The sequence below is a fragment of the Azoarcus olearius genome, from assembly GCF_001682385.1.
In the GTDB taxonomy this organism is placed as follows: Bacteria; Pseudomonadota; Gammaproteobacteria; order Burkholderiales; family Rhodocyclaceae; genus Azoarcus; species Azoarcus olearius.
The window spans coordinates 2,320,111-2,376,159 of record NZ_CP016210.1 but is presented as its reverse complement, the minus strand read 5'-3'; the positions used below and the strand labels follow the sequence as shown (position 1 = coordinate 2,376,159).

Sequence of the window (56,049 nt, the reverse complement as noted above, 5' to 3'; positions counted from 1 at the left end):
CGCCGGCTACGTCGGCCCCCGCTTCTTTGCTCAGATCGGCAAGTCGGAAGTGAAGACGGCGCGCGCGCAGATCGACGCCTTCGAGAAGGCGCTGGATCAGTACCGGCTGGACGTGGGCCGCTATCCCAGTACCGAACAGGGTCTGCAGGCGCTGATGAGCGCGCCGAACGGCGTGAACCGCTGGGCCGGCCCCTACCTGCGCAAGGCGGTGCCGGCCGACCCCTGGGGCGCGGCGTATCAGTACCGTCAGCCGGGTGAGCACGGCGAGTACGACCTGTTCTCCTACGGCACCGACGGCCAGCCGGGCGGTGACGGCGACGCCGCCGACGTGACCAACTGGTGACCATGCGCTACCGGATACGGGCGGTGGACGCCGCCAATACGGTTGTTGCGCTCGACCTCGAAGCGGGCTCCGACGACGAGCTGCGTGCGATCGCGCGCAGCCGCGGGTTGCAGTTGCTGAGCGCGCGGCAAGCCGCCCCGGGTGCCGGCACCGGATGGTTGCGTGCCCGCCAGGCATTTCCGCTGCTGCTCTTCAACCAGGAGCTGCTGGCGCTGCTGCGCGCCGGCATTCCGCTTGCCGAAGCGGTGGCGGCGCTGGCGGAGAAGGAGGGGCGCCCCGCGGTTGCCGTGGTGCTGCAGGGCCTGCTGCGCGCACTGCGCGAAGGGCGCAGCCTGTCCGCTGCGCTCGAAGCCGTGCCTGCGGTGTTCCCGCCGCTGTATGTGGCGATGGTCCGCGCCGCGGAGCGCACCAGCGACCTCGACCGCGCCCTGGAGCGCTATGTCGCCTACCAGCAGCAGGTCGGCGCGCTGCGCGGCAAGCTGGTCAGCGCCGCCATCTACCCGGCCTTGCTGGTCGGCGTGGGCGGGCTGGTCGTGCTGTTCCTGCTCGGCTACGTGGTGCCGCGCTTCTCGCATATCTACGAGGACGTCGGCAACGATCTGCCCTTCATGTCGCGTGTGCTGCTCGTCTGGGGGCAATGGATCGAGGCCAACGCCGCGACCGGCGCGCTGGCGCTGCTGGCAGTGATCGCCGGCATCGTGATGCTGTCGCGCCACCCCGCATTCCGCGCCTGGCTGGGGCGCCTGGGCTGGCGGCTGCCGCTGCTGGGCGAACGGCTGCGCGTATTTCAGCTGGCGCGCTTCTATCGCACGCTCGGCATGCTGCTCTCCGGTGGCATTCCCGTGGTGCCGGCCCTCGGCATGGTCGCCGGATTACTGACCCATGGCCTGCGCGCGAGCCTTGATGGCGCCATCGACCGTGTGCGGGAAGGGCGCGGATTTGCGTGGACGCTGGCCTCCGCCGGGCTGACCACGCCGGTCGCCCTGCGCATGCTCGAAGTCGGCGAGCGGGCCGGCAATCTGGGCGAGATGCTGACCCGCGCGGCGGAGTTTCACGAAGAGGACACCGCGCGCCAGGTGGAATGGCTGACGCGCCTTTTCGGCCCCTTGCTGATGCTCTTCATCGGCTGCGCGATCGGCCTGATCGTGGTGCTGATGTACCTGCCGATCTTTCAGCTCGCGGAGACGCTGGGATGAACGCGCCGGTCGACCTTCATCCGCAGTCGGCGCCGGCGTTTTCCGCCGACGAGCTGGCGCGCGCCTCCACCGCAGGAGGGCGCCTGCTCGACGGCCTCGCCACTGTGGAAGCCGACCCTGCTGAACGCCTGCGGCGTCTGGCCGCCACCTGCGGCCTGAACCCGATCCATCACGCCCGGCTGATGTCGCTGACGCCGGATTTCGGCGCCGTCCGTTTCGAGACCGCGCTGCAGCGCGAATGCGTCGCCCTGCGCGACGAAGATGGCGGGCTGCTGCTGGTCATCGCCGACCCCTTCGACAACGACCTGCTCGACGGTCTCGCGGCGCGGCTCGGCGAAGGCTTCATGACCGCCGTGGGCGACCGCGAGGACATTGCCGGCTACCTTGCGCGCCACGAGGACGAAGTGAGGCGCGCGGCCGGACTGCAACTGGGCGGCGACGACGCGCAGCAGGACGATGGCGCGGAAGATCTGTCGCTGCGCCGGATCAGCAGCGATGCGAGTCCGGTCGTCAAACTGGTCAATTCCACGCTCTACGATGCCCTCAAGCAAGGCGCGAGCGACATCCACCTCGAAGCCGTACCCGGCGGGCTGGTGATCAAGTACCGGGTGGACGGCGTGCTGGCGCGGGTCGGCGGTGCCAACGGCGCGGAGCTGGCGGAACAGGCGATCTCCCGCATCAAGGTGATGGCCGAACTGGATATCGCGGAGCGCCGGGTGCCGCAGGATGGCCGCTTCAAGGCCCAGGCCGGCGGGCGCGAGATCGACTTCCGCGTGTCCATCATGCCCAGCATCCACGGCGAAGACGCAGTGCTGCGCGTGCTCGACAAGGCCCACCTCACCGAGGAGATGCGCGGCCTCACGCTCGAATCGCTCGGCTTCGCGGCCGATACCCGCGCGGTGCTGCGCCGGCTGGCGGGCGAGCCCTACGGCATGCTGCTGGTCACCGGCCCCACTGGCAGCGGCAAGACCACGACGCTGTACGCCACGCTGGGCGAGACGAACCACGGTCTGGACAAGATCATCACGATCGAGGACCCGGTGGAATACCAGCTGCCCGGCGTGCTGCAGATTCCGGTGAACGAGAAAAAGGGGCTGACGTTCGCGCGCGGGCTGCGCTCCATCCTGCGCCATGACCCGGACAAGATCATGGTCGGCGAGATCCGCGACGGCGAAACCGCCGAGATCGCGATCCAGGCGGCGCTGACGGGCCACCTCGTGTTCACCACGGTGCACGCGAACAACGTCTTCGACGTGATCGGCCGCTTCATGCACATGGGCATCGACCCCTACAACCTGGTCGCCGCGCTCAACGGCGTGGTGGCGCAGCGGCTGGTGCGGCTCAACTGCCCGTCTTGCAGCGAGGACATCGTGCCGCCCGCCAGCGAGGTGGAGGCCGCGCGGCTGGGAGACGCCAGCGTCTTCCGCTTCCGCGCCGGACACGGTTGCGGGCACTGCCGCGGTTCCGGCTACCGGGGACGGCGTGCGGTGGCCGAGGTTCTGCTGCTGGACGACGAGATCCGCGAACTGATCCTCACCCGCGCGCCGATCCGCAGCCTGAAGGAAGCGGCGCGGCGACGCGGCTTCCGCAGCCTGCGCGAAGCAGTCATCGACATGGTCGCCACCGGCGACACCACCTTGCAGGAACTCAATCGTGTCACGCTTCTCGGCTGAGTCGTGGCGGCTGCTGCTCGGCCGCGACCACTGGCATTTTGACCGCGCTGGCGAGGTACAGCGCGTGCCTGCAGGCGCCGACCCGGCCGCCGCGCTTGCCGGCGTGTCTGCCCCGCCGCCCGTACGCCGCCTGCTTCGGCGGCCCCGTCTCGAGGTGGAGCTGGCCGACGACTGGGTGCGCCATCTCGTCGTGCAATGGCCGCGGGGACTGCGCGGCCAGGAGCGCGCGGCTTGGCTGGGCGATCGCTTTGCCGCGGTGCATGAACTCGACCCCGCGGAATGGGTGTTCGCCGCCGATCGCGATGCGGACGGCGAGCGCGCGCTGGCGAGCGCGGCACCTCGCGTGCTGGTCGCTGCGGTGACGAGCTTCGCGAAAGCGCAGCACGCCACCATCGATCGTTTCGGCAGCCGCTTCGCACTCGGCTTCAACCGCGCGCGACAGGCGCTGGACGGCGAATGCGGCGTGTTCGCGCTGTGTGCCGAAGACCGTCTCACCGTGGGCCTGTGGCAGCTGGGCGAATGGGTCCGGGTGCGCAGTCTTGCCGCCGGCTTGCAGCCGGGCGTGGCCTTGGCCCAGACCCTTGCGGGCTGGCTGGCGGCGCTGCCACCACGCGCGCCGGAAGGGGTCGTTTACAGCGTAGGGGTCGAACCCGCCTTCCTGCCCTCCGGTTGGCAGCAGCGCGCGCTGTCGATCCACGCGTTGATGCCGACGCAGCCGCAGTCCGAGGGCGGTATCCCGCCGCTGGGCGGATGGCAGGCAGCGAAAGGGACGCCCCGATGAGCGCGTGTGCCGTGCCCCGCGCGCTCGCGCTCGATTTCGTCCCCGTGGCACGTCGCAACGGCGCCGTCAGCTGGACGCTGCTTGCTGTGGGGGCGGCGTGCAGCGTGCTCGCGATGTCCGATTACTCCGCCGGGCGGGACGAACTGGCCGCGCGCGAACGCACGCTCGCCGGACTTCGCGCTGCGCGGCGTGATGCCCCGCGCGCGGTGGCTGCGCCGCTTGCCCCTGCGGAGCGCGAGGCCTGGCAGCGCATCAGCGGGCGTCTCACTGCAGACTGGAGCGGCATCTTCGCCGCATTGGCGCGCGTGCGCGACGGCGACGTCGCCTGGCTGGAGGTCGGCGTAGAAGCGGAGGGGGGCGCCAACGGCGGCCTGCGGCTGACCGGGCAGGCCCGCAGCCTGGACGCCGTGTTCGTCGCATTGGCCCGCGTCGCCGCGGAGCCGGCGCTGGCAGGCGCGGTACTGGTGAGCCACGAAGCGGTGGTTGCCGACGGCGTTCCGCTGGTGCGCTTCACGCTGATGACGACGCGGCGGGGTGGCGTATGAACACGTCGTTCGACATCCTGCCGGCGCTGCACCAGGCGCTCCGCCGCACACATCGCTTGCTGGGCCCCGCCGGACTCGCCGGAATCGCGTTGCTTCTGCTGGCGCTCGGCATCGACCGGTTCGCGTTGCCGCAGCTGGACAGCGCGCAGCGCCGCCTCGCCGCCGAGCGCAACGCGCTGCTGCGCGCCGCTGCAGCGCAGGACGACGCACCCACGGACGAACGCAGCGCGCTGGAGGCGTACTACGCCAGCCGCTTCCCGCCCCAGCGCGCGCTGGGCGAACGCCTGTCGGTGCTGTACAGCCTCGCCGCCGATCACGGGCTGGACGTCCGGCGGGTCGACTATCGCGCGGCGTCCGAGCCTGGCACGCGGCTGCGGCGCATCACGTTGGACCTGCCCGTGGAAGGCGACTTTCCGCGGATTCACGGCTGGTTGGGCGCGGCGCTGCAGGCTTTGCCGGAGCTGGCACTGGAGACCGTCTCGGTAAAGCGCGCGAGCAGCGAATCGGCGCGGATCGAAGCCGAGCTGCGGCTGGTGCTGTGGGTGGGGGAGGGACGATGAAGCCGCGCCAGATCGCGCTTGGGCTGTCGCTGGTCGCCACCTTGTCGGCCACCTGGTGGGCGGCCCAGCAGGAATCGCAACCCGACAAGGCGCGGCCGGCGGCAGAACGCCGGCATGCGCCATCCCTGCCGCGCAGCGTCATCGCCACCGCGGGGGCATCGTCGGCGTTTCAACCGCTGCCGGCTAGAACGGCGCTGGCGCCGGAGGGAGCCCATTTCGCGGCGCCGCTGAGTTTCCGCCCGCCACCGCCTCCGCCACCCGCGCCCTTGCCGCCGCAGGCACCGCCACTGCCGTTCCGGTTCATCGGTGCGATCGATGACGCCGGCGAGCGCAGCGCGATGCTGATGGACGGCAACCGCCTGCACATCGTGCGCAGCGGCGACGAGATCGACAGCCGCTACCGCGTCGAGCGTGTCGACGCCGCCACGATCGAATTCACCTACTTGCCGCTCAAGCAGCGCCAGATCCTTCCCGTCGCCAATTCATGATTGCTCACCGCCGCAAGATCCGCCTGCTGTTGCCCTGTCTGATCGCCGCCCTCGGGGCGTGCGCCACCAATCCCGCGCTGGAGCGCAGCCGCGAGGCCTTCGCCAGCGGCGACCGCATGGCGGCGCTGATGAGCTTGAAGGACGAGGTCGGGCGCGATCCGCGCAACCATGAACTGCGCGCCTATTACCTGCGGCAACGCGAGCTGCTGGGATCGGAAAAGCTCGCCGCCGCGGAACGTGCGCGCCTTGCCGGCCGCGCCGAAGAGGCCGAGCGCCTGTATGCGGACGCGCTTCGCATCGACCCCGACCATCCGCGGGCGCGCGTCGGTGCCGACGAAATCGCTGCCGACCGCAGACGCGCGGCGCGGCTGGAAGAGGCCCGCGCCAGCCTCGGCCGCGGCGACATCCTGGCGGCCGAGCGTAGCGCCCGCACCGTGCTGGCCGAGCAGCCCGCCAACGGCGCAGCCCGCCAGTTGTTGCGCGAGATCGACGAGAAGGCCGAGCTGGCCGCGGCAGCGGCCGCACCCGCGCCGGGCGGGCCGCTATCGCGTCCGGTAACGCTGGAGTTCCGCGAAGCGCCGCTGCGTGTGGTGTTCGAGGCGCTGGCACGCGCAAGCGGGCTCAACTTCGTGTTCGACCGCGATGTGCGGGCGGAATCGAAGGTGACGCTGTTCGTGCGCAGCAGCACCATCGAAGAGGTGCTCGGCCTGATCGGCGCCACCCAGCAGCTGGAGCGCAAGATGCTCAACGCCAACTCGGTGTTGGTGTATCCCGCCACGCCGGCGAAACAGAAGGAATACGTCGAGCTGGTCACCCGCAGCTTCTATCTCGCCAACGCCGACGCCAAGCAGGCGATGACGATGGTGCGCCAGCTGGTGAAGAGCAAGGATGTGTTCGTCGACGAAAAGCTGAACATGGTGGTGATCAAGGACACGCCGGATGCGGTGCGTCTGGCCGAACGCGTGCTTGCCTCGCTCGATGTCGCCGAGCCGGAGGTGATGCTCGAGGTGGAGGTGCTGGAGGTGAGCCGCAACAAGTTGCAGGACCTCGGCATCGAGTACCCGACGCAGGTCGGCTACGGCTTGCTGACGCCCAACGTGACCAGCACCGTGTCCACCGCCGCCGGCTTTGCCACCAGCACCACGCTGGGTGGCGAGCTTGCGAAAGGCATGATCAACCTGCGCGACCGCGGCTCGCTCGTGCCCTACGTGTCCAACCCCGGCGCGGTGCTCAACCTGCGCGCCGAGGATGGCGACACCAGCCTGCTCGCCAATCCGCGCATCCGCGTAAAGAACCGCGAGAAGGCCAAGATCCACATCGGCGAGAAGCTGCCGGTATTCACCACCACCGCGACCGCCAACGTGGGCGTTTCCGCGTCGGTGAACTACCTCGACGTGGGTCTGAAACTGGATGTGGAACCGGCGGTGACGCTGGAAGACGAGGTGGTGATCAAGGTGGCGCTGGAGGTGAGCAGCATCGTCAAGGAGGTCACCGGCCCCTCCAGTTCGCTGGCGTACCAGGTCGGCACCCGCAGCGCGGCGACCACGCTGCGGCTCGCCAATGGCGAGACCCAGGTGCTCGCCGGCCTCATCAACGACGAGGAGCGTTCCAGCGCGCGGCGCTTGCCGGGGTTGGGCGAGTTGCCCGTGGTCGGCCGCCTGTTCTCGGCCCAGCGCGACAGCAATACGAAAACCGAGGTGGTGCTGCTGATCACGCCGCGCATCGTCCGCAACGTGGTGGCCCCCTCGCTGGCGCGGGCCGACCTGCCCGCCGGCACTGAAGCCGCCGTGGGGGCGCGCCAACTGCGCTTGCGCCCCACCGCACCCAATTCGGTCAGCATGCAGGGCGGCGCCCAGCCGGGTGGCGCCGCGCGCGCGGAGCCGGTTGTGCTGGAGCGTCCCGAGCCGGTGGCCGAGGCGGAGGAGGGCAGCGCGCCGGCAGCCGGCTCCATTCCGGTTGCGCCGCCGCAGCTTCCCGCCGCCGGCACGCCGCCGGAACCCGACAACGGCAGGGACGAGCGGTGACGCAGCGGGCAACGGGATTCACGCTGATCGAACTGGTGGTCACGGTGGCGATCATCGGCGTACTGGTGGCCGGGGCGGTGCCCTTGCTGGAACTGGGTGCCCAGCGGTCGCGCGAAGCCGAACTGCGGACCGCGCTGCGGCAGATCCGGGCTGCGATCGACGCCTACAAGGCGGCGGCCGACGCGGGCCGCATCGCACGCGCAGCTGATGCCAGCGGTTATCCGCCCCGGCTTTCGGTGCTGGTCGATGGGGTGCGCGACCTGAAGGATGCCGACGGCGCACGCATCTATTTCCTGCGCCGCGTGCCACGCGACCCCTTCTTCCGCGACGTGGCCGCGCCTGCCGAGGCGACCTGGGGCTTGCGCAGCTACGCCAGTCCGCCTGAAGCCCCCGCCGCAGGTGCGGATGTTTTCGACGTCTATTCGCTCGCCGACGGCGTGGGGCTGGACGGCGTGCCGTATCGCGAATGGTGAGCGCGATGACGGCATCCCGGGTGCGGCGCGGCTTCACGCTGATCGAGCTGCTGGTGGTGATGGCGATCGTCGCGCTGCTGCTGGCGATCGCTGCGCCGCGCTACTTCGATCACGTGGAGCGCGCGAGAGAGACGAGCCTGCGCCAGTCGCTCGTGGTGATGCGTGATGCGCTCGACAAGTACAAGGCCGACACCGGACGCTTTCCGCACGCATTGGCCGATCTCGTCGAGCGACGCTACCTGCGCGCGATTCCGCGCGATCCGATCACCGACAGCGAAGCGAGCTGGATCGAAGTTGCGGAGACGCCGGGCGCACATGGCGAGGGTGGCGGGGTCCGCGATGTCCGCAGCGGCGCTGAAGGCGGCGGCCTGGACGGAACACCGTATGCAGACTGGTAGCCTCCCTCTGCCGCGCTCCCGTCAACGCGGCTACAGCTATCTGCTGATCCTGTTCACCGTGGCCGCGCTCGGCTTCGGCATCGCGCAGGCTGGCGTGGTGTGGCAGCAGGCCGCACTGCGCGCGCGAGAGGCGGAGCTGCTCTACCGCGGGGCCGACATCGCGCGAGCGATCGCCCGCTATCGCGCGGCGTCGCCCGCCGGCTCGCCTGCCTGGCCCCAGACCCTCACCGACCTGGTCGAAGACAAACGCTGGCCGATGCCAGTGCGCCACCTGCGCCGGATCTGGCGCGATCCACTGACCGGCGCTGCCGACTGGGTGCTGGTGCGTGCCGGCGGCGGTATCGTCGGCGTCCATAGCCGCTCGGAAACCGTTCCGATCCGGACCCACGACTTGCCGCCGGAACTATCGACCGGCGCGGTGGAGGCACGGACGCACGCCGACTGGGTGTTCCGGCCCGCGGAAACGCCGGCGGACGCCCAAACCGTGCCCGCCACCGACACCAACGAGGGAGGCGAGCGGTGAGCGGCCTTTTCACGCTGGAGAGCGCCGACCTCGAGCGGCTGCATTTCGCGCTCGAAGCCTCGATCCGCGTTGCGCGCCGGTCTCACTTCTTTCTATGGACGCAGGGGGCATTACAGTGCTTTCTGCCGCACGAAACCCTGCTGTGCGCCAGTAGCGGCACGGAGCAGACGCCCGGCACGCAGGATGTGTTTTCACGGCTGCTGATCCCACCGCGGGTGGAGTACATCCTGACCGAGCCCGGCGCGCCGGTGGTTGGCGGCTTGAGGCAGGCCTGGTTGCAGGCGGGCAGGGCGCCGCTCGTACTGCCGGCCGCCCCGCTGCGTATGGCCGTCCCGGAACTGGCCTGTGGCGGCGAGTTGCTGTGTCACGGCATTGCCGGGCATGGCGCCGCGCCATCGACCTTCTTCGTATTCATCGGCCTGCCGGCGCCACCGGGGCCGCGCGAGCGCTATCTTGCCGAACTGCTGATGCCGCATCTGCACCTCGCGCTGCTGCGCATGCGGGAGGGCGAGCACGCCGCGGCCGGCGCTTCCCCGGCCTTGCTGTCCGGGCGTGAGTTGCAAGTGCTTGGCTGCATGCGCGACGGCTTGACCAATCAGCAGATCGGCGAGGTCCTGAAGATCAGCGCGCTGACCGTCAAGAACCATGTCCAGCGCATCCTGCGCAAGCTGCGGGCCGCCAATCGGGCACAGGCCGTGGCAAATGGCGTTGCCGCGGGACTGATCGCCGGGGTGACCGCTGACCGGCGTTGACCGGAACGGCAGCCAGGCCCTTGGCAGCGGGGTGTGTTCGCAGTTGTGTCGGCGCGCACCGCATGCCGCCGCGATGGCCTATCATCCGCGCCATCCGATACGCACGCGTATCGCCGCATAAGTTCGAGCGAGGTTCAGCACCATGACCATCAAGAGCGTCATCCTTTCCGGGGGCTCCGGCACCCGCTTGTGGCCCGCATCGCGCGAAACCTACCCCAAGCAACTCCTTCCGCTTACCGGCGAACTGTCTCTGCTGCAGGAGACCGCGGTGCGTCTGAAGGATTTCGCGGGCGAGGTGGATCCGGTGCCGCTGGTTGTCACCAACGAAGACTACCGCTTCATCATTGCCGAGCAGCTGCGCCAAATTGGCGTCGCGAGCGCTGGCATCGTGCTCGAGCCGGTCGGGCGCAATACCGCGCCGGCGCTGACGCTTGCCGCGCTTGCCGCCGCGGCCGGAGGCAACGATCCGGTGCTGCTGGTGATGCCGGCAGACCACGTCATCACCGACGTCGAGCGCTTCCAGTTGGCCATAGGCGAGGGTGCCGCGCTGGCGTCGGCGGGCGCGCTGGTCACCTTCGGCATCGTGCCGGACCACCCGGAGACAGGCTACGGCTACATCCGGGTGGGCCCGGCGGTTTCCGGCGCGGCGACGTCGCGCGTGCTGGCCGAGTTCGTCGAGAAGCCGGACGCGCCGACAGCCGAGCGCTACGTCGCCAGCGGCGAATACTTCTGGAACAGCGGCATCTTCATGATGAAGGCCTCGGTGTGGCTACGTGCCATCGAGCGCTTCAACCCCGAGATGGCCGCGGCGTGCGAGGCCGCGTTCGTGGAACGCAAGGCCGATGCGGACTTCCTGCGCGTCGGCAAGGGTGCCTTCGAGAACTGCCCCTCGGATTCGATCGACTACGCGGTGATGGAGAAGCTCCAGTCGGCGCCGGAGGTCGGGCAGGGCGTGGTGGTGCCATTGTCGGCGGGCTGGTCGGACGTGGGTGCGTGGGACGCGCTGTGGGCGGTTTCCCCCAAGGATGCGTCCGGCAACAGCGCGCGCGGCGAGGTGTTGTTCGAGTCCAGCCGCAATACGCTGGTGCATGCCAGCACCCGCCTGGTGGCCGCCGTGGGTTGTGACGACATGGTGGTGGTGGAGACGGCCGACGCGGTAATGGTGGCCCACAAGAGCCACACCCAGTCGGTGAAGAACGTGGTCGCCCGGCTCAAGGCCGAGGGCCGCAGCCTCACCCGCACGCACCGCAAGGTTTACCGGCCTTGGGGCTGGTACGACTCGATCGACGCGGGCGACCGCTTCCAGGTCAAGCGCATCGTGGTCAATCCGGGCGCCAAGCTCAGCCTGCAGATGCACTACCACCGTGCGGAGCACTGGATTGTCGTCCGTGGCACCGCTGAAGTGACCGCAGGCGACAAGGTCTTCCTGCTCGGCGAAAACGAGTCGACCTACATTCCGCTCGGCCACACCCATCGGCTGACGAATCCCGGCAAGGTGCCGCTGGAGATCATCGAGGTCCAGTCCGGCAGCTACCTGGGTGAAGACGACATCGTGCGTTTCGAGGACACCTACGGGCGCACCGAGGGCTGATGAGGCGCCGGTAGTCCGCGGCGAGGCCGGCGGTGCCCGGATCGGGCACAATCAGGCGTTTTCGGCAGGACTTCCGGCATGACCTCAGTCGTCCGCCCTCCGGCCGGGCTGCGCATCTTCGTCACGTTCGCGCTCGGCTACTACCTCTCGTATCTGCTGCGTACCGTCAATGCGGTGATTTCGCCTGCGCTGACCGGGGAACTCGGGTTGAGCAGCGCTCAACTCGGGCTACTCACCAGCACTTATTTCCTCGCCTTCGGACTGGCGCAGATTCCGGTCGGGATCGCCCTCGACCGCTACGGCCCGCGCCGGGTCGAAGCCTTGCTGTTGCTGCTCGCGGCGGGCGGTGCGGCCGTGTTCGCGCTCGGCGAGGGCTTTCTGCCGCTCGCGGGGGGGCGGGCGATGATCGGGCTGGGTGTTTCGGCGTGCCTGATGGGCGCGCTGAAGGGCTTCGCGTCCTGGTATCCCGCCGAACGCCAAAGCTCCATGACCGGCTTCATCATGGCCGCTGGCGCCCTGGGCGCCTTGACGGCAAGCACGCCGGTGGAGGCGTTGCTGCCGTGGGTGGGTTGGCGCGGCGTGTTCTGGCTCGTCGCCGTCAGCGGACTGGTGGTTGCGGTGCTGATGATCACCGGCCTGCCGGACGAGGCCGCGCACACCTCCAAGGACACGGTCGGGGCGGCGCTTGCATCGGTTGGACGCATCTTCCGCTCCCCGGCCTTCCTTCGCTTTGCGGCCGCTTCCGCGTGTTTCACAGGAGGCTTCATGGCGCTCCAGGGGCTATGGGCGGTGCCGTGGTTGATGCACGTAAACGGACTGGAACTGGCAAGGGCCGCGCACTATCTGGTCGTGCTGAACGTAGGCATGTTGTGCGGACAACTTGCCGTCGGCGCCTGGGGTACGCACCTGTCTCGGCGCGGGGTGCGGCCGCTGCACCTGATGCGGCTGGGCTATGCGGGCATGTTGGCGGTGGAGGCGGCGATCGTGTTCGACCTTGCGCCGTTGTTCCCGGCGTGGTTCCTGCTCGGGCTGCTGTCGGCGGTGAATGCGCAGTCCTACCTCGCGGCCGCGTCGCATTTTCCGCGCGCCTTGTTCGCACGCGTCAGCACCGCGGTAAACCTGATGGCCTTTGCCGGCGCCTTCGCAGTGCAGTGGGGCATCGGCCTGATCGTGGACCACCTGCGCGGAGGCGGCATGGCGATGGCGGCGGCGCTGGGCGTCGCACTGGGCATCCTCGTCACGCTGCAGGTACTGAGCTACCTGCCATTGTGGTTTACGTCGCCGCCTCCCCAAGGGCGGGCTTGAGGCGGTCAGGCAGGCGGGTCGAGGATCAGCGCCGCCGCAACGGAACGGCCTTCGCCGACGAGGATGTTGTAGGTGCGGCAGGCTGCCGCGAGGTCCATGATTTCGAAGCCGATGCGGGCGTTGATCAGGGGCCGGAGCAGCGCCGGTTGCGGAAAGCGCTGACGCGCCCCGGTGCCGACCAGCACGATCTCGACGCCGAGGTCGCGCGCGGCGGCAAAATCGGCTTCGGTCAGGCCCTCGAAACCGCCCGCCGCCCAGCCGGCCACGATGCGGTCCGCCGTGAGCAACAGGCTGCCCTCGTGCCGTACCTTGTTCACCATGAGGTGATCGGCCCCGTAGCCGGTCACCATGTTGATCCCTGCGTTCTGGTCCTGGTTGAGCTTCATGTCGGAAATCCGTTCTGGCGGCCGCGAGGGCCAAATTGCCGGCCTGCGGCCGCGGGGCTAAGATAACAGCCTTTCGCGCGCGGCGGCGGCTGCGCGTGGATGCTCCCGACCGATGCCCGGCAATTCCGCCGGCCCATCCCATCTACGCTTTACAGGACAAGGACATGAACGCGGCGAAGACTCTGAATCTGGCACCAGCCCCCACCGAACCCCTGGTTGCGGTCGAGGCCGGTGCAGCCGCCGCGAGTCCGTCACCGCTCTCCACGCCGCGCGCCGTGCGCAAATCCGCCAAGCTGGCGGACGTCTGCTACGACATCCGCGGTCCGGTGCTCACGCGCGCAAAGCAGATGGAGGACGAGGGCCACAAGATCATCAAGCTGAACATCGGCAACCTCGCCTCGTTCGGCTTCGACGCGCCCGAAGAAATCCAGATGGACATGATCCGCAACCTGCCGAATTCGGCGGGCTACTCGGATTCCAAGGGCATCTTCGCCGCGCGCAAGGCGGTGATGCACTACACCCAGCAGAAGCACATCAAGGGTGTGGGCATGGAAGATATCTACATCGGCAACGGCGTGTCCGAGCTGATCGTGATGGCGATGAACGCGCTGCTCAACCCGGGCGACGAAGTGCTGGTTCCCGCGCCGGACTATCCGCTGTGGACCGCGGCGGTGAGCCTTTCGGGCGGCACGCCGGTGCATTACATCTGCGACGAAGGCAACGGCTGGTTGCCCGATCTGGCCGACATGCGCGAGCGCATCACGCCCAACACCCGCGCGATCGTGGTGATCAACCCGAATAACCCGACCGGCGCGCTGTACCCCGAAGCGGTGCTGAAAGGCATCATCGCGCTGGCGCGTGAGTTCGACCTGATCCTGTACGCCGACGAGGTGTACGACAAGGTGTTGTACGAAGGCGCAGTGCACACCTCGCTGGCGGCTTTGTCGGAAGACGTGCTGACCATCATCTTCAACGGCCTGTCGAAAAACTACCGTTCCTGCGGTTACCGTGCCGGCTGGATGGTGGTGTGTGGCGACAAGCGCAACGCCCAGGACTACATCGAAGGCCTCAACATGCTGGCCTCGATGCGCCTGTGCGCCAACGTGCCGGGCCAATACGCGATCCAGACCGCACTGGGCGGTTACCAGAGCATCGACGACCTCGTCGCCGACGGCGGCCGGCTGCGGCGCCAGCGCGACCTCGCGCACGAACTGATCACCGCCATCCCCGGCGTGAGCTGCGTCAAGCCCAAGGCGGCGCTGTACATGTTCCCGCGCCTCGATCCGAAGATCTACCCGATCGAGGACGATCAGGCCTTCATTGCCGAACTGCTCGAAGCCGAGCGCGTGCTGCTGGTGCAGGGCACGGGCTTCAACTGGCCCGATCCGGACCACTTCCGCCTGGTCTTCCTGCCGCACGAGGACGACCTGCGCGACGCCATCGGCCGCGTTGCGCGCTTCCTCGAAGGCTATCGCAAGCGCCACGGCACCTGAACCTCACCGAACCACCTTTCACACGACAGAAACGGAAGCACTGAATGAAACCGATCAACGTTGGCCTGCTGGGCATCGGAACCGTCGGCGGCGGTACCTTCACCGTCCTCAAACGCAACGAAGAAGAAATCACGCGTCGCGCCGGGCGTCCGATCCGAATTACCGCGGTGGCCGACAAGAACCTCGAGCTCGCCCGCAGCGTCACCGGCGGCGGGGTCAAGCTCACCGACGACGCCTTCGCGGTCGTGACCGACCCCGAAGTCGATATCGTCGTCGAACTGATCGGCGGCTACGGCATCGCCCGCGAACTGGTGCTGAAGGCGATCGAGAACGGCAAGCATGTGGTTACCGCCAACAAGGCGCTGCTCGCGGTCCACGGCAACGAAATCTTCGCCGCGGCGCAGGCACGCGGCGTGATGGTCGCCTTCGAGGCCGCGGTGGCCGGCGGCATCCCCATCATCAAGGCGCTGCGCGAAGGCCTGTCCGCCAACCGCATCCAGTGGCTGGCCGGCATTATCAACGGCACCACCAACTTCATCCTGTCGGAAATGCGCGACAAGGGCCTGCCGTTCGCCGACGTGCTGAAGGAAGCCCAGGCGCTCGGCTATGCCGAAGCCGACCCGACCTTCGACATCGAAGGCATCGATGCCGCCCACAAGGCGACCATCATGAGCGCGATCGCCTTCGGCATCCCCATGCAGTTCGACAAGGCCTACGTCGAAGGCATCACCAAGCTCGACGCCGCCGACATCCGCTACGCGGAGCAGCTCGGCTACCGCATCAAGCTGCTCGGCATCGCCCGCCGCCGCGACGAAGGCGTGGAACTGCGCGTGCATCCGACGCTGATCCCGGAAAAGCGCCTCATCGCCAATGTGGAAGGCGCGATGAACGCGGTGCTGGTGCAGGGCGACGCCGTCGGCGCGACGCTGTACTACGGCAAGGGTGCCGGCGCAGAGCCGACCGCCTCGGCCGTCATCGCCGACCTGGTCGACGTCACCCGCCTGCACACCGCCGATCCGGAACACCGCGTGCCCCACCTGGCCTTCCAGCCGGACCAGGTACAGGACGTGGCGGTTCTGCCGATCGAGGAAGTGGTCACCTCCTACTACCTGCGCCTGCGGGTGGATGACAAGCCGGGCGTGCTCGCCGACATCACCCGCATCCTCGCCGACAGCGACATCTCGATCGACGCGATGATCCAGAAGGAGCCGGGCGAAGGCGAAGCGCAGACCGACATCATCATGCTGACCCACCAGACGGTGGAGAAGAACGCCAACGCCGCGATCGCCAAGATCGAAGCGCTGCCGGTGGTGGTGGGCAAGGTCACCAAGCTGCGGCTCGAAAACCTCTGAGCGCTGCCGGGTTAAAGCTGAGTCGGCGCTCCGGCGCCGATTCTTCGTTTACCGCCGGCACAAAGCCGCGAAGCCCCGGCCTGCTTTCGCTAAACTCTCGCCTTTGCGTTCGCTCCGCCCGGCGCGCTGCGCACATCCGCTGATCCCGAGGACTGTTCCGTGAAGTACATCTCCACCCGCGGCCACGCCGGCCAGCCCGCCAATCCCGAATTCTGCGACATCCTGCTCGGCGGCCTGGCGCCCGACGGCGGCCTCTACCTGCCGGAAACCTATCCGCAGGTGACCCGCGCCGAACTCGACGCCTGGCGCAAGCTCTCCTACGCCGACCTGGCCTTCGCCATCCTGTCGAAGTTCATCACCGACATTCCCGCCGCCGACCTCAAGGCGATCTGCGACAAGACCTACACCGCCGATGTCTACCGCCACGTGCGCGCCGGCGACAACCCCGCCGACATCACCCCGGTGCACTGGCTGGAGAAGGATGCCGCGGGCAAGGGCAGCTTTGGCCTGCTTGAGCTTTCCAATGGCCCGACGCTCGCCTTCAAGGACATGGCGATGCAGTTGCTCGGCAACCTGTTCGAGTACGTGCTGGCCAAGCGCGGCGAGACCATCAACATCCTCGGCGCCACCTCGGGCGACACCGGCTCCGCCGCGGAGTACGCGATGCGTGGCAAGCACGGCGTGCGCGTGTTCATGCTGTCGCCGCACGGCAAGATGAGCGCCTTCCAGCGTGCCCAGATGTACTCGCTGCAGGACGGCAACATCTTCAACATCGCCGTCACCGGCATGTTCGACGATGCCCAGGACATCGTGAAGGCGGTCTCCAACGACCACGCCTTCAAGGCGAAGTACAAGATCGGCGCGGTCAACTCGATCAACTGGGCGCGGGTCGCGGCGCAGATCGTCTATTACTTCAAGGGCTATTTCGCCGCCACCGAGAGCAATGACCAGCAGGTCGCGTTCTGCGTGCCCTCGGGCAACTTCGGCAACATCTGCGCCGGCCATATCGCTCGCCAGATGGGTCTTCCGGTCGCCAAGCTGATCCTCGCCACCAACGAAAACGACGTGCTCGACGAGTTCTTCCGCACCGGCGTCTATCGCCCGCGCAAGGCGGCGGAAACCCATGTCACCTCCAGCCCGTCGATGGATATCTCCAAGGCGTCCAACTTCGAGCGTTTCGTGTTCGACCTCGTCGGCCGCGATCCGCAGAAGGTGGCCGCGCTGTGGAAGCAGGTCGACGGCGGTGCCGCTTTCGATCTGACCGCGTCCGGCGAGTTCTCCCGCATCGGCGGCTTCGGCTTCGCCTCCGGCAGCAGTTCGCACGCCGACCGCCTCGCGACCATCCGCAAGGTGTTCGACAAGTACGGCGTGATGATCGACACCCACACCGCGGACGGCGTAAAGGTGGCTTGGGAGAAGGCGGACACAGTGCCCGCCGGCGTGCCGGTGCTGGTGCTGGAAACCGCGCTGCCGGTGAAGTTTGCGGAAACCATCCAGGAAGCGCTCGGCCGTGAGCCCGAGCGTCCTGCAGACCTCGAAGGCATCGAAGCGCTGCCGCAGCGCGTGGAAGTGATGGCGCCGGATGTCGAGGCCGTGAAGCGCTTCATCACTACCCGGGTCTGACCCCGTTGTGGTGCTTCGGCCGCGTCCGTTGACGTGGCCGAGGCGGCTTCGGATCGCCGGGGGGGCCTCGGCGGGGCAAAGGGATGTGACGGCGGCGGGGCTCCAGTCTTGGTTCCGCGCCGCGTAGCGGGCAAGGGCAAGGCCGCAACACGCGAAGTGCTGCGGCCGCTTGCGCCCCTTATTCCTCGACGTGCCGCAGCGAGAGGTCGAGCGCGCGGACGTCCTTGGTCAGGCTGCCGATGGATATCCGGTCCACACCGGTTTCGGCGATCGCGCGCACGCGCTCGAGATTGACGCCGCCCGAAGCCTCAAGCTCGGCACGCCCGGCGGTGATCCTCACCGCTTCGCGCATTTCTTCCAGGCTCATGTTGTCCAGCAACACCATGGTGACGCCGGCATCGAGCGCTTCGCGCAACTCGTCGAGGTTCTCCACTTCGACCTCGATGAAGACGTTGGACGGCGCGATCGCTCGCGCCTGCTCCACCACCTGGCGGATACCACCGGCAGCGATGATGTGGTTTTCCTTCACGAGGATGCCGTCGTAGAGGCCAACCCGGTGATTGGTGCCGCCGCCGACGGATACCGCGTACTTCTGCGCCAGACGCAGACCGGGCAGTGTCTTGCGGGTATCGACGATCTTGGCGCGGGTACCGGCCACGGCATCGACGAAGCGGCGGGTGACGGTGGCGGTGCCGGACAAGAGCTGCAGGAAGTTGAGCGCGGTACGCTCAGCCGTCAGCAGCACGCGCGCGCTGGCGTCCACCTCGCACAGCAGCTGCCCCGCTTCGACCCGTTCACCGTCACGCACGTGCCACAGCACCGAGGTGGTCGGGCTCAGGGCGGCAAAGGTCGCGTCGAACCATGCGGTGCCGCAGACCACGGCGTCTTCACGGGTGATGACGCGGCCTCGCGCTTCGGTTTCGGCCGCGATGAGGCGGGCGGTGAGGTCACCGGTGCCGATGTCTTCCGCCAGCGAGGCGGATACGTTGCGCTGGATCTCGACGCGGAGTTGCTCTGAGATTGTCATGACGGGAGACGGTCGAGTTGCGGGACGGCGATTCTAGCACCGCAAGGGCGCCCGGCCTCCGCGGGGCATCTCGATGTTGTGGCTCAGGCCTTGTGGCGTCCGGCGGCCGGCACCCGGCGACTGTCGATGGCGATGATGGCGCCGGCGGTGGCGATAGTCAGGATACCCAGCATCGCGGCACCGTCCGGCACATGCCCGAAAGCGATCCATCCCACCACGGTGGCCCAGACCAGCTGGACGTACAGGATGGGCGAAAGCACCGAGGCGGGCGCGTCCCGGAACGCGCGCGTCAGCAGGAAGTGGCCGATACCGCCGAAGGCACCGAGCGACATGATCATCAGCCCGTCCCGCCAGCCGGGCATCGGCCCGCTCCAGATCCACGGCAGCAGCACCGACATTGCCAGCGTTCCGATCATCGCGGTGTAGAACAGCATCGTTACCGGATTCTCGGTGGGCGAGAGCTGACGGGTGAGGATCTGATAGGCGGCATAGGAAAAGGCGCCGCCGAGCGCAAGCATCACCCCCTCCCGGACCAGTCCGCTGCCGGGGCGGGCAATCAGCAGCACGCCAACGAAGCCGATCAGCACCGCGATCCAGCGCAATACGCCGATATGCTCGCCGAGCAGCGGACGCGCGCACAGGGTCACGATCAGCGGGGCCGCGAACACGATCGCGGTGGTTTCGGCCAGCGGCATCCGTGTCAGCGCGGCGATGCCGAAGAACGTGGTGCCGAGCAAGCAAACCGCGCGCACGACCTGGCGCGCAGGCCGGTGGGTAGCCACCAGCCGAAAACGCATCGAGGGGCCGAGGAAAACCAGCATCAGCGCAAAGTGGGCGGCATAGCGCGCCCACACCAGCATGGGCACCGGGTAAGTCTGGCCCAGGTGTTTGGCGGTGGCGTCGAGCAGTACGAAGAAGAACAGCGCGCCCAGCAGCATGGCGACGGCGCGGAGCAAATGTCGGGAGGAACTCATCGAGGCCGGGTAGAGGGGGCGTAGGGGGAGGGCGCGGGGGTCAGCCGCCGGCGCCTTCGACGTAGTAATCCACGCGGCCGCGCGGGGCGAGGTATTCGACGACCTCCAGCGGCAGGCGCGCGGGGCTGAGCGCGCTCTCCACCTTGAGTTCGACCTCCTTGAGGTCGAGCAGCATGGCTTCGCTGCGGGGCACGTCGCGGTCATACAGCATGACCAGCGGATGCAGCAGATCGTCTTCGTGGGTCTCGATGACCAGACCCGTCGCCCCGTTGGAGAGCTGGACAAAGGAGCCGGGTGGAAACACCCCGAGCGTCTTGACGAAGAGCTGCAACAGCGCGCCGTCGAAGTGCTTGCCCTCGGCCGCAAACAGCTGGCGCAGCGCCACCGACGGCGTCTTTGCAGTGGTCAGGTCGAACGGATTGCAGAGGTTGTCGTAGCGGTTGGCGATGGCGACGATGCGGGCAAGCCGCGGAATCTTTTCGCCGGCCAGCGCGTTCGGAAAGCCGCTGCCGTCGCTGTGCTCGTGATGGCAGGCGACGATGTTGCGTACCGCCACCGGCAGTTCGCGCACCGCGGCGAGCGCCTTGATGCCGTAGCCGATGTGCGCGCGGTAGTACGTTTCCTCCGGCGGCGTGCGCTCGGCCGCGCGGACGATGCGTGGCGGCAGCTCGGCCTTGCCGAGGTCGTGGAGCAGGGCGCCCACGCCGAGCAGACGCAGTTCGTCCTCCGGCAGGCGCGCGGCGCGGCCAAGCAGCAGCGACAACACCATCACGTTGAGCGCGTGGGCGGAGGGGCCAGGATCGCGCGCCTTCTGGTTGACCAGATGGACCACCATCGATTCGGTGCCGACGAGGCCGGCGACGACATCGGCCACCAGGGCCTTGCACCGCGCGTGCGCTTCGTTGGCGCGGGCGGGAAAGCCCTTCAGTATCTCGGCCGCAGCCGCAGCCTCCTGTTCGAACTGGCGCTCACGGCGGGCAAGGCCCTCGCGGCGTTGACGCAGGTGCTCCAGTCGCGCTCGCTTTTCGTCCAGCATGGCATCGAGCGCTGCAGCGCCGAAATCGACCGTATCGTCCTCGCTGCCGCCGGCCGGTTGTGTCTCTGGCAGCGGCTCGGCGGTGCTGCGGGCAGGATCCCAGTCGATCGTTGCAATTCCAAGTTCGCGCAGCGCAGCGAGTTGCTTTTCCGAGGAGATGCGGAACTCGTTGAGCAGAAAGGGATGGCGCATCCAGCCCACCGATGCGAGCGATACGTAGAGGCCGGGGCGAAGACGATCGACGCTGAGTTTCTGCATGGCGTGGGCGGACGGGGCAACGCGGGGCGCGCCATTGTATGCTGCGGCGACGCTACCAAAGGAATAGTGAAGGGATTTCAGGAAAGGCCGGCTGCACCCCAGCCTGGCGAACGGCTGCGCGCCACCAGCCAACCGTTGAAGACGCCGCGCGCAGCCTCGACCACCTCGCCGGCACCGAGGCCGACCGGGCCCACGCCCTCGCGCGCAAGGCGATCCGCCGCGGCCCCGTGCAGATGCACGCCGGCAATCATGGCATCGGTCGGCGGCCACCCCTGCGCGAGCAGGCTGACCACGACACCGCTCAGCACATCGCCCATGCCGGCTGTCGCCATGCCGGGATGCCCGGTGCCGTTGATATACCAAAGCCCGTCCGCGGTGGCGATGATGCTGCCGCAGCCCTTGAGCACAACCGTGGCCCGGTAGCGGCGGGCGAGTTCGCGCGCGCTCGCGACGCGGTCCTGCTGCACCTCGGCGGTGTCGCAATCGAGCAGGCGGCCGGCTTCAGCCGGGTGGGGGGTCAGCAGCGTCGGCGCAGTGCGCTTCACGAGTCGCCCTTCGAGTTCGGCACTTTCTGCAACGAGGTTGAGTCCGTCGGCGTCGATCAGCAGCGGAATATCCCGCTCGATGGCCTGCGCGACGAGGTCGGCGGCGGCGCCGCTGCGGCCGAGACCGGGCCCCACCGCCAGCGCACTGAGCGCCTCCGGCAGCGCCTCGGCCCGGCGCAGCATCAGTTCGGGGCGCAGCACGTCTACCGACGGTGCTGCCGGATCCAGAAGCCCGCAGTAGACGCGGCCGGCGCCGAGCCACAGTGCGGCACGCCCTGCCAGCAGAGCCGCGCCGGCCATGCCGCTGTCGCCACCGAGTACCGCCGCATCGCCGTAGCGACCCTTGTGGGTGTTGCGCGGGCGCGGTTGCAACTGCTTCGCGAACAGGCTCGGCGTGATCTCCCAGCCGACGTCGGGCGCCCAGGAAGGGGCGTCGATCTCGAGCCGTTGCAGCGAGATTTCGCCGCAGTGGTCCGGTCCGTCGAGCGTGAGGAGACCGGGCTTCAGCGCAATGAAGGTGGTGGTGTGCGTCGCGCGGAAGGTTTCGCCCATCAGGCGGCCGGCGTCGGCATCGAGTCCGCTCGGAATGTCGAGCGCCATGCGCGGAGCGCACTGCGCATTGAGCGTCTGTATCCACGCGGCCAGCCGGCCGGTGACCGGCCGTCCGAGTCCGATTCCGAACAAGGCGTCGACGACCAGCGCCCACCCGCGCGCCGGCACCGGCGGAAGTTCGGGAATCCAGGTGCCACCGGCGGCGACAAAGTCCGCGTAGGCCTTGGCGGCGTCCGGGGGCAAAGCGTCGGCCGTTCCGGCGAAGGCGACGGTGACCTCCCGTCCAGCCTGCAGCAACTGGCGCGCCATCACGAAACCGTCGCCCCCGTTGTTTCCGGGTCCGCATGCGACCAGCACCGGCCCGGGCCGGTCGATCAACAATCGCACCGCGTCCTCGGCGGCGGCCCGGCCCGCCCGTTCCATCAACGACGGCCGGGCGCTCGGGATCAGCGTCTTTTCGATCGCACGGATGCCGGCGACAGGACAGATGGGCTGGGCGGGCGCGAACATGATGGACTCCGGGGGGCAAGGCGGCCGATTCTACAGCCTGCTCATGCGAGTCCGTTGGCGCGTCGCTTCTCCAGCCGGGCCTCGTGAATCAATTCCACTCCGCCGTGTTCGTCCACTGCTTCAAGCCGGACGGTGAAGCCCCACAGCCGCGCGACGTGCTTGATGACCTCCTCGGTGGTGGTACCCAGCATGCGGCGGCGGTACTCCTGGTGCCGCAGGGTCAGCGAGCGGTCACCGCGCAAATCGACATTCCAGACCTGGATGTTGGGCTCGCGGCTGCCAAGGTTGTACTGGTCCGACAGCACTTCGCGCACGCGCCGAAAGCCCGCGTCATCATGGATGGCGGAGACCTTGAGCTTGTCCTGGTGGTCGTCATCGAGGATGGCGAACATGTGGAAGTCGCGCATGACCTTGGGCGACAGGTATTGGGCGATGAAACTTTCGTCCTTGAAATTGCGCATCGCGAATTCGAAGGTGTCGCGCCAGTCGCTGCCGGCAATGTCCGGAAACCAGCGACGGTCTTCCTCGGTGGGGTTTTCGCACATGCGCCGGATGTCCTGCCACATGGCAAAGCCGAGGGCGTAGGGGTTGATCCCGCTGTACCAGCGGCTGTTGTACGGCGGCTGGTAAACCACGTTGGTGTGCGATTGCAGGAACTCCAGCATGAAGCTGTCGGCCAGCAATCCTTCGTCGTACAAGGTATTGAGCAGCGTGTAGTGCCAGAACGTCGCCCAGCCCTCGTTCATCACCTGGGTCTGCCGCTGCGGGAAGAAGTACTGCGCGATCTTGCGCACGATGCGTACCACCTCGCGTTGCCAGGGTTCGAGCAGCGGCGCGTTCTTTTCGATGAAGTAGAGCAGGTTTTCCTCCGGCTCGTCCGGAAAGCGCCGTTCTGCCACCGCGCCGGTGCGGGCTTCCATCTGGGGGAGGGTGCGCCACAGGTCGTTCACCTGGCCCTGCAGGTATTCCTCACGCTCGGCCTGGCGCAGCTTTTCCTTTGCAAGCGACAGTTTGGGCGGGCGCTTGTAGCGGTCCACTCCGAGGTTCATCAGCGCGTGGCAAGAATCGAGCAGCAGTTCGACTTCTTCCTCGCCGTAGCGCTCTTCGCAGCTGGCGATGTAGTTCCGGGCGAAGACGAGGTAATCGATGATCGCGTCCGCATTGGTCCAGGTGCGGAACATGTAGTTGCCCTTGAAGAAGCTGTTGTGGCCATAGGCAGCGTGCGCAATCACCAGGCCCTGCATTGGCAGCGTGTTCTCCTCCATCAGGTAGGCGATGCAGGGATTGGAATTGATGACGATTTCGTACGCCAGTCCCATCTGTCCGCGCCGGTAGCCTTTCTCGGTGGCGAGGAAGTGCTTGCCGAACGACCAGTGGTGGTAGTTCACCGGCATGCCCACCGAGGCGTAGGCGTCCATCATCTGCTCGGCGGTGATGATCTCGATCTGTACAGGATAGGTATCGAGCCGGTAGTTCGAGGCGACCCGGGCGATCTCGGTGTGGTAGCGCTCGATGGCATCGAAGGACCATTCGGACCCGCTCGGCAGCGGCGTCATCTTCGTGGCGTGTCGCTTCATGCGAGTGTCTTCTTGAAGAGTTCCCGGAACACCGGGTAGATGTCGGCCGCCTTCTCGATGCGCTGCATCGCGAAGTTGACGTGAGCGGACTGCAGCTTCTCGTATTCGCGCCACAGGTTCTGCGGCTCTCCGGGCGTGATTTCGATGTACGCGAAGTACTGGCACCACGGCAGGATGTCGTTGCCGAGCACGTCCTTGCAGATCGGCGAGTCGTTGTCCCAGTTGTCCCCATCGGAAGCCTGCGCGCCGTAGATGTTCCACTGCCCGCCCGCATAGCGTTCGCGGACGATGTCGCGCATCAGGTTGAGCGCGCTGGACACCACGGTGCCGCCCGATTCGCGCGAATGGAAGAACTCGTCCTCATCCGTTTCCTTGGCCACCGTGTGATGGCGGATGAAAACCACGTCGATATGCTCGTAGGTACGGTTCAGGAAGAGGTAGAGCAACATGAAGAAGCGTTTTGCCGTCGCCTTCTTCTCTTCGTCCATCGAGCCCGACACGTCCATCACGCAGAACATCACCGCCTGCGTGGTGGGCTGCGGCACTTTGACCCGGTTGTTGTAACGTAGGTCGAAGCTGTCGATGAAAGGAATGTTGTCGATCTTCTGCCGCAGCTTGCCGATCTCGTCCCGCAGCGCCCGCACTTCGTCGCTGTCCTCGCCGAAACGCAGCAGGGCGTCCTCGAGCTCGCGCTGGAGTTCGCGCAGCCGGCTGCTGTAAGGCGAACCGAGCGCCAGGCGGCGGCCAAGCGCTCCCCGCATCGACCGGACGATGTTGATGTTGGCCGGCACACCGCTGTTGGTGAAGCCGGCGCGCTGGGTCTTGTAGTCGGTGATGCGCGCGAGTTGCGTGCGCACGAGATTCGGCAGCGCGAGGTCGTCGAAGAAGATGTCGAGAAACTCTTCCCGCGATAGCTGGAAGACGAAATCGTCCTCGCCTTCGCCCTCGTTGCTCGCCTTGCCGCTGCCCGAGCCACCCGACCCGCCCCCCAGCGGCCGGTTGATCAGGTCACCGCTGGAGAACTGGTCGTTGCCGGCGTACACCTGCTCCCAGATGCCGCCCTTACCGTGCTGGAAATGGGGTTCCGACAGATCCTTGGCCGGAATCGACACCTTTTCGCCGTTGTCGAGGTCGCGGATGGAGCGTCCCTGTATCGCTTCCGAAACCGCCTTGCGGATCTGCTGCTTGAAGCGTCGCACGAAGCGCTGCCTATTGACCGCGCTCTTGTTCTTGCTGTCGAACCGCCTGTCGATGATGCGAACCATGCCGCCTCCTGATGGGGTACTGCCGCACCAGGGCGGTGCGGCAGGCCGGGCCATGCACGCTTACGACGACTTTCTGACGCGGAGATACCACTCGCACAACAGACGCACCTGCTTTTCGGTATAGCCCTTCTCGATCATGCGATTGACGAAGTCCTGGTGCTTCTTCTGCTCGTCCCCGCTGGCCTTGGCGTTGAAGCTGATCACCGGCAGCAGGTCCTCGGTGTTCGAGAACATCTTCTTCTCGATCACGGCGCGCAGCTTTTCGTAAGAAGTCCAGCTCGGGTTCCGGCCTTCGTTCTTGGCGCGCGCCCGCAACACGAAATTGACCACCTCGTTGCGGAAGTCCTTCGGATTGCTGATTCCAGCCGGTTTCTCGATTTTCTCCAGTTCGTCATTCAGCGCAGAGCGGTCGAGAATCTCCCCGGTGTTGGGGTCGCGGAATTCCTGATCCTGGATCCAGAAATCGGCGTAGATCACGTAGCGATCGAAGATGTTCTGCCCGTATTCCGAATAGCTCTCCAGGTACGCGGTCTGGATTTCCTTGCCGATGAACTCGGCGTAGCGCGGAGCGAGGTATTCCTTGATGAAGCCCATGTAGCGCGCTTCGGTTTCGGGCATGAACTGTTCCTGCTCGATCTGCTGTTCCAGCACGTACATCAGGTGCACCGGGTTGGCAGCGACCTCGCGGTGATCGAAGTTGAATACCTTGGACAGCACCTTGAAGGCAAAGCGTGTGGATAGCCCGGTCATGCCCTCGTCGACGCCGGCGTAGTCGCGATACTCCTGGTAGCTCTTGGCCTTGGGGTCGGTGTCCTTCAGGTTTTCACCGTCGTAGACCCGCATCTTGGAATAGATGCTGGAATTCTCCGGCTCTTTCAGACGCGACAGTACCGAGAACTGCGCCATCATCTTCAAGGTGTCCGGCGCGCACGGTGCTTCCGAAAGCGAGCTGTGGGTGAGCAACTTGTCGTAGATCCGGATTTCGTCGGACATCCGCAGGCAGTACGGCACCTTGACCGTGTAGATGCGGTCGAGGAAGGCCTCGTTGTTCTTGTTGTTCTTGAACGCCACCCATTCGGATTCGTTCGAGTGCGCCATCACGATGCCGTCGAACGGAATCGCACCGAAACCCTCGGTGCCCTTGTAGTTGCCTTCCTGCGTTGCGGTCAGCAACGGATGCAGCACCTTGATCGGCGCCTTGAACATCTCGACGAACTCGAGCAAGCCGCGGTTTGCCAGGCACAGGCCCCCGGAGTAGCTGTAGGCATCCGGGTCGTCCTGGGAGAACTGCTCCAGCATGCGGATGTCGATCTTGCCCACCAGCGAGGAGATGTCCTGGTTGTTTTCGTCACCCGGCTCCGTCTTGGCCACGGCGATCTGCCGCAACACCGACGGGTTGAGCTTGATGACGCGGAAGCGGGTGATGTCGCCGTTGAATTCGTGCAGGCGCTTGACCGCCCACGGACTCATGATCGTGTTCAGGTAGCGGCGTGGAATCCCGTAGTCGTCTTCCAGTATCCGGCCGTCTTCGTCCACGTCGAAAAGCCCCAGCGGCGACTCATGGACCGGCGAACCCTTGATGGCGTAGAAGGGCACTTTCTCGATCAGGCTTTTCAGTTTTTCCGCCAGCGAGGACTTGCCGCCGCCCACAGGACCGAGGAGATAGAGAATCTGTTTCTTTTCCTCCAGCCCCTGCGCCGCGTGTCGGAAATATGACACGATGTGCTCGATGACCTCTTCCATCCCATAGAAGTCGCGGAAGGCCGGATAGAGTTTGAGCACCTTGTTGGAAAAGATGCGCGAAAGGCGGGGATCCAGCCGGGTATCGACCAGCTCCGGTTCGCCAATCGCCATCAGCATGCGTTCCGCTGCAGTCGCATACGCAGAGCGGTCTGTCTTGCACAGATCCAGGTATTCCTGGATCGACATCTCTTCCTCGCGTGCTGCTTCGAAACGGGCTTGATAGGCGTTGAAGATGGTCATCGGGAAACCTCCTTCGAAGGCGGGTCGCTCGGACCCGAAGCGGGTGCGTACGAAACTCCGGAGCAGCATGGCCGACGGGCGCCAGCCGCCTGCGGTCACTCCATCAGAGGCCCCTGCAACCGGCCGAGTTCCGCGCGCCAGCGCCCATTTTTCCACGGCGCGGGAACCATTCTCGACCGCGGGCGGCTCTGGAAGGAAGGCCGGGGGGCTGTGCTAGAATCGGGATTTTTCCGTGGCGCGCCGGTCGGCTTGGCGGCACGCTCGGTCGTGGTTTTTCGCAGCTGCCATAAGCGCCGGTTTCGGCAGCAATTATTTGACTTCTCAGGATCGTTTTAATGCAGACCACCCAGGAAATCCAGACCTCGCAGAACCCGCTCGAACGTCGTATCGACATGTCGCTGGCGGTGGCCGACATCGACAAGGCGGTGGAAGCCCGCCTGAAGCAGATGGCGCGGTCCGTGAAGATGCCGGGCTTCCGTCCGGGCAAGGTGCCCTTGAAGATCGTCGAGCAGACCTACGGCCCGCAGGCGCGGTCGGAAGCGATCGGCGCCGCGGTGGAGCGCGCGTTCGGCGAGAAAGTTCGGGAACAGAACTTGCGTGTTGCCGGCTATCCGCGTATCGAGCCTAAGGAGGCGGGTAGCGAGGGTGCGCTGGAGTTCAGCGCGGTCTTCGAGGTCTATCCGGAAGTGGTAGTGGGCGATCTGTCTGCACAATCCATCGAACAGCCGACCCTCGTCGTGGGCGACGCCGAGGTCGACAAGACCATCGACGTGCTGCGCAAGCAGCGCACGACGTTCGAGGCCGCCGCACGCCCCGCCCAGGACGGCGATCGCGTCACGATCGACTTCGCCGGCCGCAAGGATGGCGAACTGTTCGAAGGCGGTCAGGCGACCGACTTCCCGTTCGTGATCGGCGCGGGTTCGATGCTCAAGGATTTCGAGACTGCTGTCGTTGGTCTCGGCGTTGGCGAAACCAAGACCTTCGACATGACCTTCCCGGAGGACTACCACGCCAAGCATCTCGCCGGCCAGCCGGTGCAGTTCGAGGTCACGCTGAAGTCGGTCGAAGCGCCCAAGCTGCCCGAAGTCGACAGCGACTTCGCCAAGGCGCTGGGTGTGGCCGACGGCAACGTCGACAAGCTGCGTGAAGAGGTCAAGGGCAACCTGGAGCGCGAAGTGAAGCGCCGCATCCAGGCCAAGGTGAAGGAGCAGGCGATGGACGCGCTGCTCGCGGTGACGCCGATCGAAGTGCCGAAGGCGCTGGTCGAGTCGGAGGCCACTCAACTGGCCGAGAACGCCAAACGTGATCTGGCCGCGCGCGGCATGAACACCAAGGACATCCCGGTGCAGCCGGCCTGGTTCGGCGACCAGGCGATGCGCCGCGTGAAGCTGGGCCTGATCATGGCCGAGGTGGTGAAGGGTAACGAACTCCACGCCAAGCCCGAGCAGATCCGTGGCCTGGTCGAAGAGATGGCGCAGAGCTACGAGGATCCCTCGGAACTCGTGCGCTGGTACTACGCTCAGCCTGACCGGCTGGCGCAGGCCGAAGCGGTGGTGATCGAGGACAACGTCGTCGCCTGGGTGCTGTCCAAGGCTCAGACCAGCGAGAAGTCGATCGCCTTCGATGATTTGATGGGCAATGCGGCCTAATCCAAGTAAGGACTGACCATGAACGCAGGAACACCACAGCACAGCAGCGCCTGGGACCCGGTTGGACTGGGTCTGATCCCGATGGTCGTGGAACAGAGCGGCCGCGGCGAACGCTCTTATGACATCTATTCCCGCCTCCTGAAGGAGCGCGTGGTGTTCCTGGTCGGTCCGGTGAATGACGTTACTGCCAACCTGATCGTCGCCCAGTTGCTGTTCCTCGAGTCCGAAAATCCGGACAAGGACATCTACTTCTACATCAACTCGCCCGGCGGTTCCGTCACTGCCGGGTTGGCGATCTACGACACGATGCAGTTCATCAAGCCGAACGTCAGCACGTTGTGCATCGGCCAGGCTGCGAGCATGGGGGCCTTCCTGCTCGCCGCGGGTGAGAAGGGCAAGCGCTTCTGCCTGCCCAACTCCCGCGTGATGATTCACCAGCCGCTGGGCGGCTTCCAGGGCCAGGCGTCGGACATCGAGATTCATGCCCGCGAAATCCTGTACCTGCGCGAGCGCCTGAACGGCATGCTGGCCAAGCACACCGGCCAAACCATCGAGCAGATCGAAAAGGATACCGACCGCGACAACTTCATGTCCGCGACCGCCGCCGTGGAGTACGGCCTGGTGGACAAGGTCCTGACCAGCCGCGCCGATACCTGAACCAGGAGAATCCGAAAATGACGGAAAAGAAGACGGGCGGCGAAAAGCTGCTTTACTGCTCGTTTTGTGGCAAGAGCCAGCATGAGGTACGCAAGCTTATCGCAGGGCCGTCCGTCTTCATCTGCGACGAGTGCATCGAACTCTGCAACGACATCATCCGGGACGAGATCGCCGGCAGCGTCGAGACCGAGGGCGTGAAGGGCAAGCTGCCCACGCCGCACGAGATCTGCCAGATTCTCGACCAATACGTCATCGGCCAGGCCCAGGCGAAGCGCAACCTCTCCGTTGCGGTGTACAACCACTACAAGCGGCTGCGCCACCTCAGTGGCCGTCAGGACGAGGTCGAGCTTTCCAAGTCGAACATTCTCCTGATCGGACCGACCGGGTCGGGCAAGACGCTGCTTGCGCAAACGCTCGCGCGCCTGCTCAACGTTCCCTTCGTCATGGCGGATGCGACGACCCTGACCGAGGCCGGTTACGTGGGCGAAGACGTCGAGAACATCATCCAGAAGCTGCTGCAGAAGTGCGACTACGACGTCGAGAAGGCGCAGCAGGGGATCGTGTATATCGACGAGATCGACAAGATTTCGCGCAAGTCGGATAACCCGTCGATCACGCGTGACGTGTCGGGCGAAGGCGTGCAGCAGGCCCTGCTGAAGCTGATCGAGGGCACGATCGCGTCGATCCCGCCGCAGGGCGGGCGCAAGCATCCGAATCAGGACTTCATCCAGGTCGACACCACCAACGTGTTGTTCATCTGCGGCGGGGCTTTCGACGGCCTGGACAAGGTGATCCGCAACCGGACCGAAAAGATGGGTATCGGTTTTGGCGCCGAAGTAAAGAGCCGGCAAGGGAAGAACCTCACCGAGACCTTCCGCCAGGTGGAGCCCGAGGATCTCGTCAAGTTCGGCCTCATCCCCGAATTCGTCGGACGCCTGCCTGTCGTCGCCACCTTGCAGGAACTGGATGAGGACGCACTGATCCAGATCCTGATCGAACCCAAGAACGCGCTGGTGAAGCAGTACCAGAAACTCTTCTCGATGGAAGGGGTCGATCTGGAAATCCGGCCTGCCGCGTTGCATGCGGTGGCGCGAAAGGCGATCAAGCGCAAGACCGGCGCCCGCGGTCTGCGTTCGATCCTCGAGGCGGCACTGTTGGACATCATGTACGACCTGCCGCAGCTCGACGGCGTGGAAAAGGTCGTGGTAGACGAAAACACGATCGAGGAAGGCAGCAAGCCGCTGCTGATCTACGCTGAACAACCGAAGGTGTCCGGCTCGAACTGACACCTTTCAACCCGCCGCTTGAATTTCCAGGCCCCGCCCGCATATGGGCGGGGCTACCTTAGAAAGGAAACTGAAAATGTCGGGTCCCGTTGACCTCCCCAACGATCAAATGGAACTGCCGCTGTTGCCGCTGCGCGACGTGGTTGTGTTCCCGCACATGGTGATCCCGCTTTTCGTGGGGCGCCCCAAGTCCATCAAGGCGCTCGAAAACGCCATGGAGGCCAGCAAGAGCATTCTGCTGGTTGCCCAGAAGTCGGCCGCGAAGGATGAACCGGCGATCGAAGACCTGTACTCGATCGGCTGCGTCGCCAATATCCTGCAGATGCTGAAGCTACCCGACGGCACGATCAAAGTGCTGGTGGAAGGGGTTCAGCGCGCCCGGATCGACTCCGTCGAAGACCTGAAGCAGTTGTTCGTCGCCAAGGCGACGCCCATTCCGGTTCCGGAAGTGGACAACAACGAGGTCGAAGCCATGCGGCGCGCGATCATCGCGCAGTTCGACCAGTACGTTAAGCTGAACAAGAAGATTCCGCCGGAGATCCTGACGTCGCTCGCCGGGATCGAGGAGCCGGGCCGTCTTGCGGACACCATTGCGGCTCATCTTCCCCTCAAGCTCGAGCAGAAGCAGGACGTGCTCGAGATGTTCGACACCGGCGAACGCCTCGACAAGCTCCTCACCCAGCTTGAAACCGAACTCGACATCCTCCAGGTCGAAAAGCGCATCCGCGGGCGCGTGAAGCGCCAGATGGAGAAGAGCCAGCGCGAGTACTACCTGAACGAGCAGGTCAAAGCCATCCAGAAGGAACTCGGGGAGGGCGAGGAGGGCGCTGATCTCGAGGAGATGGACAAGAAGATCAAGTCCGCGGGAATGCCGAAGGACGCCTTGGCCAAAGCGCAGTCCGAGTTCAAGAAGCTGCGCCTGATGTCGCCGATGTCGGCTGAAGCCACGGTGGTGCGGAACTACATCGAGACGCTGATCGGCCTGCCGTGGAAAAAGAAGTCCCGCGTCAGCAAGGATCTGGCCGAGGCCGAGAAAGTGCTCGACAAGGATCATTACGGTCTGGAGCGCGTCAAGGAGCGCATCCTTGAATATCTCGCCGTCCAGCAGCGTGTCGACAAGGTCAAGGCGCCGATTCTGTGCCTGGTCGGCCCTCCGGGGGTCGGCAAGACTTCGCTCGGCCAGTCGATCGCAAAAGCCACCAACCGCAAGTTCGTGCGCATGGCGCTTGGCGGCGTGCGCGACGAGGCGGAGATCCGCGGCCACCGCCGCACCTACATCGGTTCGATGCCGGGCAAGATCCTGCAGAACATGACCAAGGTGGGTGTCAAGAATCCGCTGTTCCTGCTCGACGAAGTCGACAAGCTCGGCCAGGACTTCCGCGGTGATCCGTCGTCCGCGCTGCTCGAGGTGCTGGACCCCGAACAGAACCACACCTTCCAGGACCACTACGTGGAGGTTGATTTCGACCTCTCCGACGTGATGTTCGTCGCCACCGCCAACACCCTCAACGTTCCGGCGCCTTTGCTGGATCGTATGGAAGTGATCCGCCTGTCGGGCTACACCGAGGACGAAAAGGTCAATATCGCCCAACGTTACCTGTTGCCCAAGCAGATCAAGAACAACGGTCTCAAGCGTGACGAGATTTCGGTGACCGAAGAGGCGCTGCGCGATGTGTGCCGCTATTACACCCGCGAGGCGGGGGTCCGTAGCCTGGAGCGCGAGATCTCGAAGATCTGCCGCAAGGTGGTGAAGTCGCTCGTGTTGCGTTCGCGGGCCAGCAAGATCGTCGTCAACGCGAAGAACCTCGACAAGTACCTTGGCGTCCGCAAGTACAGCTTCGGCGTCGCCGAAAAGGCCAATCAGATTGGTCAGGTGACCGGCCTGGCGTGGACGGAGGTGGGCGGCGAGTTGCTGACCGTGGAAGCTGTGGCGCTGCCCGGCAAGGGCAAGGTCATGACGACCGGCAAGCTCGGCGAGGTCATGCAGGAGTCGATCCAGGCTGCGCTGTCGGTGGTACGCAAACGCGCACGGTCGCTCGGCATCAAGGACGACTTCTACCAGAACAGCGATATCCACATTCACCTGCCGGAAGGTGCGATTCCGAAGGATGGTCCGTCCGCCGGTATCGCGATCTCCACCGCGCTGGTTTCCGTTCTCACCGGCATTCCGGTCCGTTGCGATGTCGCAATGACCGGCGAGATCACCTTGCGAGGTGAGGTACTTCCGATCGGTGGCCTCAAGGAAAAACTGCTTGCCGCAGTGCGCGGCGGCATTCGCACCGCGCTGATACCGGAAGAAAACGTCAAGGATCTGGTGGATATCCCCGACAACATCAAGAACGTGATCGAAATCGTTCCGGTGAAGTGGATTGATCAGGTTCTGGAGTTGGCTCTGGAACGAAAGCCGGAGCCGCTGCCGGAGGAGGCTGAGGTTGCAGCCGTGGCCCCTGCAGACGAGGCAGCGCGCGCTGCAGCCAACCTGCGCGCACATTGATCGGCCGGCAACACGGGCTGCTTTGCGCGCCCGTGCTGCCGAACGAAAACGCTCTGCGTTCCAAGCTTGGCAACCTGCTGCCGTTACATCTATAATCTTTGGCTCTCTCGAGCGGGAACGGGTGCTTAGCTCAGTTGGTAGAGCGTCGCCCTTACAAGGCGAATGTCGGCGGTTCGACCCCGTCAGCACCCACCACATCCGTGAGAATGCCAAGGCAGACACTTCGCCTTGACGCTTCAAGAGGGGCCTTCTACAATTCGGCCTCTTTCGCCGACGGGCGGTTAGCTCAGCGGTAGAGCACTGCCTTCACACGGCAGGGGTCACTGGTTCGATCCCAGTACCGCCCACCACAAGTGGGCTTCGGCGAGTTTTGTTGTAGTTCCGCGACGGGCGGTTAGCTCAGCGGTAGAGCACTGCCTTCACACGGCAGGGGTCACTGGTTCGATCCCAGTACCGCCCACCACGCAATCAAACCGGCATACAGCCGGTTTTTTTGTTTCTGCTGTCGTCACGACTGCGCATCGCCTAAACTCGCCGGGTTTCCCGTGAAGAGCGACCCAGCGTGATTGTTTACTCCATCAAGCCCACGCGACCCGAAGCCCACCTCTTCGAGGTCCGGTGCGAAATCGACCACCCACAGTCGCCCGCACAATTCGTGCGCCTGCCAGCCTGGATCCCCGGCAGCTACATGATCCGGGAGTTCGCCCGGAACATCGTCAGCTTCCGGGCTACGCTGTCCGAAGGAGAGCCTCTGCCAGCGGAGAAGGTCGACAAGCACACCTGGCGGATTGCAGTCCCCCGCGGCGCGGCGCAGATCGTCCTGACGTACGAGGTATACGCCTGGGACCTTTCGATCCGGTCCGCGCATCTGGATTCGACGCACGGCTTCTTCAACGGCACCAGCGTGTTCCTCGCTGTAGATGGCCGTGAGAGCGATCCCTGCGAAGTGGAAATCGCTCCGCCGACGGGACCCGCATATGAGCGCTGGCGGGTGGCCACCTCTTTGCCGCGCGCGCCGTCCCGGGTTGAGGCCCACGACCCGCATGCATTTGGACGGTTCGCGGCGAAAAACTACGACGACCTCGTAGACCACCCGGTGGAAATGGGCGAGTTCCAACTTGGCCATTTCACGGTTGCCGGAGTTCCTCATGAGGTGGCATTGAGCGGCCGGGCCGAGTGCGATATGGAGCGCCTGACCAGCGACCTGCAGCGTATCTGCGAATGGCAGGTACGGTTGTTTGATTCTCCGCCGCCGATGGACTACTACCTGTTTCTCACCACCGTCGTCGGTGACGGATATGGCGGCCTCGAGCACCGGGCTTCAACTGCCTTGCTCGCCAGTCGCAAGGATCTGCCTTGGGTCGGAATGAAGAAGATGTCGGAGGCGTACCAAGGCTTTCTCGGCTTGTGCAGCCACGAATACTTCCACTCCTGGAATGTGAAGCGGATCAAGCCTGCGGTCTTCACGCCCTACCAGCTGGAGCACGAGAACTACACGCGCCTGTTGTGGGCGTTCGAAGGATTCACGTCCTATTACGACGATCTCACCCTTGTGCGCGCCGGCGTCATCGAGGTGGACGACTATCTTGCCTTGCTCGGCAAAACGATCTCCACCGTTCTGCGGGGCCCCGGGCGACTGCGGCAAAGCGTCGCGGAATCGTCATTCGACGCATGGATCAAGTACTACCGGCAGGATGAGAATTCGGCGAACGCCATTGTCAGCTACTACGCCAAGGGTTCTCTGATCGCCTTGGCGCTGGACTTGAAACTGCGTAAAGCGAGCGGCGGGACGCGCAGTCTCGACGACGTGATGCGGCATCTGTGGCGGGAGCATGGGCTCACCGGGGTTGGCGTTGGTGAGGAGGGCGTTTTCGAGGCGGTAGAGGCGGTCAGCGGTTCGTCGGCACTTGCCCGCTGGTTACGCGATGCAGTGAACGGAACCGACGATCTGCCCCTGGAACGCCTGTTGCAGCCGTTCGGCGTCGAGATGGAAGTCACCGCTTCCAATCCATCGCCATCGCTGGGCGTCAAGTTGGGTGGAAGTAACGGGGAAGTGAAACTCGCGGTGGTCTACGACGGCGGCGCAGCCCAGCGCGCCGGTCTGTCTGCGGGCGACGTCCTCGTCGCACTGGATGGAATCCGCGCGACGAACGCCTCGCTGGACGAGGCGCTGACGCGTCGCCGGGCGGGTGATGACATGGAAATACTTGCCTTCCGGCGCGATGAACTGATGCAGTTCCAGGTGACACTCGACGCTCCGGCCGAGGATACGGTCAAACTTGGCTGTGCGCGTCGCGCCTCCAGCACCGCGCGGACCTTGCGCAACGGATGGCTGCATGGGCTACAGAACCACAATGAGAACAGGAGCAACTGATGACCGCGGTACGCATTTACCATAATCCGCGCTGTGGCAAGAGCCGCAGCGCTTGTGCCTTGATTGCCGAGCGCGATGTTGACGCGGAGGTTGTGGAGTATTTGAAGCATCCCTTGGGCCGGGATGAATTGCGGGCACTGCTCGACAAACTGGGTTTGAAACCGCAAGACCTCATCCGGCGGGGCGAAGCCGTGTTCAAGGAACACTTTGCCGGTAAAGCGCTCGATGACGAGGAGTGGATCGACGCCATGGTGGCTTATCCCATCCTGATGGAGCGGCCGATCGTGGTGCGCGGTGAAAGAGCGGTGGTGGCGCGTCCGCCCGAGCGGGTTGCCGAACTGTTCGACTGAGGCATTTATCGGCCGGGGCGTTGTGACCGCCCCGCCACGAAGCGTAGCAAGCCCAGAAAAAGTAGTGCGGCCAGGGCGGTTGCCAGCACCGCCGCCTGCCAGAACGCGGCAACCGACGCCTCGGCCGAGCGGGCGCCGGCGTGAAATGCCAGCCAGTATCCGAGCCCCAGGCCGACACCCCAGAACGCCAGGGTGTGCACCACCATCGGCAAAGCGGTGACCTTGTAGGCCCGCAGCGTATGGGAGGCCACGGTCTGCGCTGCGTCGAAAACCTGGTATAGACAGATGTAGGGAAGCAGGCTGAGGGCGGCCAGACGCACCGCGTTGTCCGAACTCCAGAGCTGAAGCACGGGAGTTCGTGCCAGCCACAGGACGCCACCCAGGAGGGTCGAAAGTGCGCACGTCAAGACGATCGCGACCTTGGCGTAGCGCGCGGCTCTCGTCCAGTCGAGCCCACCGGCCGCTTGCCCCACAAGCACCAGCGCCGACGTGGCAAGCGAGAGCGGCAGCATATAGGCCAGCGCCGCGAGGTTGGCGACGACCCTGTGCGCGGCAACCCAGTCGGGCCCTAGGCGCGCGATCAGCAGCGCGATCAGTGTGAACGAGGTGATCTCGATAAAGGTCGACAGCCCGATCGGAAAGCCGAGTCGCAGCAGCGCCCACAGTCGGACCGGGTCGGGAGGCGTCCAGCTGCGAAAAGCGCGCAGCTTGCGAAAAACCCTGAGCCGCGCGAGCGCAATTGCGCCGCAGCCCAACGCGATCCACGCGACAACGGACGTGGAAACTCCGCACCCCGTCCCGCCCAATGGAACGCCAAAGGCACCGCTTACCAGCGCCCACGCGAGCGGCGCGTGAATGCAGGTGGTGGCAAGACTGATGAACATGAGCACGCGAGGTCGGCCGAGTGCATTGGCGAACGCATAGAACGTTCTGTACAGCAGAACCGCCGGCAGCCCGGCAGCCGTTGCACGCAGGTAGTCGCCAACCTTCGCGGCCAGCGGGGACGGAACGGCGGCCAGATCGAGCAGCGCCCCGGGTGAGAGCAGGAGCGCGGTGCCCGGCACGGCGAGCAGTATCGCCAGCCAGAACCCCTGATGAAGCGATGGCACGAGTTCGTCAGTGGCGCCGGCGCCGACGTGATGGGCGACCGTAGGCGCCACGGCCTGGAGAACGCCTACCAGCAGCATCACGAGCGATACGTAGATGCCGTTACCCACCGCAACCGCGGCCAGGTCGGAAGTGGCGTAACGACCCGCGATGATGGTGTCGGCCACCATCATCCCCATCGACAGCAACTGGGCAATCAACACCGGCCACGCGTGGCCAAGCAGGCGACGGGCAATGTGAAGCGTCGAATCGGTACTCGTTGCAGCCAGGCTCCCGGATGGAGCGATCACGACTATGCCCGGCTACGCAGGGGCAGCTTGCCGCGCCAGTACCGCCAGGCAAGAAAACCGAGGATGCCTGCCATGATCAGCCAGAAGCCCACCCCTTGCCAGAAGGCAATGGGATCGGTGGCCAGAAAGTAGTCGCGCGGGGGGCGGACGAAATGGACGCGACCTTCGGCCAGCGCCCGCACCGCGCTCCCCAGAAGCCCGAGCGCGGGGGCAAACCACACGAGCAGGCCGACGCCGACAATGACCCGATCGAGCAAGGGTGTGCGGCGGGTGCGTGGCAGAAAGACGCTTTCGACGCCAAACCACAAGGCTACGAAAAAGCCGCCGACGGCGAGCACCGGCGCTACCGCGAGGGCGGCGCCCAGCGCGGTGGCAGCGAGCATGAAACGCGCGCCTTCGAGAGGGGAGATCCGCGCCCAGGAGGCTTCAAGCGACGAGAACAGGACCCATGCAGCAGGCGCCGCGACGATAAGCACCAGCAAGGCCCAAGCCGCGCGACGACGTGCCCGGTCGCCCGCGCGTGTCGCGTCACCGGATTCCAAATCGAGATTCATTGAGAGACCGCGAGGGTTGATGACAGAGAGAGGATAAGCCCGCCGCGTGACCACCGGCTGTCGGGCCACGAATGACCCGGGGTATCCGCCCGGGTGCAAGAACTGCGCACGCTCAATGGTCGGTACGGATGAGTCCCACCATGATGCCCTCGAGTTCAAGCGCCGCACTGCGGGTATCGACGACGATCGGGTCGAAGTCCGGATTTGCGGGCAGCAACTCTACGATGGGACCGTTCCGGCGCAGCGTCTTCACCGTCACGTCGTCATCGATCCGGGCCACCACCACCTGTCCGTTGCGCGCTTCGTGCGAGCGATGGACAGCAATGAGATCGCCGTCAAGGATGCCCGCGTCGCGCATGCTCATGCCGCGCACCCTCAGCAGATAATCAGCGCGAGGGGAAAAGAGTGCAGGATCGAACTGGATACGGGCCTCGACGTGCTCGGCGGCCAGGATGGGATTGCCAGCGGCTACCCGGCCCACCAGCGGCAACCCGAGCGCCTCGGCCAAGCGGATGCCGCGGGCGCGCCCCTCCTCAAGCAGAATCGCCCCTTTGGCAGCAAGTGCGCGCAGGTGGGTTTCAGCCGCATTCGGCGACTTGAAGCCGAACGCGGAGCAGACCTCCGCCCGGGTCGGCGGCCGGCCCTCGCTTTCCACGGTCTGGCGGATGAAGTCGAGTATCTCCTGCTGGCGGGACGTGAGTTGTTCGTTGCGGGCGTTCATCGCTTTCTCCTGTTTGCTGTATTTTCAAACAGTATTCCGTTGGCCGCAACCACGGTCGTGGCACACCTCACAACGGAATGACGCAGTGCGGCTTGAGACGCGGCATTTTCTGAGCTATTCGTTCAGAAGTTCGCGCCAGTTCCTCGTCGAGACCGCCCAAGGAGGTCCTCATGCACCCGCCCGCCAGCAGTTTTCCGAATGACCTCGCGGCTAGAGTTCAGTCGGGCTCTCGGCTAGAATCGCCCGCAGTTCAGGGAGAACCGCAGTTGGCGTGCGGCGACCTCGCGCCAGTGTTCTCCTTGCCCGATGCCGACATGGAAGACTTCAGCCTGGCCGGGGAACGTGGCCGCCACCATGTGGTCCTTTATTTTTATCCGCGCGACAACACGCCGGGCTGCACCCTTCAGGCCGCCGATTTCAGCGATCATGAAGCGGATTTTGCCCGCCACGACTGCATCATTGTCGGTGTCAGCCCGGACGACTGCCTGAAGCATGCCGAGTTTCGGGATCAGCACGGGTTGTCGATCCGGCTCTTGTCCGATTCGGACACCGAGGTCAGCAGGCTGTACCAGGTGTGGCAGGAGAAGGAAGTCGACGGTGTGAAGAAGATGGGCGTGGCGCGGACGACCTTCGTGATCGACAAGCAAGGCGTCGTCCGCCACGTGCTCCGGGACGTCGCACCCCGTGGCCACGCTGCTGCGGTTTATAAACTTGTCAAGGAATTGGAAACCGACAATGCAAACGGAAATCATCAAGAACAGCGTGGTTACGCTTAACTACACCGTCCACGACGCCGACGGCAACATGGTCGACGACGGTCACCACCCGCTGACCTACCTCCACGGCGGCTACGACGGCATCTTCCCCGTCATCGAAGAAGCCCTGCATGGCAAGAAGACCGGTGAAAAGCTGACGATCAAGCTGCAACCGGAAGACGCCTTCGGCGACTACGACGAAGAACTCGTGATGGTGGAAGACGCTGCGCTGTTCCCGGAGAACATCGAGGTCGGGATGTCCTTCGAGCGCGTGACCGACGACGGCGAGGAAGAGATCATCTACCGCATTACCGATATCGCCGAAGGCAAGGTGGTGGTGGACGGCAATCATCCGCTTGCGGGCGTCGCGCTGGTGTTCGACCTGACGGTGGCCGACGTTCGCGCGGCGACGGCCGAAGAAATCGGCCATGGTCACGTTCATGGTCCGGGCGGGCATCACCACTAAGCATTCGGGGCCGCGCAAGCGGCCCTTCTTCTTCCAGAACGCCACTTTCAGTCCGCATGGGAACATCGCTGCCCGCCGCTCAAATCGCTGCCGCGTCAGGATCCGTGCTTGAGGTTCGCGAACTACGGGTTGCGCTTGAAACCGCGCGCGGAACACTGATACCCGTCGCGGATATCAGCTTTTCGATCGCCCCGGGTGAAACACTGGCCTTGCTGGGTGAATCCGGCTGCGGCAAGTCGATGACCGCGCTTGCGCTGGCCCGGCTTCTTCCCGACGGCGGCAGCATCGCGGGCGGGACGGTCGAGCTGGGCGGCGACGATCTGCTCGCCATGCCGGAAGCGCAGATGCGCAGGGTGAGGGGCGGGCGGATCGGGATGATCTTCCAGGAGCCCTCGACCAGCCTCAACCCCGTCATGCGGGTTGGCGCACAGATCACCGAAGCGCTCACCGTCCATCGCGGTTTGCGCGGCGACGCTGCCCGCGAAGAGGCAGTGCGCCTGCTGGCGGCGGTCGGCATTCCCGACCCTGCGCGCAGGGTCGATGATTTTCCCTTCCAGTTCTCGGGTGGCATGCGGCAGCGGGCAATGATTGCCATTGCGCTTGCGGGAGAGCCTGGGCTGCTGATCGCCGACGAACCGACGACGGCACTCGACGTGACCATACAGGCACAGGTGCTCGATCTGCTTCAACGACTGCAGCGCGAACGCGCGATGGCGATGCTGCTGATCACGCACGACCTTGGCGTTGCAGCTCGAATGGCCGACCGCGTCGGCGTGATGTATGCGGGCGAGCTCGTCGAAACCGGGCCGCGCGGGGCATTCTTCCGGACGCCGCTCCACCCCTATTCGCGAAAACTCTTTGCTGCGCTTCCCACAGCCGCGCAGCGGGGCGGACCGCTGCAGGCGGCAAGTGGCAGCGTCCCCGCCCCGGACCAAATCGCGTCGGGCTGCCGCTTTGCCGACCGCTGCCCCCATGCATTCGACCGCTGCGATGACGAGCCGCCCGCGTGGCGCCAGCTCGGCGCGCAGGCAGTGAGATGCCACCTCTACGACGAGGTCCTCGTGCCCCGCGCTCTGGAGGCCGCCTCGATGGCGACCCCCGCAGCGTCCACGATCGGCAAGCAGCTGAAGCCGATCATCGAACTACGCGGCCTCGAGGTGCATTTCCCGCTTCGCAAAGGGCTTCTGCAGCGCACCGTTGGCCAGGTGAGGGCGGTGGACGGCGTCGATCTGGCGCTCCACCCGGGCCGCACCCTGGCGCTGGTCGGCGAGTCGGGCTGTGGCAAGACAACGGTTGGAAAGGCGATGCTGCACCTGGTTCGCCCTACCGGAGGACAGGTCTGCTTCGAAGGTGAGACGCTCGATTCGGCACAGCCGGAAACGCTGCAGGCAATGCGCCGCGCTGTCCAGATGGTGTTCCAGGATCCGTTTGCCTCGCTCAACCCGCGGATGCGAATCGGCGACATCATCGAGGAGGGGATGATCGGCCTCGGTGTGGAACCCAGCGCGATCGAGCGTTCGCGCAAGGTCGATGCGCTGCTGGACCGGACCGGCCTCTCGGCTGCCATGCGCCATCGCTATCCGCACGAGTTTTCCGGCGGGCAGCGGCAGCGGATTGCGATTGCCCGTGCTTTGGCCGTAGCGCCGCGAGCCATCGTCTGTGACGAGCCGACGAGTGCGCTGGATGTGTCGGTGCAGGCGCAACTGCTCAATCTGCTGCGCGAGTTGCAGCACGAGCGCGGGATGGCCTATCTGTTCATCACCCACAACATCGCCGTCGTCGAATATCTCGCCGACGACGTGGCGGTGATGTACCTGGGCCGCATCGTGGAGCGCGGCCCGGCGGAACGCGTCCTTAACCGCGCGGCGCATCCGTACACGCGCATGCTGCTCGCCGCCGTGCCTCGGCTGGACGAAGGCCTGGAGGAGGGCGTGGAGGAGGGCGTGGAGGAGGGCGTGGAGGAGGGCGCCGCGCATCCGGCGCAACGCCCGTCCGATCTGCCTTCGCCGTTGGCGCCGCCCGCGGGCTGCCATTTCCACCCGCGCTGCCCGAGCGCAACCGATATCTGCCGGATGACCTATCCGGCGGAAACCCGGCTGGAGGCACATCACCATCTACGCTGCCACTGGCCCCAGCGTTAAGGGCAGGCCTCGTTAGCGGCGGGGCTTTTCAGGCGCACGCTTGGCGGATGAGCCCGCCGCGGGTTTGGCGGGCGCGGCAGGCTTGACCGCAGCTTTGGCCGGGGCTCCTTTGGGTGGCGCACTCTTGGGTCCCGCCGCCTTGGCTGCCGCGCGAGGCGTCGCGCGGCTGGCCGGCTTGGCGGCACCTTTTGCCGCAGGAGCGGCTTTCGAGGCGGGCGCGGTCATTCCCAGCTTGACGCGTCCAGGCTTCACCAGGGCCGGTTTGGCAGGCGCTGCAAACGTGGTGTTAGGCAGCAGACGCGCAGCCTGAAGCGCGCCCGCGGGATCAATTCCGTCCGGCACCAGCAGGCTGTAACCGGGACCCGTCCTGCTCTGGGCGTTGAGACCGTTGATCTGCTGGAGTTGGGCGAGCGTCAGGCCGTAGCGCTGGGCGACCTCGGCGAGGCGTTCGCCGGGCTGCAACTCGTAGGTGCGCCATCCCTTGCCGGCAAGCTGGAACTCGTTCAGCCGCATTTCGACGTGCGCCGCGCGGTCCACCGGGACGATCAGGGTCTGCCCCGTGCCGGCGATCACCGGGCGGTTGAATCCCGGATTGAACGCGACGAACTCCTCGATGGGCATTTCGGCCAACCGCGCGGCGGTCGCGAGGTCGATGCCCTGCGGGGCTTCCAGCGCTACGAAATGCGCCTCGTTCGGCACGTAGGGCAGATCGATGTGGAACAGTTCGGGACGTGCAACGATGTTCTTGATCGCTTGCAGCTTGGGCACGTAGTTGCGCGTTTCCTCCGGCATGCGCAAGCGTGCGTACTCCCCCGGCAGGCCTTCGTCCACGTTGCGCTGCACCGCGCGCCCCACCGCGCCTTCACCCCAGTTGTAGGAGGCCAGCGCGAGGTGCCAGTCGCCGTGCATCTCGTAGATGGTCTGCAGATAATCCAGCGCGGCGGAGGTGGAAGCGATGACGTCGCGCCGTTCGTCCACCCACTTGTCCTGGGTGAGGTTGTAGTTCTTGCCGGTGGAGGGGATGAACTGCCACAGCCCCGAGGCATGCGCGCGGGAATACGCCATCGGGTTGTACGAGCTTTCAACCATCGGCAGCAGCGCCAGCTCGGTGGGCATTCCGCGCCGTTCGAGTTCATCGACGATGTAGTAAAGGTAGCGCCCACCCCGCGCAAAGACCTGCTTAAGGAAAGCCGGGCGGTTGAGGTAGAACAGCTGCTGCTCGGCCACCAGCGGTGTTTCGAGGTCGGGCATGCCGAAACCGCGGCGGATCCGGTCCCAGATATCGTTGGCGTTGCGGGTGAGGTCCAGCGTCAGCACCCGCGGAGGAGCGAGGCCGCCCGCTTCGACAGAGTCGGGACGGAGCCCGGTGCTGGACTGGGTCGGCGGCGTGTCCTGGGCGCCCGCCGCGGCGGGCAGCAGCGCGGCGCACAGGCTGAGAAAGAAGGTGAAGAGCTTCGGCATGGGAGACAGCGCCGGGAGCGACGAAAAGCACAGCAGTCTAGCAGACCGTGCCGGCGCCCCGGCTGGCACTTTGTAAGGACAGACGGCACGTTCGTCGGCTGCGCCTTTCAAGCAACCTGAGCCGATCCGTGCGGAAATACCGAAAACACGACTAAAGGCGTAGCCGTGGGGTATTCCCTTGGTAGGATGGCGCATCCACGTAGTACCGATTCTTCGTGCTCGACATCATGAAAGTCCTGGTCATAGAAGACACCGTCACCAGCGCCACGCTGGTCTGCCACCAGCTCACCAAAATGGGCCTGACGGCGCTGCACGCCCGCGACGGCGAATCCGGCATCGAAACCTTCCGCAGGGAACGGCCGGATCTCATCCTGCTCGACATCATCATGCCCGGCATGGACGGATTCGAAGTCGCACGCCGGATTCGCGAAATCGAGTCCGAAGGTGAATGGACGCCGATCATTTTCCTCACCGCGCGCACGTCCGACGAGGACCTCAACCGCGGGATCGAGGTCGGCGGCGACGACTATCTGGCCAAGCCGGTATCCGAAGTGGTGCTGAAGGCCAAGGTGCGGGCAATGCAGCGCATTGCGCAGATGCGTTACTCGCTGCTCGTGGTGACGCGCAAGCTGGACGAGGCTAACCGCGAATTGACCCGGCTGTCGTCGGTGGACGGACTGACCGGCATTCCCAATCGCCGCCGTTTCGACGAAACGCTGCTGCGGGAGTGGCGACGCGCGGCGCGCACCGGGCACCCGATCGCACTGCTCGTGGCCGACGTCGATTCGTTCAAGCAGTTCAACGATGGCTACGGCCATCAGGTAGGCGACGAGTGCCTAAAAGCCGTTGCACGCACGCTGGAACAGCGGCTGCGCCGGCCGACCGATCTGGTTGCGCGCTACGGCGGCGAGGAATTCGCGGCAATCCTTCCCGAAACCAGCGTCGAAGGCGCGGCCGCCGTTGCCGAAACCATGCGCGCCGGTGTCGAAAGCCTGTGCATCACGCACCGTTTCTCCACCTCGGGCCCGGTGGTGTCGATCAGTATCGGCGTCGCCGCCATCGTGCCGGCGCGGGGCGATGAGAACGGATTCGTCGCGCTGTTGAAGTCGGCCGATGACGCGCTGTACCGTGCCAAGGCGGCGGGTCGCAACCGTGTGGTGACGCATTCGGTGGACACGAAAGGAATGGAAGCGCGCACAATCTGAGCATGCAGCGCTACAGCAAGAGAATCGTCGTCGTCGACGACAATGAAGTGATCCGGATGGCCCTGCGCGCCCTGTTGCGCCAGGCCGGTTTCAATGTGGTGGGCGAGGGGCGGGACGGTGACATGGCGCTCGACCTCGCTGCACGCCTTCAGCCCGACCTCGTGTGCCTTGATGTGATGATGCCGAAGCGAAACGGCCTCGAGGCCCTCGACGAACTACGTGCCAAATTCCCTGACATCAAGGTCCTGATGGTCACAGGGCAGACCGACCGCGACAGCGTCGGTGAGATGGTCCGCAAGGGTGCGGCCGGCATCGTCGTCAAACCCTTCAATGCCGCACGTATCATCGAGCTGGTTGAGCGGACGCTCGGCCTGACCGCGACCCAATAGCCTTCAGAACACGTTCTTCCATTCCCGCAACGCGGCGAAGCACGCCAGCGGCGTGTCTGGCGTCGTACCGGTATGGGCGGCAACGCCTGCAACAACACCGGGCTGCCGGGTACGGAGAAAGGGGTTGATCGCTTTTTCGCGTCCAATCGAAGTCGGCAGCGTCGGAAGCCCCTGCTGCCTCAGCGCCTCACACGCTTTTCGGTAGTTGTCGCGCGCGATATTCACCGGTTCGGCCGCCGCGGCAAAGGCAAGGTTGGACAAGGTGTATTCGTGCGTGCAATACACGACAGTGTCGTCCGGCAGCGCTGCGAGTTTGTCGAGCGATGCAGCCATCTGCGCGGCGGTGCCCTCGAACAGCCGACCACATCCGGCGGAGAACAGCGTATCCCCGCAAAACAGATAACCGTTGCCATGGTAGGCAATATGGCCTGCGGTGTGACCGGGTACGTCCAGCACCCCCAGCTGCATTCGAAGCCCGGGCAGGAGCACGGTGTCACCTTCGCGCAACCGGACGGTCACGCCGGCAATCGTTTCTGCCGCCGGCCCGTACACCGGCGCCGGATGGCGGGAAACGATTCCGGCAATCCCGTCTACGTGGTCCGGATGGTGGTGGGTAACCAGCACGGCCTCCAGCGCCAGGCCGCGCTCGGCAAGAAAACCGAGCACTGGCGCAGCGTCGCCTGGATCGACGACCACAGCACGATGATCGTCGTGCAGGACCCAAATGTAGTTATCGCGGAAGGCCGGAAGAGGGATAATCTGCATGCCCGATATTCTGAAGTCCGATCCGCGCATGTCAATCCTCAGTCTCTCGGACTGGCTGGACACCCCGCAGGGGCGTTATCTGATCGAGTGGGAGCAGGCCCGGCTGGATGCGATCGTGGCGGATATCTTCGGCTACAACGCAGTACAGATCGGCCTTGCCGGACTCGATTGCCTGCGCGCCAACCGCATGCCGTTCCGGTTTGCCTGTGGCCGGACCGGACGCGTCGCAGTGGTGTCCAGGTCCGACGAGCTACCGTTCGCCACCGCCAGCCTTGATCTCGTGGTCCTTCCGCACGTCCTGGAGTTCGCCCGGCGCCCCCACCATGTGTTGCGGGAAGTCGAAAGGGTGCTGGTGCCGGAGGGAAGCGTCGTCATCACCGGCTTCAACCCCTTCAGCCTGTGGGGGTTGAGACGGCTTGCGGCACGCAGGAAGGGCGAGCTGCCCTGGCAGGGGCAATACCTGTCGGCGCTGCGGGTCAAGGACTGGCTGACGCTGCTCGGCTTCGAATCGCAGGGAGCGGGCTTCGGCTGTTACATCCCGGCGGTGAGCAGGCCGGAGTGGATAGAGCGCTGGCGCTTCATGGACCGGGCCGGCGTGCGCTGGTGGCCCGTGTGCGGCGCAGCGTATGCGATGCAGGGCATCAAACGGGTGCAGGGAATGCGGTTATTGACGCCGAACTGGCGTGAGAAGAAAGCAACCGGCAAGCAATTGTCGACGGTCGCGCAGCGGGATTCCGCCGCGGGCCGAGCAAGGACACAGTGAATGGAAGAAGTCGACATCTATACCGACGGAGCCTGCAGCGGAAATCCCGGCCCCGGCGGCTGGGGCGCGATCCTGCGCTCCAACGGGCATGAGAAGGAAATCTGGGGCGGTGAGCCGCAGACCACGAACAACCGGATGGAACTGATCGCCGTCATCCGGGCGCTGGAAGCGCTGAAGCGCCCGGTTGCCGCCCGGGTGCACACCGACAGCCAATACGTGCAGAAGGGCATCTCCGAGTGGATCCACGGCTGGAAGGCGCGGGGCTGGAAGACCGCGTCCAAGGAGCCGGTGAAGAACGCCGACCTGTGGCGGACGCTGGACGAGGTGGCTGGCCGGCATCAGGTCAAGTGGCTGTGGGTACGCGGCCATGCCGGCCACGTGGAGAACGAGCGGGCCGACGCCCTTGCGCGCCGTGGCGCCGAGGCCGCCCGCAAACAAGGCACCGTCGTCACCAACTAAGGTCAAGTCAGATTCCCATGCGGCAAATCGTTCTGGATACCGAGACCACGGGTCTCGATTGGCGCACCGGTGACCGCGTCATCGAAATCGGCTGTGTCGAACTCGTCAACCGCAGCCTGACCGGGCGGCATTTCCACGTCTACATCAATCCGGACCGGGGCATCGACGCCGAGGCCGTCGCGGTGCACGGCATTACCGAAGAGTTCCTGGCAGACAAGCCGCGCTTTGCGGGCATTGTCGAAGCCTTCGAAGACTTCGTGCGCGACGCCGAACTGGTGATCCACAACGCCAACTTCGACGTCGGCTTCCTCAACTGTGAACTGGGTTTGCTGGGCCGGCCCAAGCTCGACGTGCTGTGCGCAGGCGTGATCGACACGCTGCGGATGGCCAAGGAGCAGAACCCCGGCAAGAAGGCGTCGCTCGACGCGCTGTGCGACCGCTACGAAATCGACAACGGCCACCGCACGCTGCACGGCGCCTTGCTCGATGCGGAACTGCTCGCCGAAGTGTATCTGGCGATGACGCGTGGTCAGGAAAGCCTGATGATCGCGCTGGATGAGCCGGCGCCGGGCCAGGTGGAAACAGATGGCTTGCCGGTGATGCGGGTGGGCGTGAAGGTGGTGCGGGCCACGGAGGCGGAGTGCGAGGCGCACGCTGCCAACCTTGCCGACATCGCCAAGGCCAACAAGGGGCTGTGTCTGTGGATTCCGCCCGAGCCCGAGGCCGTGGCGGCCTGAGCCGTTACAGCAGCAGGCTTCCGCCCGGGAGGCTGCCGGCCTGCTCCAGCCGGGTTACGGTAGGCAGCAGGTCCAGCCCGGTCCGCGTCTTGAGCGCCTCGGCGCGCTGGCGGATGTCCCTCACCGGCAAGTCGATGCGCTCACCCACCGCGGCAAAGGCCACCACGTTGCCGCTATCGCACGAAGGAAATGCAATCGCCCGATCGTCGAAGGCCGAGAACACGCGTTCCACGCTCGCCTTGTAGCCGCGCGACCGACCGAAGAGGTTGACCGCCAGCAAACCGTCTTCGCTCAAGCGGGCGCGCGCCGCCTGATAGAACGGCAGGGTGTCCAGGGCGCCAGCACGGGCATTGCGGTCGTAGCCGTCGACCAGGATGTAGTCATACTGCCGCGGCGATTCCAGCACGTAACGGGCACCGTCGCCGACATGGATGCGAAAACGCGCGTCTTCGGCCGGCAGGCGGAAGAACTGGCGCGCCGCGGCCACCACCGCCGGCTCGATCTCCACCACATGCAGTTGCGCCTCCGGACAGTGCAGGTGGATGAATTTGGTCAGCGACGCGGCGCCCAGTCCGATCACCAGTACCCGCCGCGGCCACGGCGAGTCTCCGCGCAGCAGAAGGCCGGCCATCATCTCCCGCGTGTAGGCAAGTTCGAGCGCATTGGGTTTGCGGATGCGCATCGCCCCCTGTACCCAGTCGGAGCCAAAGTGGAGGTAACGGACACCGGCCTCCTCGGAAATGTCGATCGGTGTACTCATGCACTCAGGCGCTTCAAGGCGTACAGGCGTTCCAGGGCTTCACGCGGACTCAGGCTGTCGGGATCGATCTCCGCCAGTGCAGTCAGCACCGGGTGCGAGAGCGGCGCGTCGTCGTCGTCGGGCAGGGCGGCGAAGAGGTCGGCCTGGGGTCCGGCGCCGACCTCGCGATTCTCCAGCGCGCGCAGGCGTCGTTTTGCGTCGCGGATGACCGGCGCCGGAATTCCGGCCAGCGCCGCCACCTCGATCCCGTAGCTCTGGCTCGCGGGTCCGTCTTCCAGCGCGTGAAGGAAGACGATGCGGTGGCCATGCTCCACTGCATCCAGATGGACATTGGCGCACTCCGGGTACTCGCCGTTAAGGCGGGTCAGCTCGAAGTAGTGGGTTGCGAAAAGGGTCAGGCTGCGGTTCTTTTCGAGCAAATGGCGGGCGATCGCGAACGCGAGCGCCAAGCCATCAAAGGTGGAGGTGCCGCGCCCGATCTCGTCCATCAGCACCAGGCTGTGTTCGGTGGCGCCGTGCAGGATGGCCGAGGCCTCCGTCATCTCCACCATGAAGGTCGATCGGCCGGAGGCGAGGTCATCCGATGCGCCGATACGGGTGAAAATCGCATCCAGCGGCCCCAGCACCGCGCTCTGCGCCGGTACGAAACTGCCGACGTGGGCGAGCAGGCAGATCAACGCCACCTGCCGCATGAAGGTGGATTTACCGCCCATGTTGGGGCCGGTGATCATCAGCATCCTGCGCGTCGAACCGAGGCGCGCGTCGTTCTGGATGAAATCCTCGACCTGGCGCTCCACCACCGGGTGGCGGCCGCCCCGGATCTCGATGCCGGGTTGGTTGCTGAACACCGGGCGGACGTAACCGTAGCGCAGCGCGGCTTCCGCGAACGCCGCCAGGCCGTCAAGCGTGGCCAGCGCACGAGCACATCCTTGCAGGGCGGGGATGTAGGGCGAGAGCGCATCGAGCAGTGCTTCGTACAGGGCCTTTTCCCGCGCCAGCGCACGCTCCTGGGCAGAGAGCGCCTTGTCTTCAAAGGCTTTCAGTTCCGGCGTGATATAGCGCTCGACGTTCTTCAGAGTCTGGCGCCGGCGGTAGTCATCCGGCACCTTGTCGGCATTGGCGTGGCTGACCTCAATGTAGAAGCCGTGCACCTTGTTGAACTCGACCTTCAGGTTCGCAATGCCGCTGCGCTCGCGTTCCCGCGCCTCCAGGGCCATCAGGAACTCGCCGCAATTGGTCTGGATGCCGCGCAGTTCGTCCAGTTCCGCGTCGTATCCTGCGGCGATGACGCCGCCGTCGCGCACCATGGCCGCAGGCTCGTCGGCAATTGCGCGCTGCAGACATTGAAGCAACTCGGGCTGGACATCCAGCGCCGCGGCCAACCCGCCGACCATGCCCTCGTCACCGATCTGAGCCAGGGTCTGACGTAACTCGGGCAGGCGGCTCAGGCTTTCGCGCAGAGCGGACAGATCGCGCGGGCGCGCGTTGCGGAGGGCAATCCGGCCGGTAATGCGATCCACGTCCGCCACACCACGCAGGGCCCCACGCACCGCCTGGGCATGCAGACCGTCGCCATCGCCCACCAGCGCGGCAACCGCCTGCTGCCGTGCAGCCGGAACCGTGCGGTCGCGTAAGGGGTGATGGAGCGCATGGCGAAGCCAGCGCGACCCCATGCTCGTCATGCAGGTATCCAGCAAGGACAGCAGTGTGGGTGACGGCTCGCCACGCAGTGTTTCGGTCAGTTCGAGATTGCGGCGGGTCGCTGCGTCCAGCCGCAGGAACTCTGCCTCGCGCTCCAGCCTAAGGCCCGTGAGATGGGCCAGGCTCTGGCGCTGCGTGGCCTTGGCGTAGTCATACAGCGCGGCCGCGGCGCCCAGCGCCACCGGCGCTTCCTCTACGCCGAAACCAGCGAGATCGCGGGTGCCGAAGTGAGTTGTGAGCAGCCGGTGTGCCGTGTCGGCGTCGAACTGCCAGTCCGCCAGCCGCCGCAACGCGGGGGCCAGCGTTTCCATCAGTGGCAACGCCAGGCCGTCCGGAATGAGGACTTCCGCCGGCCGCAGGCGCTCGAACTGGGCCTGCAGGGATTCTGCCGGGCATTCCATCAAGCGGAATTCGCCGTTGGCAAGGTTGAGCCAGGCCATGCCCAGCACACCGCGGTGCATGTTGGCCGCCAGCAGCAGCGCATCGCGACGGTCATCGAGCAAAGCCGCGTCGGTGAGCGTACCCGGCGTGACGATCCGGCTGACCGCGCGCTCCATCGGCCCCTTGGTGGCGCCCGGCTCGCCCACTTGTTCGGCGATCACCACCGATTCGCCGAGCTTCACCAGCCTTGCGAGGTACTGTTCGACAGCATGGAACGGAACGCCCGCCATCCGGATCGGCATCCCGGCTGACTGGCCTCGCGTGGTCAGCGTGATGTCGAGCAGACGGGCGGCCTTCTCGGCGTCCTCGAAGAACAGTTCATAGAAGTCGCCCATCCGGTAGAACAGCAGCGTATCGGGGTGCTGCTCCTTGATGCGCAGGTATTGCTGCATCATGGGAGTGTGAGCGTTGATCGCTTCGTCCGTAAGTCGCTGTTTCACCTTCAAATTCTCATCAGTTCGGGTGATGCTGCGGTATTCGCCGCATGACCTGTTGGTCCGTCAAGTCGTAGCGACACTTCATTGTCCGGCGCGGCGATATCGGTCATGAGGGTGGCAAGGGCAAAAGCCGGCCCGGGCCAGTCCTGCTGGCACATGCTGTGCGGTGCCTTCCGGATACCCGCCGGATGAAGGCGCTGACGGGCGGGGCAGCATCTTACCAGCCCCGACTTGGCGCAGGCCGGTCTGCCCCACGGCCCGACAACGAGCGCGTCCGGTGCGAGTTGCTGTGTCGCGATGACGCACGCATGTGTCCGATTTCAGGACACATCTCGTGCCCCCGCCGGGTCGGCGCACTTCCTTGGGTCGCCCTCGTGGCAGGGCCGGCGCGGAAGGCATCCCGCCGCCATACGATGGGCATGCTTGTTGCGTTTCGTCCTCTCCGCGAGCCATCGCCTTGCAGAAGGGCGCCGATCGACCTCATCGACATTGCCGCGCCACCTGCTTGATCGGCAAGACAATCCGCCAGCCGGTAGCTGGCGCCAACCCAACCATAAGGAGGTGACACATGAAGTCCTTGCAACCCGCATCTGCGGCGATCGTCCGCGCCGTCCTCGGCGTTGTCGTCCTGGCCACCGGTACGCTTGCCGGCGCAGCCGATCTCAAGGTGACCGAATCGGTCACGGTAGCGGCAAGTCCTGCGAAGGTGTGGGCGGTGGTAGGAAACTTCTCGGGCTTGTCGGGATGGCATCCTGCGGTGGCTGCGACCGACATCGTGAAGGGGGCCGACAACAAGGTCGGCGCCGTCCGCACGGTCACCACCAAGGATGGCGCCCGCCTCGTGGAGGAGCTGCTTGCCTACGATGCCAGACGGCACGCCATGACCTACCGCATCACGGAATCCCCGCTACCCGTCACGCACTACGTGTCGACACTGTCCGTTGCGCCCTCTGGCGCAGGGGCGGTGGTGACCTGGAAGAGCACCTTCAAGCGCGACCGCAACGCGAAGGATGTTGATGACGCGAAGGCGAAGGAGATCGTCGCAGGCATCTACACGGCGGGCTTCGACGGTCTGCGGACGGCCTTGGGCGACGCCCGATAGGTCGTTCCGCAACGCGTTCGGCCCGGCTCACGCCGCTTGCCGCAACCCGTTGCGCGTCCGCCCGCCCAGCGGCCGCGGGTCGTCCCGGGGGCCGCTGCATGCGCAATCAATCTGCCGCCGGGCCGAGACCGGCGGCGGAAGAGGATCAGGCCTGGAGGTTGGCGGTGCGGTAGGACTGGACCACCGGCAGCAACTGCCCGAACACTTTCGGTGCGCCTGCAACCACGTTGCCGGTGGCGAGGTAATTGGCTTCGCCGCCAAGGTCGGAAATCAGGCCGCCAGCTTCCTGGATCAGCAACGCGCCTGCCGCCATGTCCCACGGCGCCAGCCCGAACTCCCAGAAACCATCCAGACGGCCGCAGGCGACGTAGGCCAGGTCCAGCGCGGCGGCGCCGGGGCGGCGGATGCCAGCGGATTTCTGCGTCAGTTCGCGGAAGATGGCCAGGTAGGCATCGACGTTGTCGAACTGGCGGTAGGGAAAGCCCGTGCCCAGCAGTGCTTCGTTCAGGCGGGTGCGACGCGAGACGCGGATCCGGCGGTCATTGAGGAAGGCGCCGCTGCCGCGCGAGGCGGTAAACAGTTCGTTGCGGTTGGGGTCGTACACCACCCCGTGCTCCAGCACGCCGTTCTTCGCCAGTGCGATCGAGATCGCGTACTGCGGGAAGCCGTGGATGAAATTGGTGGTGCCGTCGAGCGGATCGATGATCCAGGTGAACTCGCTTTCGCCGCCGTTGGCCGGCGCAAGCTCGCCGGACTCCTCTGCTAGAATCCCGTGCCCCGGATAGGCCTCGCGCAGCACTTCGACGATTGCCTGCTCGGCAGCGTGATCCACTTCGGTGACGAAGTCGTTTGGCGACTTCGATTGCACGGCGAGCAGATCCAGTTGAGTCGAAGCGCGGTTGATGACAGTGGCGGCGCGACGGGCAGCCTTGACGGCGATGTTCAGGATCGGATGCATTCAGGTGTGTCTCGGCAGTGGGGGTAGGGCGGGACGCACGATGCATCCGGCCCGGCCGCAATCAGGTACGAAAAACGCAGAATTCTATTATGAACGCCGCCCTCGCGCTCGACCGCGTCCGCATTGTGCTGTCGCGCACCAGTCATCCCGGAAATATAGGCGCTGCCGCGCGCGCAATGAAGACCATGGGGCTGTCCCAGCTGTGGCTGGTCGCGCCCGAGTCATTCCCCGACCCGGTGGCGGACGCACGGGCATCGGGCGCGGACGACCTGCTGCGCAATGCGCGGGTGGTCGGCAGTCTGGCGGAAGCGCTCGCCGGCACCGTGCTGGCCGCTGCGGTCACCGCCCGCCGGCGCGAACTTGCGCTACCACGGCGTGACGCGCGCGCGGCTGCCGTGGAACTGCTGCGCTTTGCCGAGCAAGGGGACGTGGCGCTGGTGTTCGGCAACGAAACCAGCGGCCTGTCCAACGAAGACGTGCTGCTGTGTGGCATGCCGGTTTCCATCCCCGCCAATCCCGCGTTCTCCTCGCTCAATCTCGGCGCCGCGGTCCAGCTGCTGTGCTACGAGATGCGGATGGCGGCGTTGCAGCCGCAACTGGATGCAGACCCGGCACCGCGGCTGGCAACGCATGACGAGGTGGAGGGCTTCCTGCAGCACCTCGAGCAGGCGGTGACCGAGAGCGGCTTTCACGAACCGTCCAATCCCCGCCGGCTGTTGCCGCGACTGCGTCGGCTCTTCGGCCGCGTCCGCCTGGAAAAGGAAGAGGTCGGCATCCTGCGCGGGATGCTCTCTAGCTTTCAGCGAAAAGTCGATTAAAATAGTCGGAAATTAAACCGACAACGTGGGCGTGGGCGCGACATTGTCACGCCCTGCCGTCCACCCTTTCTGGCAAGGAAAACAGCATGTTCAGCCACCTCCGTGAAGACCTGGCCAGCGTTCGCGAGCGCGATCCCGCAGCCCGATCGACATGGGAAGTGCTGACCTGTTATCCCGGTGTGCACGCGTTGATGTTCCATCGCGTGGCGCACGCCGCGTGGACGCGCAAGCTGTTCTGGCTGGGACGCTTCATCAGCCATGTCAGCCGCTTCCTCACCGGCATCGAAATCCATCCGGGCGCCACGATCGGGCGCCGGGTCTTCATCGACCACGGCATGGGCGTGGTGATCGGGGAAACGGCGGAGATCGGTGACGACTGCACGATCTACCAGGCTGTCACCCTCGGCGGCACCTCGCTCTATCGAGGCACCAAGCGCCATCCAACACTGGGCAAGGGGGTGGTGGTGGGCGCGGGCGCCAAGGTTCTGGGCGGTTTCACGGTCGGCGATGGAGCCAAGATCGGCTCCAACGCGGTGGTCGTCAAACCGGTGCCGGCGGGGGCCACCGCAGTGGGCAATCCCGCGCGCGTACTGGATTCGGAGCGCGACAGCGTCCGCGCCCAGAAGGCCGAGCAGATGGGCTTTTCCGCCTACGGCGTCACGCGGGACATGGATGATCCGCTCTCCAAGGCGCTGCACGGGCTGCTCGACCATGCGGTCGAGACCGATCGCCGCCTCCAGTGCCTGCTGGACCGGCTCGCCGCCGCTGGCATCAACCTCGACCGTGCGACCGAACAGAACGACGATTTCGACGCGGGACGACTCTCGCGCATGGTCGATTGATCCTGTCCGGCACGGCACATTAGTTGACCGATTTTGTCGGAATACGTATAGTTGAGCGAAACGTTCGGGTATTCTCCCGGCGCGATCCTTCGACTGCGGTCGAAGCTTGAAGGAGACACCATGAGGCTTACCACGAAAGGGCGTTTCGCCGTCACTGCGATGATCGACCTCGCGTCCCGCCAGGCCGACGGCCCGGTGACGCTCGCAGGCATCGCGGACCGTCAGAAGATTTCCTTGTCCTATCTGGAACAGCTGTTCGGCAAGTTGCGCCGCCATAAGCTGGTCAGCAGCGTGCGCGGCCCGGGTGGTGGGTACCGGCTGGCGCGCGACATGGCTGCCATTACCGTCGCCGACATCATCATCGCGGTGGATGAGCCGCTGGATGCGACGCAGTGCGGCGGCAAGCAGAACTGTCACGACGAGCACCGCTGCGTCACTCACGACCTGTGGGCGAATCTGAACAAGCGCATGTACGCGTATCTGGATTCGGTTTCGCTGGCCGCGCTGGTGCAACGCGAGATCAAGCCGGACCCGGACATGAACGTGCTCAAGGACGTGCGTCGTCGCGCCGCGATTGCCTTGCGCGAGACTGCCGCTGCCTGACGCCCCATGTTCCGTCCGGCCTACCTCGACTGGAACGCCACCACGCCGCTCGATCCGGCCGTGCGCGATGCGATGCTGCCGTGGCTGGGTGAGCGCTTCGGCAACGCGTCCAGCCGCCACGAGTACGGACGGCAGGCCCGGGCGGCAATCGACGAGGCGAGGGCGCGGGTTGCTGCCGCAGTCGGCGCGCACCCCACCGAGGTGATCTTCACCAGCGGCGGCTCGGAAGCGAACAATCTCTTCGTCAAAGGTGCCGCAGCCTTGCTCAAGCCGGCCACGGTAGCGGTCAGCGCGATCGAACACCCCTGTGTGCGCGAACCGGCGCGCCAACTGCGACGCCAGGGCTGGACCTTCCAAGAGATCGCGGTGGACGCGGAAGGCGTCGTGGCCGGGCCGGCGTGGCGGGCGGCGCTCGACGCGCGTCCGGCCTTGATCTCGGTCATGCTCGCCAACAACGAGACCGGGGTGCTGCAGGACATCGCTCGACTGGCGGAGGAAGCCCGCCCCACGCGCGCCTGGTTCCACACCGAT

Annotated in this window: 52 protein-coding genes and 3 tRNA genes (2 of these 55 cut by a window edge); 39 read left to right on the top strand and 16 right to left on the bottom strand. The window is 65.7% G+C overall.

Going from position 1 to position 56,049, the window contains the following annotated elements:
- The 14 genes from gspG to dqs_RS10875 all read left to right on the top strand — a co-directional run.
- A protein-coding gene (gene gspG, locus dqs_RS10940; RefSeq protein WP_065340489.1) for a type II secretion system major pseudopilin GspG crosses the window boundary here: on the top strand, nt 1-343 show its 3' portion. Its footprint begins 113 nt before the window's first position; 343 of the gene's 456 nt are visible here — the last part of the coding sequence; the start codon falls outside the window, past its left edge; the stop codon is at nt 341-343.
- Between the two features lie 2 nt (nt 344-345).
- Nucleotides 346-1,539, top strand: coding sequence for a type II secretion system F family protein (locus dqs_RS10935; protein WP_065340488.1), 1,194 nt, complete (start codon nt 346-348; stop codon nt 1,537-1,539).
- Nucleotides 1,536-3,212, top strand: coding sequence for a GspE/PulE family protein (locus dqs_RS10930; protein ID WP_065340487.1), 1,677 nt, complete (start codon nt 1,536-1,538; stop codon nt 3,210-3,212). Before dqs_RS10935 ends, dqs_RS10930 begins: the two co-directional genes overlap by 4 nt.
- Nucleotides 3,193-3,993 carry a hypothetical protein gene (locus tag dqs_RS10925; RefSeq protein ID WP_065340486.1) on the top strand — a complete coding sequence of 267 codons (801 nt, stop codon included), beginning with the start codon at nt 3,193-3,195 and terminating at the stop codon, nt 3,991-3,993. Before dqs_RS10930 ends, dqs_RS10925 begins: the two co-directional genes overlap by 20 nt.
- A complete protein-coding gene (locus tag dqs_RS10920) occupies nt 3,990-4,538 on the top strand; it encodes a PilN domain-containing protein (RefSeq protein WP_065340485.1) in 549 nt (182 codons plus the stop codon). The genes dqs_RS10925 and dqs_RS10920 overlap by 4 nt, the downstream gene beginning before the upstream one ends.
- Complete coding sequence (locus dqs_RS10915) at nt 4,535-5,098, top strand: hypothetical protein (RefSeq protein ID WP_065340484.1); 564 nt, start codon at nt 4,535-4,537, stop codon at nt 5,096-5,098. Before dqs_RS10920 ends, dqs_RS10915 begins: the two co-directional genes overlap by 4 nt.
- On the top strand, nt 5,095-5,586 hold the full coding sequence (locus tag dqs_RS10910) for a hypothetical protein (protein WP_065340483.1): 492 nt from the start codon (nt 5,095-5,097) through the stop codon (nt 5,584-5,586). Before dqs_RS10915 ends, dqs_RS10910 begins: the two co-directional genes overlap by 4 nt.
- Complete coding sequence (locus dqs_RS10905; protein WP_011765821.1) at nt 5,583-7,610, top strand: secretin N-terminal domain-containing protein; 2,028 nt, start codon at nt 5,583-5,585, stop codon at nt 7,608-7,610. Before dqs_RS10910 ends, dqs_RS10905 begins: the two co-directional genes overlap by 4 nt.
- The gene (locus tag dqs_RS10900) at nt 7,607-8,083 is read left to right on the top strand and encodes a type II secretion system protein (protein WP_065340482.1); all 477 of its coding nucleotides are present in this window, start codon (nt 7,607-7,609) and stop codon (nt 8,081-8,083) included. Before dqs_RS10905 ends, dqs_RS10900 begins: the two co-directional genes overlap by 4 nt.
- A 5-nt stretch (nt 8,084-8,088) precedes the next feature.
- On the top strand, nt 8,089-8,481 hold the full coding sequence (locus tag dqs_RS10895) for a type II secretion system protein (protein WP_065341706.1): 393 nt from the start codon (nt 8,089-8,091) through the stop codon (nt 8,479-8,481).
- Nucleotides 8,468-9,004 carry a type II secretion system protein gene (locus tag dqs_RS10890; RefSeq protein WP_065340481.1) on the top strand — a complete coding sequence of 179 codons (537 nt, stop codon included), beginning with the start codon at nt 8,468-8,470 and terminating at the stop codon, nt 9,002-9,004. The genes dqs_RS10895 and dqs_RS10890 overlap by 14 nt, the downstream gene beginning before the upstream one ends.
- Nucleotides 9,001-9,756, top strand: coding sequence for a LuxR C-terminal-related transcriptional regulator (locus tag dqs_RS10885; RefSeq protein ID WP_065340480.1), 756 nt, complete (start codon nt 9,001-9,003; stop codon nt 9,754-9,756). The genes dqs_RS10890 and dqs_RS10885 overlap by 4 nt, the downstream gene beginning before the upstream one ends.
- Before the next feature lie 142 nt (nt 9,757-9,898).
- Nucleotides 9,899-11,347, top strand: coding sequence for a mannose-1-phosphate guanylyltransferase/mannose-6-phosphate isomerase (locus tag dqs_RS10880; RefSeq protein WP_011765816.1), 1,449 nt, complete (start codon nt 9,899-9,901; stop codon nt 11,345-11,347).
- A 78-nt stretch (nt 11,348-11,425) separates the two neighbouring features.
- The gene (locus tag dqs_RS10875) at nt 11,426-12,652 is read left to right on the top strand and encodes an MFS transporter (RefSeq protein WP_065340479.1); all 1,227 of its coding nucleotides are present in this window, start codon (nt 11,426-11,428) and stop codon (nt 12,650-12,652) included.
- A 5-nt stretch (nt 12,653-12,657) separates the two neighbouring features.
- On the opposite strand, the gene dqs_RS10870 is transcribed toward dqs_RS10875, so the two are convergent.
- Nucleotides 12,658-13,038, bottom strand: coding sequence for an Mth938-like domain-containing protein (locus dqs_RS10870; RefSeq protein ID WP_011765814.1), 381 nt, complete (start codon nt 13,036-13,038; stop codon nt 12,658-12,660).
- A 164-nt stretch (nt 13,039-13,202) separates the two neighbouring features.
- On the opposite strand from dqs_RS10870, the gene dqs_RS10865 reads away from it, so the two are divergent.
- The 3 genes from dqs_RS10865 (at nt 13,203) to thrC (ending at nt 17,506) form a co-directional block, all read left to right on the top strand.
- Nucleotides 13,203-14,531, top strand: a complete 1,329-nt coding sequence (locus dqs_RS10865) for a pyridoxal phosphate-dependent aminotransferase (RefSeq protein ID WP_011765813.1) — start codon at nt 13,203-13,205, stop codon at nt 14,529-14,531.
- Nucleotides 14,532-14,575: 44 nt separating this feature from the next.
- Nucleotides 14,576-15,883 carry a homoserine dehydrogenase gene (locus dqs_RS10860; protein ID WP_011765812.1) on the top strand — a complete coding sequence of 436 codons (1,308 nt, stop codon included), beginning with the start codon at nt 14,576-14,578 and terminating at the stop codon, nt 15,881-15,883.
- A 159-nt stretch (nt 15,884-16,042) separates the two neighbouring features.
- Nucleotides 16,043-17,506, top strand: a complete 1,464-nt coding sequence (gene thrC, locus dqs_RS10855; RefSeq protein ID WP_065340478.1) for a threonine synthase — start codon at nt 16,043-16,045, stop codon at nt 17,504-17,506.
- Nucleotides 17,507-17,684: 178 nt separating this feature from the next.
- Here the strand turns inward: thrC and nadC are convergent, their stop codons facing one another.
- The 7 genes from nadC to dqs_RS10820 all read right to left on the bottom strand — a co-directional run bounded on the left by nadC (nt 17,685) and on the right by dqs_RS10820 (nt 27,233).
- The gene (gene nadC, locus dqs_RS10850) at nt 17,685-18,533 is read right to left on the bottom strand and encodes a carboxylating nicotinate-nucleotide diphosphorylase (protein ID WP_011765810.1); all 849 of its coding nucleotides are present in this window, start codon (nt 18,531-18,533) and stop codon (nt 17,685-17,687) included.
- A gap of 83 nt (nt 18,534-18,616) precedes the next feature.
- On the bottom strand, nt 18,617-19,507 hold the full coding sequence (locus dqs_RS10845) for a DMT family transporter (protein WP_065340477.1): 891 nt from the start codon (nt 19,505-19,507) through the stop codon (nt 18,617-18,619).
- Nucleotides 19,508-19,547: 40 nt separating this feature from the next.
- Nucleotides 19,548-20,801: an HD-GYP domain-containing protein gene (locus dqs_RS10840; RefSeq protein WP_065340476.1), complete on the bottom strand. Its 1,254-nt coding sequence runs from the start codon at nt 20,799-20,801 to the stop codon at nt 19,548-19,550.
- A 77-nt stretch (nt 20,802-20,878) separates the two neighbouring features.
- Entirely contained in the window at nt 20,879-22,408 is a 1,530-nt protein-coding gene (locus dqs_RS10835) for a bifunctional ADP-dependent NAD(P)H-hydrate dehydratase/NAD(P)H-hydrate epimerase (RefSeq protein ID WP_065340475.1), read from the bottom strand.
- A gap of 41 nt (nt 22,409-22,449) precedes the next feature.
- A complete protein-coding gene (locus tag dqs_RS10830) occupies nt 22,450-23,985 on the bottom strand; it encodes a SpoVR family protein (protein ID WP_011765806.1) in 1,536 nt (511 codons plus the stop codon).
- Nucleotides 23,982-25,250, bottom strand: a complete 1,269-nt coding sequence (locus dqs_RS10825; protein ID WP_065340474.1) for a YeaH/YhbH family protein — start codon at nt 25,248-25,250, stop codon at nt 23,982-23,984. The genes dqs_RS10830 and dqs_RS10825 overlap by 4 nt, the downstream gene beginning before the upstream one ends.
- A 60-nt stretch (nt 25,251-25,310) precedes the next feature.
- Nucleotides 25,311-27,233: a PrkA family serine protein kinase gene (locus tag dqs_RS10820; RefSeq protein WP_011765804.1), complete on the bottom strand. Its 1,923-nt coding sequence runs from the start codon at nt 27,231-27,233 to the stop codon at nt 25,311-25,313.
- Between the two features lie 335 nt (nt 27,234-27,568).
- Between dqs_RS10820 and tig the strand changes: the two genes are divergently transcribed.
- From tig to arsC, 9 genes are all read left to right on the top strand, one after another.
- Entirely contained in the window at nt 27,569-28,882 is a 1,314-nt protein-coding gene (gene tig, locus dqs_RS10815) for a trigger factor (RefSeq protein WP_065340473.1), read from the top strand.
- An 18-nt stretch (nt 28,883-28,900) separates the two neighbouring features.
- Complete coding sequence (gene clpP, locus dqs_RS10810; RefSeq protein WP_011765802.1) at nt 28,901-29,539, top strand: ATP-dependent Clp endopeptidase proteolytic subunit ClpP; 639 nt, start codon at nt 28,901-28,903, stop codon at nt 29,537-29,539.
- Nucleotides 29,540-29,556: 17 nt separating this feature from the next.
- The gene (gene clpX / locus dqs_RS10805; RefSeq protein WP_011765801.1) at nt 29,557-30,825 is read left to right on the top strand and encodes an ATP-dependent Clp protease ATP-binding subunit ClpX; all 1,269 of its coding nucleotides are present in this window, start codon (nt 29,557-29,559) and stop codon (nt 30,823-30,825) included.
- A gap of 76 nt (nt 30,826-30,901) precedes the next feature.
- Nucleotides 30,902-33,319, top strand: a complete 2,418-nt coding sequence (gene lon / locus dqs_RS10800) for an endopeptidase La (RefSeq protein ID WP_065340472.1) — start codon at nt 30,902-30,904, stop codon at nt 33,317-33,319.
- 119 nt (nt 33,320-33,438) lie between these two features.
- Nucleotides 33,439-33,514 (top strand) — tRNA-Val (locus dqs_RS10795).
- 80 nt (nt 33,515-33,594) lie between these two features.
- A tRNA-Val gene (locus dqs_RS10790) sits at nt 33,595-33,669 on the top strand.
- A 38-nt stretch (nt 33,670-33,707) separates the two neighbouring features.
- Nucleotides 33,708-33,782: transfer RNA gene (locus tag dqs_RS10785), tRNA-Val, on the top strand.
- Between the two features lie 99 nt (nt 33,783-33,881).
- Complete coding sequence (locus tag dqs_RS10780) at nt 33,882-35,693, top strand: M61 family metallopeptidase (RefSeq protein WP_065340471.1); 1,812 nt, start codon at nt 33,882-33,884, stop codon at nt 35,691-35,693.
- On the top strand, nt 35,693-36,043 hold the full coding sequence (gene arsC / locus dqs_RS10775; protein WP_065340470.1) for an arsenate reductase (glutaredoxin): 351 nt from the start codon (nt 35,693-35,695) through the stop codon (nt 36,041-36,043). The genes dqs_RS10780 and arsC overlap by 1 nt, the downstream gene beginning before the upstream one ends.
- A 5-nt stretch (nt 36,044-36,048) precedes the next feature.
- On the opposite strand, the gene dqs_RS10770 is transcribed toward arsC, so the two are convergent.
- The 3 genes from dqs_RS10770 to lexA form a co-directional block, all read right to left on the bottom strand.
- Complete coding sequence (locus dqs_RS10770) at nt 36,049-37,440, bottom strand: MATE family efflux transporter (RefSeq protein WP_084018433.1); 1,392 nt, start codon at nt 37,438-37,440, stop codon at nt 36,049-36,051.
- Between the two features lie 2 nt (nt 37,441-37,442).
- Nucleotides 37,443-37,994 carry a hypothetical protein gene (locus dqs_RS10765; RefSeq protein ID WP_050976123.1) on the bottom strand — a complete coding sequence of 184 codons (552 nt, stop codon included), beginning with the start codon at nt 37,992-37,994 and terminating at the stop codon, nt 37,443-37,445.
- Between the two features lie 112 nt (nt 37,995-38,106).
- Nucleotides 38,107-38,715 carry a transcriptional repressor LexA gene (gene lexA, locus dqs_RS10760; RefSeq protein WP_011765795.1) on the bottom strand — a complete coding sequence of 203 codons (609 nt, stop codon included), beginning with the start codon at nt 38,713-38,715 and terminating at the stop codon, nt 38,107-38,109.
- A 314-nt stretch (nt 38,716-39,029) separates the two neighbouring features.
- On the opposite strand from lexA, the gene dqs_RS10755 reads away from it, so the two are divergent.
- From dqs_RS10755 to dqs_RS10745, 3 genes are read left to right on the top strand one after another with little or no spacing between them, the layout of a single operon-like run.
- Entirely contained in the window at nt 39,030-39,491 is a 462-nt protein-coding gene (locus tag dqs_RS10755) for a peroxiredoxin (protein WP_050976195.1), read from the top strand.
- Entirely contained in the window at nt 39,451-39,936 is a 486-nt protein-coding gene (locus dqs_RS10750) for an FKBP-type peptidyl-prolyl cis-trans isomerase (RefSeq protein ID WP_011765793.1), read from the top strand. The genes dqs_RS10755 and dqs_RS10750 overlap by 41 nt, the downstream gene beginning before the upstream one ends.
- Nucleotides 39,937-39,992: 56 nt before the next feature.
- The gene (locus dqs_RS10745; RefSeq protein ID WP_065340469.1) at nt 39,993-42,077 is read left to right on the top strand and encodes an ABC transporter ATP-binding protein; all 2,085 of its coding nucleotides are present in this window, start codon (nt 39,993-39,995) and stop codon (nt 42,075-42,077) included.
- A gap of 12 nt (nt 42,078-42,089) precedes the next feature.
- On the opposite strand, the gene dqs_RS10740 is transcribed toward dqs_RS10745, so the two are convergent.
- Nucleotides 42,090-43,538 carry a transglycosylase SLT domain-containing protein gene (locus tag dqs_RS10740; protein WP_065340468.1) on the bottom strand — a complete coding sequence of 483 codons (1,449 nt, stop codon included), beginning with the start codon at nt 43,536-43,538 and terminating at the stop codon, nt 42,090-42,092.
- 227 nt (nt 43,539-43,765) lie between these two features.
- Here dqs_RS10740 and dqs_RS10735 point away from each other — a divergent pair, with 227 nt between their 5' ends.
- Nucleotides 43,766-44,743 carry a diguanylate cyclase gene (locus dqs_RS10735; protein ID WP_011765790.1) on the top strand — a complete coding sequence of 326 codons (978 nt, stop codon included), beginning with the start codon at nt 43,766-43,768 and terminating at the stop codon, nt 44,741-44,743.
- A 2-nt stretch (nt 44,744-44,745) separates the two neighbouring features.
- Complete coding sequence (locus dqs_RS10730) at nt 44,746-45,132, top strand: response regulator transcription factor (RefSeq protein WP_011765789.1); 387 nt, start codon at nt 44,746-44,748, stop codon at nt 45,130-45,132.
- Nucleotides 45,133-45,135: 3 nt separating this feature from the next.
- On the opposite strand, the gene gloB is transcribed toward dqs_RS10730, so the two are convergent.
- Complete coding sequence (gloB, locus tag dqs_RS10725) at nt 45,136-45,897, bottom strand: hydroxyacylglutathione hydrolase (RefSeq protein WP_065340467.1); 762 nt, start codon at nt 45,895-45,897, stop codon at nt 45,136-45,138.
- 28 nt (nt 45,898-45,925) lie between these two features.
- Between gloB and dqs_RS10720 the strand changes: the two genes are divergently transcribed.
- The 3 genes from dqs_RS10720 to dnaQ are packed head-to-tail and all read left to right on the top strand — an operon-like array spanning nt 45,926 to nt 47,856.
- Nucleotides 45,926-46,660 (top strand): class I SAM-dependent methyltransferase, encoded by a 735-nt coding sequence (locus dqs_RS10720; RefSeq protein ID WP_065341704.1) that lies wholly within the window; start codon nt 45,926-45,928, stop codon nt 46,658-46,660.
- On the top strand, nt 46,661-47,119 hold the full coding sequence (gene rnhA, locus dqs_RS10715) for a ribonuclease HI (protein ID WP_011765786.1): 459 nt from the start codon (nt 46,661-46,663) through the stop codon (nt 47,117-47,119).
- Between the two features lie 17 nt (nt 47,120-47,136).
- Nucleotides 47,137-47,856 carry a DNA polymerase III subunit epsilon gene (gene dnaQ / locus dqs_RS10710; protein WP_011765785.1) on the top strand — a complete coding sequence of 240 codons (720 nt, stop codon included), beginning with the start codon at nt 47,137-47,139 and terminating at the stop codon, nt 47,854-47,856.
- 4 nt (nt 47,857-47,860) lie between these two features.
- Here dnaQ and dqs_RS10705 read toward each other — a convergent pair whose 3' ends face one another.
- Nucleotides 47,861-48,616: a fused MFS/spermidine synthase gene (locus dqs_RS10705; protein ID WP_065340466.1), complete on the bottom strand. Its 756-nt coding sequence runs from the start codon at nt 48,614-48,616 to the stop codon at nt 47,861-47,863.
- Nucleotides 48,613-51,150: a DNA mismatch repair protein MutS gene (mutS, locus tag dqs_RS10700; protein WP_236778760.1), complete on the bottom strand. Its 2,538-nt coding sequence runs from the start codon at nt 51,148-51,150 to the stop codon at nt 48,613-48,615. Before mutS ends, dqs_RS10705 begins: the two co-directional genes overlap by 4 nt.
- Nucleotides 51,151-51,763: 613 nt before the next feature.
- On the opposite strand from mutS, the gene dqs_RS10695 reads away from it, so the two are divergent.
- Entirely contained in the window at nt 51,764-52,297 is a 534-nt protein-coding gene (locus dqs_RS10695) for an SRPBCC family protein (RefSeq protein WP_065340464.1), read from the top strand.
- A gap of 145 nt (nt 52,298-52,442) precedes the next feature.
- On the opposite strand, the gene dqs_RS10690 is transcribed toward dqs_RS10695, so the two are convergent.
- Nucleotides 52,443-53,255, bottom strand: a complete 813-nt coding sequence (locus dqs_RS10690; protein ID WP_065340463.1) for an inositol monophosphatase family protein — start codon at nt 53,253-53,255, stop codon at nt 52,443-52,445.
- Nucleotides 53,256-53,344: 89 nt separating this feature from the next.
- Here dqs_RS10690 and dqs_RS10685 point away from each other — a divergent pair, with 89 nt between their 5' ends.
- The 4 genes from dqs_RS10685 to dqs_RS10670 form a co-directional block, all read left to right on the top strand.
- Entirely contained in the window at nt 53,345-54,073 is a 729-nt protein-coding gene (locus dqs_RS10685; RefSeq protein WP_011765751.1) for an RNA methyltransferase, read from the top strand.
- A gap of 86 nt (nt 54,074-54,159) precedes the next feature.
- Complete coding sequence (cysE, locus tag dqs_RS10680; RefSeq protein ID WP_011765750.1) at nt 54,160-54,915, top strand: serine O-acetyltransferase; 756 nt, start codon at nt 54,160-54,162, stop codon at nt 54,913-54,915.
- Nucleotides 54,916-55,035: 120 nt separating this feature from the next.
- Nucleotides 55,036-55,518 carry a Fe-S cluster assembly transcriptional regulator IscR gene (gene iscR / locus dqs_RS10675; RefSeq protein WP_011765749.1) on the top strand — a complete coding sequence of 161 codons (483 nt, stop codon included), beginning with the start codon at nt 55,036-55,038 and terminating at the stop codon, nt 55,516-55,518.
- 6 nt (nt 55,519-55,524) lie between these two features.
- Nucleotides 55,525-56,049, top strand: the 5' portion of a protein-coding gene (locus dqs_RS10670) for a cysteine desulfurase family protein (protein WP_065340462.1). It continues 624 nt past the right edge of the window; the window shows 525 of its 1,149 coding nt (coding positions 1-525); its start codon is at nt 55,525-55,527; the stop codon falls past the right edge of the window.

What these genes read in the sequence shown, in the direction of transcription:
- dqs_RS10840 (WP_065340476.1), bottom strand. Translation starts at nt 20,801, where the DNA reads ATGCAGAAACTCAGCGTCGATCGTCTTCGCCCCGGCCTCTACGTATCG.
- dqs_RS10915 (WP_065340484.1), top strand. Translation starts at nt 4,535, where the DNA reads ATGAACACGTCGTTCGACATCCTGCCGGCGCTGCACCAGGCGCTCCGC.
- dqs_RS10745 (WP_065340469.1), top strand. Translation starts at nt 39,993, where the DNA reads ATGGGAACATCGCTGCCCGCCGCTCAAATCGCTGCCGCGTCAGGATCC.
- dqs_RS10875 (WP_065340479.1), top strand. Translation starts at nt 11,426, where the DNA reads ATGACCTCAGTCGTCCGCCCTCCGGCCGGGCTGCGCATCTTCGTCACG.
- dqs_RS10690 (WP_065340463.1), bottom strand. Translation starts at nt 53,255, where the DNA reads ATGCATCCGATCCTGAACATCGCCGTCAAGGCTGCCCGTCGCGCCGCC.
- cysE (WP_011765750.1), top strand. Translation starts at nt 54,160, where the DNA reads ATGTTCAGCCACCTCCGTGAAGACCTGGCCAGCGTTCGCGAGCGCGAT.
- dqs_RS10755 (WP_050976195.1), top strand. Translation starts at nt 39,030, where the DNA reads ATGGAAGACTTCAGCCTGGCCGGGGAACGTGGCCGCCACCATGTGGTC.
- dnaQ (WP_011765785.1), top strand. Translation starts at nt 47,137, where the DNA reads ATGCGGCAAATCGTTCTGGATACCGAGACCACGGGTCTCGATTGGCGC.
- dqs_RS10890 (WP_065340481.1), top strand. Translation starts at nt 8,468, where the DNA reads ATGCAGACTGGTAGCCTCCCTCTGCCGCGCTCCCGTCAACGCGGCTAC.
- iscR (WP_011765749.1), top strand. Translation starts at nt 55,036, where the DNA reads ATGAGGCTTACCACGAAAGGGCGTTTCGCCGTCACTGCGATGATCGAC.
- lon (WP_065340472.1), top strand. Translation starts at nt 30,902, where the DNA reads ATGTCGGGTCCCGTTGACCTCCCCAACGATCAAATGGAACTGCCGCTG.
- dqs_RS10860 (WP_011765812.1), top strand. Translation starts at nt 14,576, where the DNA reads ATGAAACCGATCAACGTTGGCCTGCTGGGCATCGGAACCGTCGGCGGC.
- rnhA (WP_011765786.1), top strand. Translation starts at nt 46,661, where the DNA reads ATGGAAGAAGTCGACATCTATACCGACGGAGCCTGCAGCGGAAATCCC.
- dqs_RS10730 (WP_011765789.1), top strand. Translation starts at nt 44,746, where the DNA reads ATGCAGCGCTACAGCAAGAGAATCGTCGTCGTCGACGACAATGAAGTG.
- dqs_RS10895 (WP_065341706.1), top strand. Translation starts at nt 8,089, where the DNA reads ATGACGGCATCCCGGGTGCGGCGCGGCTTCACGCTGATCGAGCTGCTG.
- dqs_RS10685 (WP_011765751.1), top strand. Translation starts at nt 53,345, where the DNA reads ATGAACGCCGCCCTCGCGCTCGACCGCGTCCGCATTGTGCTGTCGCGC.
- mutS (WP_236778760.1), bottom strand. Translation starts at nt 51,150, where the DNA reads ATGCAGCAATACCTGCGCATCAAGGAGCAGCACCCCGATACGCTGCTG.
- dqs_RS10920 (WP_065340485.1), top strand. Translation starts at nt 3,990, where the DNA reads ATGAGCGCGTGTGCCGTGCCCCGCGCGCTCGCGCTCGATTTCGTCCCC.
- tig (WP_065340473.1), top strand. Translation starts at nt 27,569, where the DNA reads ATGCAGACCACCCAGGAAATCCAGACCTCGCAGAACCCGCTCGAACGT.
- clpP (WP_011765802.1), top strand. Translation starts at nt 28,901, where the DNA reads ATGAACGCAGGAACACCACAGCACAGCAGCGCCTGGGACCCGGTTGGA.
- dqs_RS10695 (WP_065340464.1), top strand. Translation starts at nt 51,764, where the DNA reads ATGAAGTCCTTGCAACCCGCATCTGCGGCGATCGTCCGCGCCGTCCTC.
- dqs_RS10910 (WP_065340483.1), top strand. Translation starts at nt 5,095, where the DNA reads ATGAAGCCGCGCCAGATCGCGCTTGGGCTGTCGCTGGTCGCCACCTTG.
- dqs_RS10740 (WP_065340468.1), bottom strand. Translation starts at nt 43,538, where the DNA reads ATGCCGAAGCTCTTCACCTTCTTTCTCAGCCTGTGCGCCGCGCTGCTG.
- dqs_RS10765 (WP_050976123.1), bottom strand. Translation starts at nt 37,994, where the DNA reads ATGAATCTCGATTTGGAATCCGGTGACGCGACACGCGCGGGCGACCGG.
- dqs_RS10820 (WP_011765804.1), bottom strand. Translation starts at nt 27,233, where the DNA reads ATGACCATCTTCAACGCCTATCAAGCCCGTTTCGAAGCAGCACGCGAG.
- dqs_RS10845 (WP_065340477.1), bottom strand. Translation starts at nt 19,507, where the DNA reads ATGAGTTCCTCCCGACATTTGCTCCGCGCCGTCGCCATGCTGCTGGGC.
- dqs_RS10720 (WP_065341704.1), top strand. Translation starts at nt 45,926, where the DNA reads ATGTCAATCCTCAGTCTCTCGGACTGGCTGGACACCCCGCAGGGGCGT.
- dqs_RS10750 (WP_011765793.1), top strand. Translation starts at nt 39,451, where the DNA reads ATGCAAACGGAAATCATCAAGAACAGCGTGGTTACGCTTAACTACACC.
- lexA (WP_011765795.1), bottom strand. Translation starts at nt 38,715, where the DNA reads ATGAACGCCCGCAACGAACAACTCACGTCCCGCCAGCAGGAGATACTC.
- dqs_RS10870 (WP_011765814.1), bottom strand. Translation starts at nt 13,038, where the DNA reads ATGAAGCTCAACCAGGACCAGAACGCAGGGATCAACATGGTGACCGGC.
- dqs_RS10825 (WP_065340474.1), bottom strand. Translation starts at nt 25,250, where the DNA reads ATGGTTCGCATCATCGACAGGCGGTTCGACAGCAAGAACAAGAGCGCG.
- dqs_RS10935 (WP_065340488.1), top strand. Translation starts at nt 346, where the DNA reads ATGCGCTACCGGATACGGGCGGTGGACGCCGCCAATACGGTTGTTGCG.
- nadC (WP_011765810.1), bottom strand. Translation starts at nt 18,533, where the DNA reads ATGACAATCTCAGAGCAACTCCGCGTCGAGATCCAGCGCAACGTATCC.
- arsC (WP_065340470.1), top strand. Translation starts at nt 35,693, where the DNA reads ATGACCGCGGTACGCATTTACCATAATCCGCGCTGTGGCAAGAGCCGC.
- gloB (WP_065340467.1), bottom strand. Translation starts at nt 45,897, where the DNA reads ATGCAGATTATCCCTCTTCCGGCCTTCCGCGATAACTACATTTGGGTC.
- dqs_RS10905 (WP_011765821.1), top strand. Translation starts at nt 5,583, where the DNA reads ATGATTGCTCACCGCCGCAAGATCCGCCTGCTGTTGCCCTGTCTGATC.
- dqs_RS10930 (WP_065340487.1), top strand. Translation starts at nt 1,536, where the DNA reads ATGAACGCGCCGGTCGACCTTCATCCGCAGTCGGCGCCGGCGTTTTCC.
- dqs_RS10735 (WP_011765790.1), top strand. Translation starts at nt 43,766, where the DNA reads ATGAAAGTCCTGGTCATAGAAGACACCGTCACCAGCGCCACGCTGGTC.
- dqs_RS10835 (WP_065340475.1), bottom strand. Translation starts at nt 22,408, where the DNA reads ATGTTCGCGCCCGCCCAGCCCATCTGTCCTGTCGCCGGCATCCGTGCG.
- clpX (WP_011765801.1), top strand. Translation starts at nt 29,557, where the DNA reads ATGACGGAAAAGAAGACGGGCGGCGAAAAGCTGCTTTACTGCTCGTTT.
- dqs_RS10830 (WP_011765806.1), bottom strand. Translation starts at nt 23,985, where the DNA reads ATGAAGCGACACGCCACGAAGATGACGCCGCTGCCGAGCGGGTCCGAA.
- dqs_RS10880 (WP_011765816.1), top strand. Translation starts at nt 9,899, where the DNA reads ATGACCATCAAGAGCGTCATCCTTTCCGGGGGCTCCGGCACCCGCTTG.
- dqs_RS10865 (WP_011765813.1), top strand. Translation starts at nt 13,203, where the DNA reads ATGAACGCGGCGAAGACTCTGAATCTGGCACCAGCCCCCACCGAACCC.
- dqs_RS10705 (WP_065340466.1), bottom strand. Translation starts at nt 48,616, where the DNA reads ATGAGTACACCGATCGACATTTCCGAGGAGGCCGGTGTCCGTTACCTC.